Below are 56,483 nucleotides of genomic sequence, written 5' to 3'. Positions count from 1 at the left end.
CAACTTGTATCCGCCCTTCGGCCCCGGAACCGTGCTCACGATACCTGCGCCGGAAAGCGCCTGCAGATGCTTCAGAAGATAGCTCGTCGAAACGCCATGGAACTCTGCGAGTGCCGCGGCCGAGAGCACCCCGCCTTCGGAAAGGCCGGCCAGCATGGAAACGCTGTGTATCGCCTGCTCGACTCCATCACCCAGTTTCATCAGACCATCCTCAATTCGTGGATAAAAAATATCTATGATTATTGCGCCTGTCAAGCGGCGATATGCGAAGGATCCGATAGACGTGCGCATTTTGGTCGTCCGGGGTTGTGAAGCGGGACGGATTCGCTAAAGTCGGCCCCGTTGGGCAAAAACAATTCCAATAAGGGAACAGCAATGAGAAAGACGATTCTCCTGGCGGCCGCTGCATTGCTTGCGGCGACGCACCTCGCATCCGCCGAGGACACGATCCGCATCGCAACGGAAGGTGCCTATCCTCCATTCAACTATGTCGAATCCGACGGCAGCCTGAAGGGCCTCGACGTCGACATGGCCAATGCGCTCTGCGACGAGATGAAGGCCAAGTGCACGATCGTAGCGCAGGATTGGGATGGCATCATCCCCGGGCTCCTGGCCAAGAAATATGACGCCATCATCGCGTCGATGAGCATCACCGAGGAACGCAAGAAGCAGATCGACTTCACGAACAAATACTACACGACGCCGCTCGCGGTTGCCGTGCCGAAGGACAGCCCGCTCAAGGGCGTTTCGGTCGATGACATGAAGGGCAAGACCGTTGGCGCCCAGGCTTCGACCACGCAGGCCGACTACCTGAACGACGTCTACGCCAAGGGCGGCGCCGAAGCGAAGATGTATCCGACGCAGGATGAAGCCGTCGCCGACTTGCAGAACGGTCGTATGGACGCCCTGATCTCCGACAAGTTCGTGGTGGTCGACTGGCTGAACAAGGCAGGCAAGGATTGCTGCAAGTTGCTCGGCGACGTCCCCGGTACGGAAACGCAGGCCGGCATCGGCATCCGCCAGGGCGAGACCGAGCTGAAGGAACGCTTCAACAAGGCGATCGACGCGCTCGTTGCGAACGGGAAGTACAAGGAAATCACCAAGAAGTACTTCCCCTTCGACATCTACTGATCGCTTGCCGATCCAATCGCGCGGAGGCCAAAAGCCTCCGCGCCCTCTGATCAAGTCCATCCTATGAAAACAGATATCCTCGTCCTCGGTGCCGGCATTGTCGGCGTCAGTGCGGCCATTCATTTGCAGGATCGCGGCCGCTCCGTCGTGCTTGCCGACCGCGGCGAACCGGGCGGCGGCACCAGCTACGGCAATGCCGGACTGATCGAGCGTTCCTCCGTCGTTCCCTACGCCTTCCCACGACAGCTCGGCGCGATTGCCAAGTATGCGCTGAACAATTCATCGGATGTCCGTTACGATCCGGCCTACCTGCCGCGCATCGCGAAATGGCTGGCGCGCTACTGGTGGCATTCCTCGCCGACCAATCTGGAAAAGGCGACACGGGCGCTGCTGCCATTGATCGAAGCCAGTGTCACCGAACACGACAAGCTGATTGGCCGCGCCGGCGCCTCCGACCTCATCCGCGAGCGCGGCTGGATGTCGTTCTACAAGAACCCGCGCCGTTTCGAGGCTGCCCGTGCGGAAGCCGAGGGCCTGTCCGCCCATGGTCTGGCGATCCGTATTCTCGATGCCAGCGAGTTTCTGGCGATGGAGCCTGCCTTCGCCGCGCGCGGTGGAAGCATCGCCGGCGCCGTCCACTGGCTCGACCCGAAGACCGTAACCGATCCACAGGCGCTGACGGCAGCCTATGCCAACCTCTTCACGGCAGCCGGCGGCACGGTCGTCCGAGCTGACGCCTCCGCTCTTCGCGAGGAGAAGAACGGCTGGTCGATCACGACAGCCGAAGGCGAGATCATCGAAGCCGGCGAGGTCGTCGTTGCCCTCGGCCCGCAATCCGGCCTGATCTTCCGCAAGCTCGGCTATTCCTTGCCGCTGGCGGTCAAGCGCGGCTACCACCGGCATTATGCGCAGCGCGAAGGCCAGCCGCTCGGCCACTCCGTCGTCGACGAGGAAGCCGGCTACGTGCTGGCGCCGATGGCGCGCGGTATCCGGTTGACGACGGGCATCGAATTTGCTGCGCCCGATGCGCCGCCGAATACCATCCAGCTCCGCCGCGACGAGGCTCAGGCCCGCGCGCTCTTCCCGCTCGGTGAGCCAGTGGAGGCCACGCCCTGGCTCGGCCTGCGTCCCTGCCTGCCCGACATGCGCCCGGTGATCGGACCGGCGCCGCGCCATCGCGGCGTTTGGTTCAATTTCGGCCACGCCCATCACGGCCTGACGCTCGGCCCGGCAAGTGGCCGGCTGCTGGCCGAGCAGATGGCCGGCAACGACACGTTTGCCGATCCGAAGCCCTTCCACCCGCATCGCTTCCTGTAGTTACAAGGTCTGCCATTCTATTTCTGCAGCCGCTGCACTACCTTTAGGGCCGTGGACCAGATCGATTCCGAAGCCCGCGTTGTCCTGCCTCAGCCTTTCACCCGCTGGTTCGCGGACAAGGGATGGCGTCCACGCGCCCATCAGCTGGAATTGCTGGCCCGCGCCGAGGCTGGTGACAGCACGCTGCTGATCGCGCCAACCGGCGCCGGCAAGACGCTCGCCGGCTTTCTGCCATCGCTGACTGACCTGACGCGTCGCGGCAAGATCCTCCCGGGCTCCGCCTTCACCGGTATCCACACGCTTTACATCTCGCCACTGAAGGCGCTTGCCGTCGACATCGAGAGAAACCTGATGAAGCCAGTGGAGGAAATGGTCCTGCCGGTGACGGTCGAAAACCGCACCGGCGACACGCCCGTTGCCAAGCGCCAGCGCCAGAGATTGAGCCCGCCCGACATTCTGCTGACCACCCCCGAGCAAGTGGCCTTGCTGCTCGCCAGCCGCGAGGCAGAGCGCTTTTTCAAGGACCTCAAATACGTCGTTTTCGACGAACTGCATTCGCTCGTCACCTCGAAGCGGGGCCACATGCTTTCGCTCGGCCTTGCCCGCCTGCGCCGGCTGGCACCCGCCCTGCAGACGATCGGCCTTTCGGCTACCGTCTCCGACCCGATGGACCTGCAGAAATGGCTAGTCGCGCAGCGGGAAGGCGAGGATCACCACGCCGGATTGGTCATCGTCGAAGGCGGCGCCAAGCCCGACATTTCGATCCTGTCGACCGAGGAGCACATTCCCTGGTCGGGCCATTCGGCGAAATACGCGATCCCCGACGTCTACAAGCAGCTCCTCGACCACCGCACGACGCTGCTCTTCGTCAATACCAGGTCGCAGGCCGAGATGCTGTTCCAGGAACTCTGGACGGTGAACGAGGAAAACCTGCCGATCGCGCTGCATCACGGCTCGCTCGATGTCGGCCAGCGCCGCAAGGTGGAGGCCGCGATGGCGGCAAACCGGCTGCGGGCGGTTGTCGCCACCTCGACGCTCGACCTCGGCATCGACTGGGGCGATGTCGATCTGGTCGTCCATGTCGGCGCGCCAAAGGGAGCCTCGCGGCTTGCCCAGCGCATCGGCCGCGCCAACCACCGCATGGACGAGCCGTCGAAGGCGATCCTCGTGCCCGCCAACCGCTTCGAGGTGATGGAATGCCAGGCAGCACTCGACGCGAACTATATCGGCGCGCAGGACACGCCGCCGGTCGGGAAGGGCGCGCTTGATGCTCTGGCGCAGCATGTGCTCGGCATGGCCTGCGCCGAACCTTTCGATATGCTGGAACTCTTCGACGAGATATTGAGCGCCTCGCCATACGCCGATCTCTCGTGGGAGACCTTCGAGCGCGTCGTTGATTTCGTCGCGACGGGCGGCTATGCGCTGCGCACCTATGAGCGCTATGCCCGGATCCGCAAGACCAAGGAAGGACGCTGGCGCGTCTCAAATCCCCAGGTCGCCCAGCAATACCGGCTGAACCTCGGCACCATCGTTGAAAGCCCGATGCTCAACCTGCGCATGGTCAAGCGCGGCGAAGGCGGAAGGATCGGCCGCGGCGGTGCGACGCTGGGCAAGGTCGAGGAATACTTCCTCGAGCAGCTTTCGCCCGGCGACACCTTCATCTTCGCCGGCAAGGTGCTACGTTTCGAGGGCATCCGCGAGAACGAGGCGGTTGCCTCGCAGGCCTTCTCGATGGATCCGAAGATCCCATCCTATGCCGGCGGCAAGTTTCCTCTTTCCACCTATCTGGCGGACCAGGTGCGCTCGATGATAGCAGATCCCGACCGCTGGCGCCGCCTGCCGGACCAGGTGCGCGACTGGCTGGCGATCCAGCAGGAAAAGTCGATGCTGCCGAAGCGCGACGAGCTCTTGATCGAGACCTTTCCGCGCGGAAGCCGCTGCTACATGGTGATCTACCCCTTCGAGGGACGACTGGCGCACCAGACGCTCGGCATGCTGCTGACCCGGCGCCTCGAGCGAGCCGGCGCCAAGCCTCTCGGCTTCGTCGCGACGGATTATTCGCTCGGCATCTGGGGCTTCGAGGACATGGGGCTGATGATCCGCAACGGCCGGCTCAGCCTTGCCGATCTCTTCGACGAGGACATGCTGGGCGACGATCTCGAAAGCTGGCTCGACGAATCTTTCCTTTTGAAGCGAACCTTCCGCAATTGTGCCGTGGTTGCAGGTTTGATCGAGCGCCGTCACCCGGGCAAGGAAAAGACCGGGCGCCAGGTCACGGTCTCGGCCGATCTGATCTATGATGTGCTGAGAACCCACGAGCCGGATCACATTCTGCTGCAGGCGACGCGGCAGGATGCGGCAAGCGGGCTTTTGGATATTTCCCGGCTTGGCGATATGCTGAGGCGAATCAAGGGCCATATCACGCATCGCGCGCTCGACCACATCTCGCCGCTGGCGGTCCCCGTCATGCTGGAGATCGGCAAGGAGCCAGTGCATGGCGAGGCGCATGATGCCGTGCTGGCGGAAGCCGCCGACGACCTGATCGCCGAGGCGCTGGCTTAGAATAAGTCCCGGATAGGTTTGCGCCGGCTTACCATCCGGAATGCCCGATACGGAGATAGGGAGCGACCCGAAAAGGAGCTTCCCAGACCAAGGACTGACCCGAGTGATGAACCGCCTGGCGCTTGCGCGTGAACTGAACGGACTGGCCGCGCGACCGGGCGTCGAGACTTCGGTCCACGGCGTTGCCGCCGTCTGCGATCCGCTCGGCGCGCTCTACATGCCCGATGCCGGCATTCTCGTCGTGTCCGACCTGCATCTCGAAAAGGGTGCGGCCTTCGCCCGTCGCGGCATGATGCTGCCGCCCTACGATACGCTGGCGACGCTGACTGTGCTTTCGGCCGTCATCACCCGCTACGACCCGAAGCTGGTGGTCTCGCTCGGCGACAATTTCCACGACCGTGTCGGCTCGGCGCATCTGCCCGAGTCGTTCCGCAGCCTGATTGCGGAAATGGCGCGCGGCCGCGAATGGATCTGGATCAACGGCAATCATGATCCTGACGGCACTGTCGATCTGCCGGGTGCTTCCGTCGATGAGATGCATTACGGCGGTCTGACCTTCCGCCACGAGCCGAGAGGCGGGCTGCAGCAGGGCGAGATCGCCGGGCACCTGCATCCGGCCGCAACCGTCCGCCGCCGCGAAAAATCCGTCCGCCGGCCGTGCTTTGCCACCGACGGCGCCCGCCTACTGATGCCGGCCTTCGGCGTCTTGACCGGCGGCCTCGACCTTCGCCACAAGGCGATGAAGGGCCTGTTCGATCACACTGCGCTCATCGCCCACCTCCTTGGGCGTGACCGGATCTACTCGGTCAGGTTTGGCAACCTGGTGGGTTAAGCGCGCGATAGGCGACAGGCGTGCAAACCGCCGTCGCGCTAGTCGCCGAAATAGTAGAGCGGCTGGCGAGTGAGCTCACCACGGCCGAGATGGCCGTACACATCGTTTCCCAGAATCCAGAAGGCAATCGCCTGTGTCTTCGTGTTGAAGATGTAGTCGCCGGAGATCCAGTGTTCCGCTTTGTTGCCAGAAAGCGCATACAGATAGTCGCCAACCTCATACATGACCGCCCGGTGCGAGTTGTAATCGTATAAGTAGCGCTCGGCCATCTATTCTCCTGATTCTATTTCGGAAAGAATCCCATGGTCCCGAATGTATTGTCAAACAATACTGTAGATGTACAAAGATCGACCCAATTTTGTTTGGTTCGTGTTGTATAGTGTTTCTATTGGACGTTCCCAGTGAAGGCCTTAATTGCACTCCTGCAATTGCCGTTGATAGGTCACCGCCATGTTGTTGAACCGCTGCGCCGTCTTCTGCAGCTGTGCATTCGAGCGCCAGTCGCCGCGCACGTAACCCTTCGGGCCGGAATAGTAGGCGAGATAGAGGTTGTAGGCATCGTTCAGGGGAATGCCGGTCACCTGGCTGTTTTGCGCGTGGTACCAGCCGATGAAGTCGATCGCATCGGCGAAGTTGGTGCGGCGCGCGGCCCAGCTGCCGGTGGCGGATTGGTAGTGATCCCAGGTGCCGTCGAGCGCTTGCGAATAGCCGTAGGCCGTCGAAGGTCGCGTCCACGGAATGAAGCCGAACAGCTTGGTGCGCGGTGGTCGCGCATAGGGCTGGAAGCCGGACTCAGTATACATGGTCGCCATCAGGATCGGAACCGGAACGCCATACTTGCGCTCCGTCTTTTCCGCCGCGCGCTGCCAGCTCGTGAACATCCCGTCGCGCTGCTCGAAGACCGCGCAGATGTTTCGGGTCTGTTTGGGAGCGGTCGCACAGCCGGCAACAAGTGCCAGAAGCACGAGAGCGGGGAGGGCACGGATACGCATTACAAGAACCTCTCGTTTCCGAGAGATTACTAACTCGTAAATATTAACGAGCGGTTTTTAGCGGAATGCGAGTTGGCACCTGCAAATGGCGGCAGTGCCGCTTAGGAGAGCAGCTTTTCCCATCCGGAATTTTGTCAGCGCCCGCCTGCGCTTTTCGACGCTTTGCTGCGTTAAAACGACGAAACCTCGCCGCTCGAAGAACAGTTTGGCCGTCAGGCCCGCTTCCCTTGCCAAACTGCCTGGCCCTGGGAGGCCGCACGAGCGTTGGTTCAAGTGTACTTTGCGCGTGGCCCAAAGGCATTTATTGTCGAAGAATGCCGGGCGCGGTTGGGAGTGTCTGATGTCGGCAGTGCCTTTCTCGAAGATTTCGACGCCGATCAACGCGCTGTTCGCCGCAATTGGTCTCCTGATCGTTGCTGCGCTGACGACGCCCAATCTCGCCGCGGAAGAGCAATTGGCCTTTGAGTTGCTGCTTGCGGCAATTTGGGTGGTCTATGTGCTCCAATTGGTTGGGACGTTGCTCTCACGTCGACAACGCCCGTCGAGCGGGGTGACGGCCCTTGTGATCGATTTGCTTGCCGTTCTGGTTCCGGTCGTTGCATTCCTGTTCGTTGGATCCCGCGATCGGAGCCTGTATTGCGCCATTTGGCTTCTCAAGCCGCTGCGGGACTCGAGCTTCTTCAGGCTGATGGCAAAGGTGGTTGCGAACGAATCGCGCAATCTGCTTGGCGTCACGTCGGTCTTCGGCATCGTTCTCTTTGGTGCCGCGCTGGCCGGTTATGTCATCGAGCGCGACGTCCAGCCAGACAAGTTCGGCAGCATCCCGCAGGCGATGTGGTGGGCCGTCGTGACGTTGTCGACGACCGGCTACGGCGACGAGATCCCGCAGAGCCTCGGAGGGCGGATACTGGCTGGCCTGGTGATGATGAGCGGTATCGGCATTTTTGCGCTTTGGGCCGGTATCCTCGCCACCGGTTTCTACGAAGAGGTTCGCCGTCAGGACTTTGTTCGCAACTGGCAACTGGTCGCCGCCGTACCTCTATTCCAGAAGCTCGGCGCTGCCGCACTCGTCGAGATCGTGCGGGCGCTGCGACCGCGCGTCGTCCCTGCCGGTAGCGTGATCTGTCGCAAGGGTGATATTGGCGATCAGATGTTCTTCATCGTCGAGGGGCGGGTCAGCGTGGCAACCCCCGATCATCCGGTGGAACTTGGCAGCGGAAGCTTTTTCGGCGAGATGGCGCTGATCACGGGCGAGCCGCGATCAGCAACTGTCAGTGCCGCAACTGAGGTGTCGCTGCTGTCGCTCTATGCGGTGGAGTTCCAGATGCTGTCGAGCAGCAGCCCCGAGATCGCAGAGACCATCCGCAAGACTGCGCTTGAGCGACGGGGCGGGCTGCCGAAGGCTTGATCCAATCCCGCTGTGGCTGCGGCAGGGCCGCAGCCATTGACGCTCATGCCTGGACCGGCTCGTAGCGAAGGATCACTGCGCCGTTCTTCGTCGTCGTGCTGTCCAGTAGCCTCAGCGGAAGCTGCCAGTCTCCCGGTTTGAAATGTGGGTTGCCGCCGCCGAGGATGACAGGCACAAGGCACATGCGGATCTCATCCACCAGGCCTTCCTTCAGGAGCGAATCCGCCAGTTCGGCGCTGCCGAAAATGAAGATCGACTTGCCGGTTTCGGCCTTCAGCTTCTTGAGTTCCGAGACGGGTTCACTCACGACGCGGGTATTGTTCCAGTCGGCCGTCGGCATCGACCTCGATACGGCTATCTTGGCAATGCCGTTCATATAGGTCTTGATCTTCTCGCCTTCCTCGTCCGTGGCGGTCGGCCAATAGGCGGCCATGCCCTCATATGTCTTGCGGCCGAAGACGAGCAGGTCGCCCTCTTCGCCAAGACGCTCGGAGTACTGTTGCAGTTCGGGACCCCAGACAAGAGTGTGAAAATCGATATCCCACGGCTTCGTCCCTTCGAAATAGCCGTCAAGCGTCATCAGATTCCAAACGATAAGCTTTCTCATCCCTTCGTCCTCCTCGAAACTGGTTGCGACTCGTAACTGGTTGAACGCTTGGTTGACTGATGGCAAAATGCAAGCAGTTTTTGGAGGTGCTAATGGACGACGCTCATCGCTCCGGCTGCCCGATCAATCTGACGCTCGAGGTCCTCGGCGATCGCTGGAGCCTCATCGTCATCCGCGACATCATGTTCGGCAATCGGCGCCATTTTCGCGAACTGCTGCAGAATTCGCAGGAGAAAATTGCCTCGAACATTCTGGCCGACCGCCTCCGCCGCCTAGTCGACAGGGGATTGCTGACGCGTGAGGATGATCCGACGCACAAGCAGAAGGCAATCTATAGCCTGACCGAAATGGCGATCCAACTCGTGCCCATCTTCGCGCACATGGGTGCGTGGGGTCGCAGGCATCTTCCGGTTACCGAGGAACTCTCCATTCGGGCGGAGCTTCTGGAGGAGGGGGGCACCGAACTCTGGGAGGAATTCATGGACGAGCTGCGCGCCAAGTATCTCGGCAAGAAGCTGCCTGCCGGAACGCCGTCCGTCCTCGCGCGCCTCACCGAAGCCTATCTCGGCGTCGTCGCCCGCAAGACGAAATCCGCCTGATCAATCCTTGCGGAACACCACGCTGGCACCCCAGCCGGTAATGAGTGCCAGGAAGACAGAAACCAGGCCGTAGGCAATCGGCTGCGAGTGCGCCGCGTCGGTAATCATCTGCTCGATGCCCGTCTTGATGACACGCAACGGCACCGACTTCTCAGTGATGAAATTGCCGCTCTTGAAGAGATAGGCTCGCACGGTATGCACGCCGTTCGGAATGTTTGCCGGCAACCGCAGGCTGGCTTTGAAAAGGCTGGAACTGACGAAACGCACGCCGCTCGGGTCGCGATCGTAGAGGCCGCCGTTTTCCTGCAGTCGGCGAAAGGCCTGCCGGAATTCGCCGAGATTGCTGGCGTTGCCGACGAAGCCGACCGGCGTCAGCGGGATGTGGTCGATGCCGATCCCCCTATCGGTGAGGTCGAGCGGCGTGGTGATGTCGTCAAGCATGCGCGAACTCGACATCGAATAGGAGTGCGGCACCGCCTCGAAGGTCATCGATCGCGTATTCATCCAGACGCCGAACACGCGCTCCTTCCGGCGCACGGTCGCGTTTTCTCGCGGCCCCTCGAGAACGACGACCACGTCATATTGGCCGATTGCCAACAGAAGACTGTCAGTGTTGGTCACGGCTCCAAAGATCGTCAGGTCCGCGCCCCGAAAATCCGAAGTGATGGCGATTTCGCTGGTGGAGGTGCCGATCTCCAGCCCTTCGGTCTTGCTCTGCGCGGCCTGTCCCGGGAGCAGCATCTGCGCCATTGCTGCGGTGGGCAGCAAGAGAACGATAGATAGAAGAGCAGCGAGGAAGCGGCGCATCAATTCGCTCCCATGACGACGGAGTAGACGTCCGCTGGGGTTACGACGAGCGCAACGGCAAGACGAAGGCCGACGGCAAGCACCAGCAGTCCGAGAAGCGCGCGAAGCTGCTCACCGCGCAGCTTCTGTCCGACACGCACGCCATACTGCGCGCCGATCACGCCGGCAATCATTAGGAAAAAGGCGAGCACGATGTCGACCGAGAAGTTCGTCGCCGCCTGCACGACCGTCGTGTAGGCGGTCACGAAGATGATCTGGAACAGCGACGTGCCGACGACCACGTTGGTCGGAATGCGCAGGAGATAGATCATCGCCGGCACCATGATGAAGCCGCCGCCGACGCCCATGACCGATGTCAGGATGCCGATGCCGAAGCCGAGCGCGACGACCGGGATCACACTGAGGAAGATCTTCGACTTCTTGAACCGCATCTTCAGCGGCAGCTTGTGCACCCAATGGTGATGACCGGGGCGCCGCGGTGTCGGCGGCACGTTCTTCGCCGCACGGCGCATGGCACTGACGCTCTCGACCAGCATCAGTCCACCGACCGTGCCGAGAAAGACGACGTAAAGCAAGGAGATGATGAGATCGAGCTGACCGATCCGCCTGAGCAGCGAGAAGATCCAGATGCCGATTGTCGCACCCGTGAGACCCCCAAACAGCAGTACGGTTCCGAGCTTCAGGTCGAGCGATCCACGCCGAAAATGCGTGATGGCGCCGGATATGGAGGAGGCCACGACCTGATTGGCGCCGGTGGCGACGGCAACGACCGGCGGGATGTTGTAGAAGATCAGGAGCGGCGTGATCAGGAAGCCGCCGCCGACACCGAACATTCCGGAGAGAAAGCCGACGGCTGCTCCCATGCCGAGAATGATGAAGATGTTCACCGACAATTCTGCGATAGGCAGATAGATTGTCACAGCAGACCCCAATCTATGAACTGCCCCCACAGGCAGGCGTCTTACATCTTGTTCGAATGGTGCATCATACGGTGAAATCGTTGCCAGAGGATTTCGATTAGCGACACGCGATCCACTCGATAGCGTGATCACTCTCGAATATTCAGGCTTTTTTTGGGTTTTATGACAGACCTTTAGGGGTCGATCCCGACAAAGCGTGCCTAGTGCCGCATCCGGATCGCCGGTTGAATGCGAGACGCCTGCCGACTAGGGTCGGAGCAGGATTGTCCGGGGGATTCGCGTGAAGGCAGGATTGGTTCGTTGGTTGCTGATGGCTTGCGTCCTTCAGCCGGTTGCGGCGAAGGCGGAATGGCAGCCGATCGAAGAGGTGCGGACCTACGCGGTGACGGGCAGTTCCGGCGCAGCCTTGTACGATTCCATCGGCGAGCACGGTCCCGAGCTTGGCCCCGGTCGGGTGGTGGCGCACACGACTTTCAAGCTGACCTGGACCAGAAAATACGAGCGCCGGGGCGATGCCTGCGTGCTTGCCGTGGCGCGGCCGAAGCTGATCATCACCTACACGCTGCCGAAGCCGACCGGCAAGCTTCCCGCTGCCACCCAGGCAAGCTGGGCGACCTTCATTGCCGGCATCGAAACGCATGAGCGGGTGCACGGGGACTATATCGAGCAGATGGTCCGGGACATCGAGGCGATGAGCGTCGGCTTTTCCGCCGACAATGACCCGGATTGCCGCAAGATCCGGGTCGAACTCACCAAGCGGCTCGGCGAACTCTCGGCGCGACAGCGACAGCAGGGCCGCGATTTCGACAAGGCGGAGATGAGCGAGGGCGGCAATATTCGCCGCCTCGTCCTGCAGCTCGTGAACGGCCCCTGAGGGCCGTTCGAACCTATGGCGGTTCAGCCCAAAGCGGCAGCGGCCACCGGCGCGAGGTGCGGCCAGACCTCGAGGGCGCCGCGATAGATCATGCTCAGCGCCACGTAGACGATGATGGCAAGGCCGAGATAGGCGATCCAGTGGTAGCGGTTGAGCAGGCGCGCGATGACGTTCGCCGCAATACCCATCATCGCAATCGACAGGATGAGGCCGATGACGAGGATCGTCGGATGTTCGCGGGCAGCCCCCGCAACGGCGAGCACGTTGTCGAGCGACATCGACACGTCGGCAATGACGATCTGGCTGGCTGCCTGGAAGAAGGTCTTCTTCGGCGCCGCCGCGTCGCCTTCGGCACCCTCCACTTCGCCGCTGCCGTTGCGCAGATCGCGCCACATCTTCCAGCAGACCCAGAGCAGGAGAATACCGCCGGCCAGCAGCAGGCCGATGATCTCGAGAAGCTGGACGGTAACGCTGGCGAGCGCGATACGCAGCACGGTGGCAGCAAGAATACCGACGAGGATCGCCTTCTTGCGTTGGTCGGCCGGCAATCCGGCGGCGGCAAGACCGATGACGACGGCGTTGTCGCCGGCAAGCACGAGGTCGATGAGAATGACCTGCAAGAGCGCCAGCAAGCCGGCCGAGGTGAAAATTTCCATAATCTGATAATCCCTGACATATGCGAAACGCCCGCCGGCGCGCCGATAACGCATAAATGATCGCTGATCGGCTGATCAAGGGGCGAGGACCTATTGTGGAAAAGTTCTGTCGCCCGTCGCAGTTCCGCCCAGTTGACAAACGACCTTCATTTTCCTGACGTAGAGTTCTTTGCATGTCCTGGGATTGGCCATTACGCCGCGAACGTGCTAGCGAGAGCCGCAAAAAGCCCCGGCCGGCATGATCGAGGGGCGCAGCAACGCTTTCGGACTCCACGCAGACATGATTCGCATCGAGAATATCAGCAAGCAGAACAGCCACCGCATCCTCTTCATCGAAGCCTCCGCAGCCCTCAACAGAGGCGAGAAGATCGGCCTCGTCGGTCCGAATGGCGCCGGCAAGACGACGCTCTTTCGCATGATCACCGGGCAGGAGCAGCCCGATGAAGGCCAGGTCGCGGCCGAAAAGGGCGTGACGATCGGCTATTTCAATCAGGATGTCGGCGAGATGGCCGGCCGTAGCGCCGTGGCCGAGGTCATGGAAGGTGCTGGGCCTGTCAGCGTCGTCGCGGCCGAGTTGCGTGAACTCGAAGTGGAAATGGTCGATCCCGACAAGCTCGACGAAATGGACCGGATCATCGAGCGCTATGGCGAAGTCCAGGCACGGTACGAGGAACTGGACGGCTACGCTCTGGAAGGGCGTGCGCGCGAAGTGCTGGCAGGCCTGAGCTTCACCCAGGAAATGATGGACGGTGATGTCGGCGGACTGTCGGGCGGTTGGAAAATGCGCGTGGCGCTCGCCCGCATTCTTCTGATGCGTCCGGATGTCATGCTGCTCGACGAGCCGAGCAACCACCTGGACCTGGAAAGCCTGATCTGGCTGGAAGAATTCCTGAAGACCTATGACGGGGCGCTTCTGATGACCTCGCACGACCGCGAGTTCATGAACCGCATCGTTGGCAAGATCATCGAGATCGACGCCGGCTCGTTGAACAGCTACTCCGGCGATTACGGGTTCTACGAACAGCAGCGGGCGCAGAACGAGAAACAGCAGCAGGCGCAGTTCGAGCGCCAGCAGGCGATGCTTGCCAAGGAAATCAAGTTCATCGAGCGTTTCAAGGCGCGCGCATCGCACGCCTCGCAGGTGCAGAGCCGCGTCAAGAAGCTGGAGAAGATCGACCGGGTCGAGCCACCGAAGCGCCGCCAGACGGTCGCCTTCGACTTCCTGCCGGCCCCGCGCTCCGGCGAAGACGTGATCAACCTCAAGAACGTCCACAAGAAGTACGGCAGCCGAACCATTTACGAAGGCCTGGACTTCATGGTCCGCCGCAAGGAGCGTTGGTGCATCATGGGCATCAACGGTGCCGGCAAGTCGACCCTGCTGAAGCTGGTTGCTGGTTCCGCCGAGCCGGACCAGGGCAGCGTTGCCCTCGGCGCCAGCGTCAAGATGGGCTATTTCGCCCAGCACGCCATGGATATCCTCGATGGCGAGCGGACAGTGCTGGAATGGCTGGAGGATTCCTTCCCGCAGGCAGGGCAGGCGCCGCTGAGAGCGCTGGCCGGCTGCTTCGGCTTCTCCGGCGACGACGTCGAAAAGAAGTGCCGCGTGCTGTCGGGTGGCGAAAAGGCGCGGCTTGTCATGGCCAAGATGCTCTTCGATCCGCCGAACCTGCTGGTGCTCGATGAGCCGACCAACCACCTGGACCTCGACACCAAGGAAATGCTGATCAAGGCGCTGTCGCAATACGAGGGCACGATGCTGTTTGTCTCGCACGACCGGCATTTCCTCGCGGCGCTTTCCAACCGCGTGCTGGAACTGACGCCTGACGGCATCCACCAATATGGCGGCGGCTACACGGAATACGTCGAGCGCACCGGTTACGAGGCACCTGGCCTGCGGGGCTGAGGGTAGCGGGGCGCCGGTCGACCTGCGGGCCCGGGCACGACGGCAGGTGGCGATGGAGCAATCTTTCCAGAAGCCGCACTCGCTGGCGGCCAGCCGTGTGATGACGCATCCGCCGGATCGCGCCTTTTCCTCGCCATCGACCAGTCCGCCATCCTCGAAATTCATGGCCTCGACGACGGCGAGCACGTCGACAACGGGCAGGGCGAGAAGTCTTTTCAGGAACAGGCTGCTTCGCATGCGTCTCCTCCACGGCAGCTCCGCCGCCATGTTTTCGACCATCGATCCGGAGAGCCCACGCAAATGCGGAACCTCACTGGTTAGATTTATTGTGGCTCCGCATTTGCGTGGCCTTCGGCGTTCTTCGGGATATCCCTACCCCTTCAGGCGATCGCCTCGTCTCGCTGCGTCCGAGCAGATCGGCCCGAACTTGCATGGCTGAACCAAACCGGATGCTGGAACATCCGGGGGAGACTTGTGATGGCAGCGGTCTAATGCCGATGCCCGGCTTTCGCCTCCCTGCCTTCGACTACACGTTACAGCCTCCGGCAGGGCGCCTGCTCCCGCCTGCCCGCGAAAGTCTCGCGAAACACCCCGGCGACGGAAGCGGAGGATTTTAGGCACGGGGCCGGGGAGCGAGGATGAGAGATCGGATAAGTGATTGATATGGCGTAACTCGGCGCTGTTTTGCTCCGTTGAGGCACCATGCACTCGATCGGATATTGCATCAGCATATCCCGATTTCGCATGGTCGGACCCGCCTCTAGTCTGCAGATGGGATACTGGTCACATTTACCGTAACGTACTTCCGTATTGAGCCCCGCAAGCATTCACTCCGGATGACGCATCAAGATCGGAGGAGGCCTGCCATGAGGTCTATCGCGCTACTATGCATGCTGCTGCTCGCCGGTCCGGCACTTTCGGCAGATAGGACCGCACGGCAGGTGTTCGACCAGGAGATCGAGCGGAATGCAGTCCAGGCGGCAGTTTGGGGCATACCCGTCGTCAACTACGATCTGATGCGGCAGGAGATGCTTGAGAAGACGCCCGGCAAGGTCGGACAGGTCATCTATTGGGGCCGCCCGCTGGACTGGATGAACCAGACGCTGACGCCCAATCCGGACGCTCTCTACTTCATGGTTTTCTTCAGCACGAAGGACGGCCCCGTCGTTCTCGATCTGCCGCCGGCGGAGGAAAAGGCCTCCTTCAACGGCAATATCGTCACCGCATGGCAATTGCCGCTCGAGGATGCCGGTCTGCTCGGATACGACAAGGGCAAAGGCGGCAAGTTCGTGGTCCTGCCGCCGGGTTACACGGACAAGCTGCCGGACGGGTTCATTCCGCTGCGGTCCGAGGTCTACGGCGGCTACATGCTGTTTCGTTCGAACCTTGCGAGCCATGGTGATGCCGATGTCCAGGCCTCCATCGACTACGGCAAGAAGCTGAAAATCTATCCGCTGTCGGCCGCCGCCAATCCGCCGGAGACCGTTTTCTCTGACGTGAAGGATGTTCTGTTCGATTCCACGATCAAATGGGACGCGAGCTTCTTCGACAATCTGAACCGTGTCGTACAGGAAGAGCCGTGGATCTCCCGCGACCGCGCGATGATCGACCAGCTGAAATCGATCGGCATAGAGGAAGGCAAGCCGTTCGAGCCCGATCGCCACACCAAGTCCTTGCTGACCAAGGGCATCAAGGAGGCCGAGATGCTGCTGGAGGCAAAATACGATGCCGGTCTGCCCTCCCTTTTTCAGCGAGAAGAGCCGCTGGACCTTTCCGGCCTATCCCGATCTCATCAAGGCTATGCAATCTGATTTCGCCGAACAGGACGCCTATCCGGTCGATCATCGCGGCGTTGCCTACAGCTATGCCTATAGCGGCATCAAGAGGCTCGGGGCCGGTCAGTTCTATGCGATCTCGATCCGCGACAAGGATGGCAATGCCTTGGACGGCGGCAAGACCTATCGTCTCCATGTGCCTGGAAATGTTCCCGTCCAGCAATATTGGTCGGTGACGGCCCATGACCGGCAGACGCATGCGCTGATCAAGAATGTCGCACGTGCCAGCCGTTCGTCGCAGATTCCCGAGCTGGTGAAGAACAACGACGGATCCGTCGATCTCTATTTCGGTCCCAAGGCCCCCAAGGGCAAGGAGGCCAATTGGGTATCGACCGATCCGAAGCGGCAGTTCGAGCTGATGTTCCGCGCCTACGGCCCGACGAACGATTTTTTCGACAAGAAGTGGGTGCTGTCGGATGTCGTCAGGGTCGCCGCGCCCTAGGTGTCAGCACGAGGGGCCATTTATGACTGGCATCGTGAGCCAAGAGCTCCCATGACGCACACAGAAACGATCATCATCGGTGCGGGACCGGCAGGATTGGCCTGCGCCGTGGCGCTGCAGGCGCGTGGACGCCCGTTTCTGGTGCTTGAGAAGGGCGACACTCTGGCTGCCTCCTGGCATCGCCACTACGACCGCCTTCGGCTGCATACCCACAAGATGCACTCGGCCCTGCCGGGAATGCCAATGCCGCGGCGGTTTCCGAAGTATCCCTCGCGGCAGCAGGTGATCGAGTATCTCGAAACCTATAGCTCCTCGAACGACATCGAGGTCAGGTTCGGCGTGCGCGCGACGACGATCCGCAAGGACAAGGCGTGGATTGTCGAGAGCTTCGAGGGGGCATTCGAGGCGAGCAATGTCATCCTCGCGACCGGGCTTTCGAACGCGCCGATAAGGCCGCCCTGGGAGGGGCAGGAGCTGTTTTCGGGTAAGCTTCTGCACTCCTCGGAGTTCCGGAATGCCGCGGCGCTTGCAGCTGAGCGGGTCCTCGTCGTCGGCTTCGGCAACTCCGCCGGTGAGATCGCTCTCGAATGCGCCGAGGCCGGCCTTCATGTCGCCATGTCCGTGCGTGGTCCGGTCAACGTCGTGCCGCTCGAGCTGTTCGGCGTGACGACCGCCAGCATTGCCATCGCCCAGCGGTTCCTTCCCTATCGCCTAGTCGACGCGGTGAACGCGCCGATCCTCAGCCTGCGTTTCGGGGACCTCGGGGCGTTCGGAGTGGAAAGGGCAAAAGGCGGTCCGCTGGCCGGCATCATCGAAAGGGGCCGCACGCCGATGATCAACATCGGCACGATCGAGCGGATCAGGTCGGGGGATATCAAGGTGTTCCCTGCCGTCACGAGTTCCGACGATCGCCAGGTGCAATTCGCGGATGGCCGCTCCGGCATTTTTGACGCGATCGTCCTTGCGACCGGCTATCGGCCGGGGCTCGAGGCGCTGCTGGCCGATTTCAAACAACGATTTGGCGGCGCCGACGGTCCCGCGCGCGGAGATCTCCAGCCGGCGAATGATGGCCTCTACTTTTGCGGCTTCACCGCCGTTCCAACCGGCCTTCTCCGGGAAATCGGACTTGAGGCGGAGAAGATCGCGGCCTCCATCGCCGGCCAATGATGCGTCGTCCACCGCCCGGGGCCGGCTTTGTGTTGCTGAGCCTGCGACGGTTGGACCAGCCGTTCAGGCTGGCGTCAGGCGTGCTGCCTACATGAAGCGCGGGCTGCAACGGAAAGGCTGATTTGATGAACAGGTACGCATGGTACGCTCTCGCCGCATCTGCCGCGATCGCAACCGCTTCGCCGTCATGGGCGGCTACGACTGTGAAAGTGACCGAAGGCGGCGAGGGCGGCGGGCCGATGACCCTGACGCTCGACCAGGCCACGATCAAGGCAGGGGAAACGATCTTCGCGGTTCACAACGACGCGATGACCGAGGAGCACGAGATGGTGCTCGTCAAGCTGAAGTCCCCGGACCAGAAGGTTCCGTTGATTGCATCCAGGCAAAGGGTCGATGAAAAGCAGCTCAAGAGCATCGGCGAAGTCTCGGACCTCAAGCCGGGAGCGGACGGGCAGTTGAAAACGAAGCTCGCGCCCGGCGCCTACCTGCTTCTGTGCAATATCAAGGGGCATTATGAGGCGGGCATGCAGGCCAGCCTTACCGTGACCAAGTAGCCGCGAGATCGAAAGCCAGCCGAAAGCACCGCTGGCTTTGATGACAGGTGCCAGAGGCGGCTTACGCCGCCTCCTTCTCCTTTGCGTAAGGGTCGAAGCGGCCATAGAAGGTCTCGCCCTTGGCCGCCATGTCCTCAAGCAGCGCCGTCGGCTTGAAGTGTGCACCGTAGGTTGCCGCCAGTTTCTCGCAGAGCCCCACGAAGGTCTTCACGCCCATGCCGTCTATGTACGACAGCACGCCGCCGGTGTATGGCGCGAAGCCGAAGCCGAGGATGGAGCCGACGTCGGCCTCGCGAGGATCGGTGACGATGCCTTCTTCGATGGTGCGCGCCGCTTCGAGTGCGATGGTGACGAGGAAGCGCTGCTTCAGCACCTCGACGTCGATCTCTTCCGCCTTCTTCTGCGGGTATAGAGCCTTCAGCTCCGGCCAAAGCGACTTCTTGGCCGGTTTCGCCGGATAGTCGTAGAAGCCCCTGCCGTTCTTGCGGCCGCGGCGGTCGAGTTCGTCGACCATCTTGTTGATCAGCGCCATATGTTCAGAATCGACGGCGGCCTCGCCGAGATCGGCGACGGTGGCCTTCAGGATCTTCTGGCTGAGGTCGATCGCCACCTCGTCGTTCAGCGATAGCGGCCCAACAGGCATGCCGGCCATCTTGGCGGCATTCTCGATCATCGCAGGCGGGACGCCCTCGATCAGCATGTCATAGGCTTCGTGGATATAGCGGAAGACGCAGCGGTTGACGAAGAAGCCGCGGGTGTCGTTGACGACAACTGGCGTCTTCTTGATTGCTTCGACGTAGTCGAGCGCGACGGCGAGTGCCTTGTCGCCGGTCTCCTTGCCAAGAATGACCTCGGTCAGCATCATCTTCTCGACCGGCGAGAAGAAATGCATGCCGATGAAATCGGCAGGGCGCTTGGAGTTCTTGGCAAGGCCTGAAATCGGCAGGGTCGAGGTGTTGGAAGCGAAGATGGCGCTTTCCGGCAGCACGGCTTCAACCGCCTCGATCACGGCCTTCTTGACCTCACGGTCTTCGAACACGGCTTCAATGACGAGATCAGCATCCTTGAGGTCGGCATAGTCCGCGGACGGGACGATGCGCGAAAGCAGCGCCGCACCGTCATCCTGCGTAAGGCGTCCCTTACCGATCGAGTCCTTCACCAGGCCTTCACCGACGCCCTTGCCCTTGGCCGCCGCTTCGATGTCGCGGTCGATGAGGGTGACGGGGATGCCGGCGGCGGCGGTTACATAGGCGATCGAGGCTCCCATGAAACCGGCGCCGACGACACCCACTTTCTTCAACTCCGTTTTCGGGATTCCGGCGGGGCGGCGGGCCCCTTTGCCGAGCTCCTGCATGGAGATGAAGAGCGAACGGATCATCGAGAAGGCTTCGCTGGTCTGCAGGATCTCGGTGAAATAGCGCTGTTCGATCTTGAGGCCGGTGTCGAAAGGCACCTGTAGGCCTTCATAGACGCATTTGAGGATTGCGAGTGCTGCCGGGTAGTTGCCCGCCGTTTCGCGGCGCAGGATCGCCGGTGCGGCCGGCCAGAGCTGCGCTGCCGCAGGCGTCCAGATACCGCCGCCGGGCGCCTTGAAACCCTTTTCGTCCCAAGGCGCGACTGGCTTGAGGCCGTCCTTGATCATCTGCTTGGCAGCCGGGATCAGCTGATCCGGCTCGACCACCTGATGCACGAGGTTCATCGCCTTGGCGCGTGCTGCTGTCAGCGACTGGCCTGTCGTCATCATCTGCAGGGCCGACTGGGCGTCCGCCAGGCGCGAGACACGCTGCGTGCCGCCGGCACCGGGGAAGATGCCGACCTTGACCTCGGGCAGCGCGATCTTCACCGACTTGGCATTCGAGGCGACGCGGCCATGGCAGGCGAGCGACATTTCGAAGGCGCCGCCCATGCAGGTGCCGTTGATCGCCGAAACCCAGGGCTTGCCGGAGGTTTCGACTTTGCGGAAGAGGCCGGTCATGCGGCCGACGAGATCGAACAGCTTCTGCGCAGCGCCATCGGGATTGGCGGCCTTCTCCTGCTGATAGAGCGAGAACATCGACTTGATCATCGAGAGGTCCGCGCCGCCCGAGAAGCTCGACTTGCCCGAGGTGATAACCGCGCCCTTGACGGCGCTATCGGCAACGACGGCATCAACGATGGCGTTCAACTCGTCCATCACCTCTTCGGTGAAGACGTTCATGGATTTGCCGGGCATGTCCCAGGTGACGAGAGCGATGCCGTCCGCGTCGGTTTCGACGGTGAAGTTCTTGTAGGTCATCGTCTCTCTCCCTTAGACGCGTTCGATGACGGTTGCGGTGCCCATGCCGGCGCCGATGCAGAGCGTGACGAGCGCGGTGTTGAGGTCGCGCCGCTCCAGTTCGTCCAGCACGGTGCCCAGGATCATCGCGCCGGTGGCGCCGAGCGGATGGCCCATGGCGATGGCGCCGCCGTTGACGTTGATCTTGTCGTGCGGGATCTCGAAGGCCTGCATGTAGCGCAGCACGACGGCGGCGAAGGCTTCGTTGAGCTCGAAGAGATCGATGTCGGCGAGCGACATGCCTGATCGTTTCAGAAGCTTTTCGGTGACGTCGACAGGGCCGGTCAGCATCAGCGCCGGGTCGGAGCCGATATTGGCAAAGGCCTTGATGCGGCCGCGGGGCTTGACGCCCATGCCTTCGCCGCCGGCCTTCGAGCCGAGCAGCACGGCGGCCGCGCCATCGACGATGCCGGAGGAATTGCCGGCGTGGTGAACGTAGTTGAGGCGCTCGACCTCCGGATGCGCCTGGATGGCGACGGCTTCGAAGCCGCCCATCTCGCCCGGCATCTGGAAGGAGGGGTTGAGCGCCGCCAGCGCCTGCATGTCGGTGCCTGGGCGCATGTGCTCGTCATGGGCAAGGATAACAAGGCCGTTCTGGTCCTTCACAGGAATGACGGAGTTCTTGAAGTAGCCCTTCTCCCAGGCATTCGCAGCGCGCTTCTGGCTCTCGACGGCATAGGCATCGACGTCGTCGCGCGAGAAGCCGTATTTGGTGGCAATCAGATCGGCGGAGACGCCCTGCGGCATGAAATAGGCCGGGAAGTTCACCGACGGATCCATGAACCAGGCGCCGCCGGACATGCCGAGGCCGACGCGAGACATGCTTTCGACGCCGCCTGCGATGACGATGTCATCGGCGCCCTGGGCGATCTTCGCCGCGCCGAAATTCACTGCGTCGAGGCCGGAAGCGCAGAAGCGGGAGATCTGCATGCCGGGCGCCTTGGTGGAGTAGCCTGCCTCGAAGGCGGCCCCACGCGGGATGACCGCGCCTGCTTCCATCACTGGATCGACGCAGCCCATGACGATGTCATCGACCGTTGCCGTATCGAGCCCGTTGCGGTCGCGGATCGCCTCCAGCGTCTTGGCGGCAAGCCGCACCGACGGCACCTCGTGCAGCGAGCCATCCTTCTTGCCGCGGCCGCGTGGCGTGCGCACGTGGTCGTAAATGAAAACCTCGGTCATTCCTCTATCTCCCTATCGGCGGCAAGCGCCGTTGAACTCAAAAGGCCTCGGCGGCCAAGGTCATCATCGTTTCCGCGCCGGTCTCGATGCGGGCCTTGCGCAGTGCCGTTTCCGGCATGATCCGCTCCATGAAGAAACGGGCGGTGATCAGCTTGTTACGCAGGAATGTTTCGCGTTCGGTTTCTCCAGCGGCAAGGCCATCATTGGCAGCCTTGGCCATCTTTGCCCACATGTAGCCGAGCACGACAAGACCGAAGAGATGCATGTAGTCGGTGGAGCCGGCGCCGGCATTGTCGGGCTTGGCCATGGCGTGCTGCATGAACCACATGGTCGCCGCCTGCACGTCGTTCAACCCCTTCTTCAGGTTCTTGGTGAAGAAGGCCATCTGTTCTTCGTTGCGGTTCTCCTCGCAGAAATCGCCGATTTCCTTGAACAGCGCCATGACGGCGCGGCCGCCGTTCTGGCCGAGCTTGCGGCCGACCAGGTCGAGCGCCTGAATGCCGTTGGCGCCTTCGTAGATCATGGCGATGCGCGCGTCGCGCACATACTGGCTCATGCCGTGCTCTTCGATGTAGCCGTGGCCACCGAAGACCTGCTGGGCCATGACGGCGTGGTCGAAGCCCTTGTCGGTCAGCACGCCCTTGAGGATCGGGGTGACGAGGCCGAGGATGTCGTCGGCCGTCTGGCGCTCCTTCTCGTCCGCCGAACGGTGGGCGATGTCGGATTTCAGCGCCGTCCAGAGCAGGAAGGCGCGGCCGGCCTCGTTGAAGGCACGGATCGTCATCAGCGAGCGGCGGATGTCGGGATGCACGATGATCGGATCGGCCTTTTTCTCCGGCGCCTTCGGGCCTGACAGCGAGCGGCCCTGGATGCGCTCACGGGCATAGTTGACCGCGTTCTGATAGGCGACTTCGGAGATCGCCAGCCCCTGCAGGCCGACGCTGAGGCGTGCCTCGTTCATCATCACGAACATAGCGCTGAGACCCTTGTTCTCGGCGCCGATGAGGAAGCCGGTTGCCCCGTCATAGTTCATGACGCAGGTGGCGTTGCCATGAATGCCCATCTTGTGCTCGATCGCACCGCAGGAAACCTGGTTGCGCGCACCGACCGTGCCGTCCGCCTTGACCAGGTACTTCGGCACGATGAACAGCGAAATGCCCTTCGTGCCTTCAGGTGCGCCCTCGATGCGCGCCAGCACCAGATGCACGATGTTGTCGGTCATGTCGTGCTCGCCGGCCGAGATGAAGATCTTCTGGCCGGACAGCTTGTAGCTGCCGTCTGCCTGCGGCACCGCCTTGGTGCGCAGCAGGCCGAGATCGGTGCCGCAATGCGGTTCGGTGAGGTTCATGGTGCCGGACCATTCGCCGGAAACCATCTTCGGCAGATAGGTCTGCTTCTGCTCGTCCGAGCCATGCACGAAGATCGCCGCGATCGCGCCCTGGGTGAGCCCCGGGTACATCATCAGCGACATGTTGGCGGAGGAGGTGTATTCGCCGACGGCAGCATGCAGTGCGTAGGGAAGGCCCTGGCCGCCGAATTCCTCGGGAACCGCAAGGCCAGTCCAGCCGCCCTGGCAATAGGCGTCATAGCCGCCCTTGAAACCATCGGGCACCGAGACCGAGCCGTCTTCATGGCGCACGCAGCCTTGCTGATCGCCGGAATAGTTCAGCGGGAAAAGCACTTCCTCGGCAAGCTTTGCCGATTCTCCGAGAATCGCCTCGATCATGTCAGGCGTCGCGTCGGCAAACCCCGGAAGATTGTTGTAGCGTTCCAGGCCGAGCACGTCGTTCAGCACGAAAAGCGTGTCGTTTACTGGGGCCTTATAGACCGGCATCGTTCGAATTCCTCCAATTCGGCACGCCGGACGAAGCCGGCATTTGAGAGTCTCTTACAAAATATTGACGTTTGCGTAAACGTCAAATTTCGCGCTTGCTCGAATTTGTGATGCGATTGTGTGGTGCGGTGTCTGGAAGGGCCGACCGGGAACGTCCTTGGGGTGTCGAACCTTTCAGAGCATCAAGGAGGAGACAATCCATGCTCAAGGTCAGTTCGAATCTCTGGTTTGAGAAGGACGTCCAGCAGGCCGTCGAATTCTATGTGGCAACGATCCCGAATTCGTCCATGGGGCGCACGACCGTGCTTCCGGCCGAGACGCCGAGCGGCCCGCCCGGCAGTGTCATCATCATCGAGTTCAAGCTCGGGCATCAGGATTTCGTGGCTATGCAAGCCGGTCCGCTTGATGCGTTCAACCATGCCTTCTCGGTCTCGGTACAATGCGAGACGCAGCAGGAGATCGACCGGATCTGGAGCACCTTCCTGGAGAACGGCGGCGTGGAGGAGCAGTGCGGCTGGCTGCGGGACCGCTGGGGCCCGTGTTGGCAGATCGTTCCCCGCGTGCTGAGTGAGATGATTGCCGATCCCGACCGGGAGCGCGCCAAGCGTGTCACCGTAGTCTTGCTCGGCATGGTCAAGCTCGATATCGCGAAGCTTGAAGCAGCCTACCGGTAGCTCTTGATGGCAGTTTTCGGTCGTGGCGGTGGGGGAACGGCAATCTTTTGGGTCGTGTGCGGGCGTTGAAAAACGCCCGCAACTCTGGCCTTCCCGCACTACGAAGCCGTCGAGGCCGGCGGCCTTGGCCTGATAGAGCGCGCTGTCGACGTTACGAAGAATATCGATCCGCGTCGTCCCGGCATGCGGTGCAACGGCGCCGCCGCCGCTGATACAGGCGCGTACGTCGATGTCCTCGATCTTTAAGGGTTCGCGGAAAGCCGATACCAGCCGTTCGGCAACCGATGATAATGCGATCGCGTTCGGGGGATTGGGAACAAAGGCGGCGAATTCGTCGCCGCCCATGCGCACGGCGATATCGCCGGATCGGATCACCGTCCGGATGCGGTTTGCGGCCTCTCGAAGAGCCTCATCGCCGGCGTGATCGCCAAGCATGTCATTGATGCCCTTGAAGCCATCCATGTCGAGATAGAGCGCCCCAAAGGTCTCGTTGGCCGTCAGCGCGGCTGTTTCTCCGTCATCAATGCGTCGGCGCATAAAATGATGCGATGGCGCCTGAGGGCAAGTGCATAGCGGCGTCCTAAATGTGGACAACGCCCACACTGCGACACTGGAAACGATCATGTTTCCAATGCCGTGCGTGAGGCTTTCGTCTAAGCTTTGCCGGAACTGTTTGCTTCCGGGGGAAGACAGGCTAGATTTCACAAGGCAGACTGATGGAAGAGCTTTGGAGGAGCGATTTTATGAGACGGATGTGGCCGGAGGAGTTCAATTCCATTCTTGATGGAGCCGAGGAAGTCACGCTGGACCTGCCGGCGGTGGAGCACGAAGACGGCTCACGCAGCGAGGCGGTGAGCCGCAAGGCCCTGAAGGTCCGCATGTCCATGGAGGACTACGAGCGCATCTGGCCGCTGGCCGAAATGCGCTACCGTCTCGATGGCAAGATGGCCGGCAAGGCGATCACCTTGATCACCACCAATCCGCACTATCATCGGTGGCACCCCGCCGATGGCGGCAGCGTCGACAATGTTTCCGACAGCGGCCGCCACTACACGACGAAGTACGTCGTCGTGCATTTCCTGCTCGACGATGTGAGGGAAACGGCGGCGGCCTGAGCCGCCGCTAGGACCCAGGTTCACGCGGCGTCCAATGCCTGTTGCAGGTCGGCGACGAGATCGTCCGGATGCTCGATGCCGATCGACAGGCGGATGGTCGATTCCAGGACGCCGATCCGCTGGCGGACGTCGGCCGGCACACCCGAATGCGTCATCGTTGCCGGATGGCTGGCGAGCGATTCCGTGCCGCCGAGGCTGACCGCGAGCTTGAAGATCTGCAGGGCGTTCAGGAACTTGAACGAGGCCGGCTGGCCGCCAACGATATCGAACGAAAAGGTCGATCCCGCACCGCTGCACTGCGCCGCGAAGGTCCGCCCGACCGGCGAATTGGCGTCGTGATAGGGCAGGTAGTGGATCCCCTCGACCTTTGGATGCTCGCGCAGGAAGTCGGCAACGACGCGGGCGTTGTTGTTGGCCCGCTCCATGCGGATCTGCAGGGTCTCCAGCGAGCGGCCGAGCATCCAGCAGGAGTGCGGGTCAAGCTGCGTGCCGATCGCGCCGCGCAGTGCCTTGACCTGCTTCATGACGGCCTTCGAGCCGAGGGCAGCACCCGCGATCAGGTCCGAGTGGCCGCCGACATACTTGGTCAGCGAGTAGAGCGAGATATCGGCGCCGTGCTCGATCGGCCGCTGGAAGACAGGGCCAAGCAGCGTGTTGTCGCAAGCAATAACAGGCGTGTGTCCCTGTTTCCTGCCGATCGCGTCTGCGACACGGCGGATCATTGCGACGTCGACGAGGCTGTTTGTCGGATTGGCTGGCGTCTCGACAAGGATGACAGACACCCGGCCCTTGGCCATGGCTTGTTCCGCAGCCGCTTGCACCGATGCCTCGCTGACGCCATCGGCAAAGCCCACCGCCGCAACGCCGAGATTGAGGAAGGTCTTGGCCAGCAGGGTTTCCGTTCCACCGTAGAGCGGCTGGGAGTGGAGCACGGCATCGCCGGGACGAACGAAGGCCAAGAGCGTCGTGGCGATCGCCGACATACCTGACGAAAATAGGGCGCAGCTTTCTGTTCGCTCGTAAACGGCAAGCCGGTCCTCGACGATCTCGCTGTTGGGGTGATTGAAGCGCGAATAGACGAGCCCCGCGCCTTTGCCTTCTGGCGGTTCCTTGCGGCCGGAGACGTAGTCGAAGAAGTCGCGGCCGTCCTCGGCGGACTTGAAGACGAAGGTCGACGTCAGGAACACCGGTGGCTTTACCGCCCCTTCCGACAATTCCGGATCGTAGCCATAGTTCAGCATCTGCGTTTCGGGATGCAGGGCGTGGTTGCCGATATGAGTCTTGGAAGGATGCGGTGCGGTCATTGTCGTCTCCTCGCGAGATGCCGTGATGCTCGCAAATTATATCAGAACGCGCGGACTGTTCTTGCTATTTGCCGCGCGGCTATGCTCTATAAAGCAACTTATTGCGGAGAATGGCGAATTGTGACGCAGAAAATTGCTGACGATATGGATCGGAAAATCCTCAAGGAGCTGATGAGCGACGCTCGCCTTCCCAACAACGAGCTTGCCGAGCGTGTCGGGCTTTCTGCGTCCGCCTGCCTGCGCCGTCTGCGCCGGCTGGAGGATGCTGACATCATTCACGGCTACACGACACTCGTCGATCCCACCATTGACGGCTGGACGATGACGGCGCTGGCGTCGGTTCGGCTCAGCCGCCAGCACGAGGACGAAATCCAGATGTTCGAGAGCGCGGTTCGCGGGTGGGACGAGGTACTGGAGTGCCATCTCGTCACCGGATCGCGCGACTACGTGCTGAAGGTGATGAGTTCAGGCCTCGAGGACTACGAACGGTTCATCAAGGGAAAGATCGCCCGGCTGAAATGCGTCGATACGATCGAAACCAGCTTCGTGATGAATACGATCAAGGCGCGGCGGGTGTAGTATCCGCAAGCTTGTCACGATCCGGGCATCTATTTCGTTAGGCGCCGCATGCTGGGAGCGGATGGCTGACATCGGTGCCCGCAGTGCCGGCGTGTTTCAACGCGATCATTGCGGCGCAGGCTGCATGTGGTGGATCGGGCTACCGTCCACAGCCACCGCCTGCGCATCCTCGAGTTTCTTGATGTCGTCCTCGCTCAAGGTCGGGCGATCCACCTTGATCGTCAGCTTGTTGAGCTTGGCAGTCAGCGCGAAGGGCGGCGAGTAGTCGGCATCGTTGACGCCCGTTAGCGTGTCGGAACCGACGTCGAAAGCCTCATCCCACTGCAGGATCATCGGAAGGGTGTGTTCCATCTTCTGGGTATCCACGACCTTGCCGTCCACCTTGAGTGTGCCCGTGCCCGATCGGCCGACGCCGCTCATGTTGTTGAAGGCGAGCGTTCCGATGCCGAGGCCATCATACTGGAAGTCGAATTCGAGCATGTGCTTGCCGGCAGTGAGCGCATCCGGCCCTTGCCATTTCACCCGCTTCAGATCGACCAGGTTCCAGAGGAACACCGGCTTGCCCTTGAGAAGATAGAAGCCGTAACCGGCGAAGCGGCCTCCCGAAGTCAGGATCATGCCTTCAGCGTCCCCCTGTGGCACCTCGATGTCGGCGGTGATCGTGTAGGAGCTGTTGAGCAGGGACGGCGAGTCGCCCTGCGGCAGGCCCGTCATCGGATGCGTGTAGGTGAACTCGGTGCGGCCGGCCGTGATGTTCGGGCGCGGGGCGACGATGCGTGCGGCGACCGAGGCGTCCATCGGGAAGACCTGGTATTTCTTCGCCTCGGCGAGGAAGAGATCCTTCATCGCCTTGACCTTGTCGGGATTCTCAGCGGCGACGTCCTGCGACTGGCTGAAATCCTTGCTCAGATCATAGAGCTGAAGGACCTGGTTGTTTAGCGGGTCCGGGTTGGCGGTGCCGAAGGCTTCCCAGGGCGCACGGTTTACCTTGGTGCTGAGCAGCCAGCCGTCATTGTAAAGGGCCCATTGGCCGAACATCTCGAAATACTGCGTCTTGTGGCGAGTCGGCGCCTTGGCATTCACCTTGTCGAAAGTATAGGCGAAACTCGTTCCCTCGATCGGCGCCTGCTTGATGCCGTCCACCATGTCCGGCGCCGAAATGCCTGTTACCTCAAGCAGCGTCGGGACGACATCGATCACGTGCATGAATTGCTCGCGCAAGCCACCCTTGTCGGTAATCCGTGCCGGCCAGGAGACTGCCATGTTCTGCCCGACGCCGCCGAGCCGCGAGGCGTTCTGCTTGAACCAGGAGAAGGGCGTATCGAAGGCCCAGGACCAGCCCGCCGACATGTGGTTGTAGGTCTGTTCGGTACCCCAGACGTCATACCATTTCATCTGTACATCGGTCGGCATTTCATTGATGCCGTTGAAGAACGCCACCTCATTGGGTGTGCCGAGAGGGCCGCCTTCCGCGCTCGTACCGTTGTCGCCGTTGATGTAGATGACGAGCGTGTTGTCGAGCTTGCCCATGTCCTCGATCGCCTGGACGACGCGCCCGATCTCGTGGTCGCTGTAGGCGGCGTAGGCGGCATAGATTTCCGCCTGCCTGATGAAGAGTTTCTGGTCCTCTGGTTTCAGATCGTCCCAGTTCTTGAGGATACTGGAGGGCCAGGGCTCCAGCTGCGTGTCCTGCGGGATCACGCCCAGCTTCTTCTGGTTCTCGAAGATCTGCTCGCGCAGCTTGTTCCAGCCTTGGTCGAAGAGATGCATGGCGCTGATCTTCTCTACCCACTCCTTCGTCGGGTGATGAGGCGCGTGTGTTGCGCCGGGCGCGTATTTCATGAAGAAAGGCTTGTCAGGCGCCGTCTGGTTGAGGCGAGTGAGATAATCAATGGCGTCATCGGCCATGCCGGTCACGAGGTTCCAGCCTGGCTTGCCCTCGAAGGGATAGATCTGGGTGGTGTTGCGGAACAGGTTCGGCTGCCACTGGTTCGCGTCGCCGCCGACGAAACCGTAGAAATATTCGAATCCCATGCCAGTCGGCCATTTGTCGAACGGCCCGATCGAGCTGGCGGCGAAGGCCGGCGTGTTATGGTCCTTGCCGAACCAGGAGGTGGCGTAACCATTGTCGCGCAGGATCCGGCCGATGGTGGCCTTGTCCTCGGGGATGATACTATTATAGCCGGGGAAACCCGTCGACTGCTCGGAGATCACGCCGAACCCGACCGAATGATGGTTCCGTCCGGTGATGAGAGCCGCGCGGGTCGGCGAGCACAAGGCAGTCGAGTGGACATTGTTGTACCGAAGGCCATTGGCGGCGACGCGATCCATGGTTGGTGTCGGAATAACGCCGCCGAACGTGCTCGGCACACCGAAGCCCGCGTCATCCGTGATGACCAGCAGGATGTTCGGCGCTCCTTTCGGCGGCACGATACGGGGCGCCCACCAGGGTTTCGAACTGAGAGCATCGTTGGTGATGGTACCGCCGAAACTCGGGTCCGGCGCCGGCAGCTGCCTGCCATCGATGGTTGTCGTAGCACCCGGCGCACCCAGTGTTCCGGTGACTTGTTGTGCATATGCCGCTCCTGTAGCAAGAGCCAATGTTGCTACGGCGGAAGCCAGTGACATCAGTCTCGTCAGTTTCATGACGGTTCCCTCCAACTAGCCCAAAATCAAACTCCCTTTCATTCCAAGCGGTTCGTTTACTTCTGGTAGAAGATATCACGAGAGCGAGGCCAAAACCATGCGCGTGGGGCATTAGCACAATGGTGGAGTGGTCTAGGCCGGCCTCGAGGAGCGGCGGTTTATCATGGAAAGATCGCCCGCCTGAAATGCGTCGATACGATCGAGACCAGCTTTGAGATGAATACCATCCAGGCGCGGTGGGTGTAGTATCCGCAGGCAAGCTTGATGCTCACCTGCGCCGCAGGTTTCGTCGACAACGACCGGAGGACAGCTATGACCGAGTTTCCTTACAGTTCCGCTCTCATCGTCGGTGCAGGCCCGGGCCTCAGCGCGTCGCTTGCGCGTCAACTGACCGGGCGCGGCGTCAGGGTCGCGCTGGCGGCGCGCAACACCGACAAGCTGAGCAAACTCGCTGGCGAAACCGGCGCGCTGATGTTTGCGGCGGATGCCGCCCAGCCGGCGTCCGTCGCCGCCCTTTTCGACGAGGTCGCGGCGGAAATCGGGGATCCGGAGGTTGTAGTCTATAACGCCAGCGGGCGCCTGCGCGGACCGTTGACCGAACTCGATCCGGCAGCGGTCGAACAGGCAATTGCGGTCAGCGCCTATGGCGGCTTTCTCGTTTGCCAGCAGGCTGCAAGGCGCATGATCCCCCAAGGGCGCGGAGCGATCCTGTTTACCGGGGCGACGGCGAGCGTGAAGGGATATGCCCAGTCGGCCGCGTTTGCCATGGGCAAGTTCGCCCTTCGCGGCCTTGCCCAGAGCGCTGCCCGTGAATTGGGGCCGAAGGGAATTCACGTCGCCCATTTCATCATCGATGGCGGAATCCGATCGGAGGTGCGCCGGGAAGACCCGGCCAAGCCGGATGCGACGCTCGACCCGGATGCCATCGCGCAGACCTACATCGATGTCTTACTGCAGCACCGAAGCGCCTGGTCACAGGAAATCGAGGTTCGGCCATGGACGGAATCGTTCTGATCGCCGTCTTGAGCCTTTCAGGGGACTGGCCGATTTCAGCACGCATAGTGCTGAAAATCCTGAAAAGTTAAAAAAATCTCACGTCGGTTAACGGGTTATTTACCACGTTTCGTGAAAGGTGCTGTTTGAGCATTGGCGACTTGCATTCCTTTTTTCAGTCTCGCGTTTCGTGGGAATGCCGCTACGCCGTACAGGTTGAGGAAAGTCTAATTGATTATCCCTTCATGAACGGTGCTCACGCCCGCATTCCGATGCGGCGGTGACGGAAGCCAATGATCGGCCCTGACGAGGGTTCGGACAGATGAAGCGAGCAAGAAGATGAACGGATCGCGATCAAATTCCCCACGGCATTCCGACAGGGCTTCGCTCGATGCGCTGAACCGCACCATCGAAGGCCTGGAGGCGAGGATCGAGGGTCTGATGGGTGCGGGTGCTCGCGACCAGCGCCAACGCGCTCCGGCGCCGGAGCGCGACGTCTACTCTGATCCTTACGCCGCCCGCGCACCCCATGCCGCCGAGGCGCGGCCGGATCCTTTCGCAGAAATTCGCCAGCGCCAGCGCATCCTGGAAGCAAGCCGGGAACGTCCTGCTGCGCGCGAACCCGCCGCCTACACGCGCGAGCAGCCAGCTCCGTCGCGTGCGCCGCTCCCTGTTGCCGAACGCGCGCCGCGTCCCGCCGCTCCGCAACCGGCCTCGGCACAGCCGGCCTATCGTCCGGCGGAAGACACGATGACCGAGATCGCGCAAGCGCTCGTCAATCTTCGCCAGGACCTGAAGCGTGACATCTCCGATGGCGTGACGCGCGAAATGAACGCATTGCGAGAAGAGATCCGCAGCATCAAGGTCGGCGCGGAAGACAACCGGTTCGCCGATGACATCCGTGCCGATATGACCCGCCTCGCAAGCAGCATCGATCAGCTTGCCAGCCGCTCCAGCGCGCCTGAGGCGCAAGGGCTGCGTGGCGAGTTCGAAGAGCTCCGCTCGTTGATGGACGGGCTCGCCCGCGAGGATTCCATTCGCCACATGGAGACCCGCTGGGACGGCGTCGAGAACCAGCTGCATGCGCTCGACACCGCCGGCCTGCAGGAGGAGCTTGTGGCGCTTGCCTACCGGCTCGACGATATCAAGCGCCATATCGGCGGCATGGGGGAAAGCCCGGCCGTTCGCGCACTGGAGGACAAGCTTATTTCCATCGCCACGGCGATGGAGCAGTTCGGCAGCATGATCCAGCCGCACGATCGGGCGATGGCCGAGCAGTTTGCGGCAATGGATAGCCGTCTCGACGAAATCAGCCGTGCTATCGCGGCAACCGGCCGCGCTGCCGCCAGCGGCGATCCGGCCATGATGCATCGTCTCGAAGGCCGCCTGAACGCCCTGGGCGAGCAGATCGATCTAATGGGTCATAGCGTCGCGAGCCGCGCGGCCCCGACCGATGCCCTGGCGGATCGGTTGGAAACCCTGACGTTGCGCGTCGAGGAACTCGCCAACGCCGAGGCGACCTCGCGCCTCGACGAGCGCCTGGAGCATCTGTCCTACCTGCTCGAGCGGAGCCACAAGGCTGCGCCACAGCCGGAACTGACCGGCGCACTCGCAGATATCTCGCGCAAGATCGACGCACTCGAAGTCGGCTCGGTCAACGATGCGCTTGCGCAGCGCCTCGACTATCTCGCGCGCCGCATCGACGAGATGGACTTCCAGCCGCTTCAGCCCGTCGTTGCTTCCGTGGACGACAGTGCTATCAGGCGCATCGAAGGGCGGCTCGGCGATATCGTCGCACGCCTGGAGGAAAGCACCGCGGCACCGGCGGCTGATACGCATGCGCTACGCAACCTCGAGGACCAGATCGCAAACCTTTCGGCGCTTATGAGCGAGCCGCGGCCGGCTGCCGAACTGCCGGCGGAATTCGACCGCCGCATGGGCGCGATCGAAGACTACATGGCGACCAGCGACGAATACATCATCGAGGCTGCCCGCCAGGCGGCGGAAGCGGTGGTCGAAGCCTATGCAAGAAACGGTGCCCTGCAAGGTGGCGCGCCGGCTGCGGCGGATATGTCGGCGCTCCATGCGCTTGCCGAAGACTTGCGTCAGCTCGAAGACCTGAGCCGCAGCAGCGAAGAGCGCACGCACAAGACCTTCCAGGCCCTGCACGAAACGCTGGTCCAGATCGCCGAGCGACTGGACACCATGGAAGACCGCGCGGTCGCAAGGCCGGCAGCGAGAATGCCGGCGGCCGATGTCGATTTTGCCGTCGATACTTTTACGATGATGCAGGCCGGCGCCGAGGAAGCACAGAAGCCGGTGGTTTTCGGAACCCGCGCCTCGGCAAGCAGTCAGCCCGAGGTCGCCGACGAAGCGCCCGCCCTACCGGTCATGGCGATGACCGACACCAGTGTGGTCGCGATCGAAGCGGCAATGAAGCCCGTATCATCCGCAGCTCCCTCCAAGGGTAGCCTGCTTGCTGGCCTCGGCAAGCGCCTGCTGCCCGGCAAGAAGGCCAAGGTCGAGGCCGCCACCGCTGAACGCACGCTCATCGACCCGGCTCCTTCCATCGATCCGGTCGATGTGATGCCGCCGGAAGCTGCCAATGAGCCACTGGAGCCCGGCTCCGGCGCGCCTGACGTCAAGAAGATCCTAGAGCGCGTGCGCGCCAGCCAGAACGCCGCCCGCGTGAATGCGAAGCCGGCAACGGAAAACGAGCGCGCGGACTACATCGCCGCAGCCCGCCGCGCCGCGCAGGCTGCTGCGATGGAGACAGAGCCGAGCGCCAAGCCACAGCCAGCCAAGGCCGACAGGAAGGCAAAGGACAAGGATGCGGTGAAGGGGAGCGCCTTCTCGCGCTTCCGCCGTCCGATCCTGCTGGCCGTCGGTGCCGTATTGCTGGCCATCATGGCGTTCCCGCTTGCCCGCACGCTGACGACCGGCCAGCCGGCGCCGTCCGCCGAAGTGGCGGTGCTGACCGATTCATCCAGCAATGCCCTGCCGGTGGACAGCGAGACGGCGCCCGACCAGGCCGTGGTAGCCGCTCCGGAGGTTCCGGCCACTGAAGCCCCGGCCTTGGACGCACTGGCCGCGCCGCTTGCGAGCAGCGATACGGCACCGGCGCCGGCAGCACCCGACCATCTGACGGCCGCCGCACCGCTGACCGGCGACGCGGTTGCCCCGCTCGCGCCCTCCGGCGCTCCCCAGGACGCCTCCGGTTTCGTTGCCAAGGAAACGACGCCGGCTGCTGCCGGCATGGCGACGACGCCTGCCGCTCCGGTGGCGGAAACAGCCGGCATTGCCATTCCCGACACGGTACAGCCGAAGTCGCTCGCGGATGCCGCCAGGAGCGGCGATCCGCTGGCGCTGTTTGAAATCGGCGCCCGCTACAGCGAAGGCCGGGCCGGCGTCGCCGCCGATCCGAAGGAAGCGATAAGCTGGTATCAGCTCGCCGCCGACAAGGGCTTCGGCCCGGCGGAGTATCGCCTCGGAAACATCTACGAGAAGGGCACAGGTGTCGACCGCGACATCGCCAAGGCGAAGCAGTATTACGAGCAGGCGGCAAACCGCGGCAACGCCAGCGCGATGCACAATCTCGCCGTGCTCTATGCCTCCGGCGCGCTCGGCCAGCAGGATTACAAGGCAGCCGCGGACTGGTTCGTCAAGGCAGCTGACCTCGGCATCACCGACAGCCAGTTCAACCTGGCGATCCTCTGTGCCCGCGGCAATGGGATCACGCAGGATCTAACCGAGTCCTACAAGTGGTTTGCGATTGCCGCCAAGGGCGGTGACAAGGACGCGGCACAGAAGCGCGAGGAAGTTGCGAAAGCCATGAAGCCGGACCAGCTTGAGAAGGCGCGTGCCAAGGTTGACCAGTGGAAGGCCGTGCCGCTCGACAGCAAGGCGAATGGCGTGGACCTTCCCGACGAGTGGGTCGGCAATGCCACCAAGACCTCGACCGTCGATATGAAGAAGGCGATCCGCAACATCCAGGCGATCCTCAACAACAACGGCTTCGACGCTGGCCAGCCGGACGGCGAGATGGGCGCGAAGACGGTTGCGGCGATCAAGAACTTCCAGAAATCGATCGGCCAGGAGCCGAGCGGGAAGATCAACGACGATACGGTGAAGGCCCTGCTGGCGCGCAACAAGGGTCCTGCCACCAAGGTCTGACCAAACGTTCGCCCCGATCTCCCAGGCCGCGCATGAGAGATCGGCACGTATGCGCGCTTGGCGTGCAGGTCCGTGCAAGCTTCGCGGAATACCTATGAGCACAGGCCTTGATGCAGTTGATCGACCCGCGAATGGCACGATTGTATTTTATCGTGGCTCAGGCGGAGTAATTTCGCATTCGACGTGTATTTCTTTGGCAAATGCTATTTGCAAAATATTGCAACTATGATTCTTCTTGCTGCGTAAGTGCTCTGCGTATCGTGATTCGTGAATATCTTTGATGCTGAATGACTTGGCGGAGATTCCGAATGATAGGTCTGGATATTGAGAGTTGGGCGCTGACGCGAGCTCATCATATTGTCCTGAACGAGGGATTGAATCTTGCGAAGGCGGCGCAAGATCTGGATCGCAAGCGGTCGCGTACGCTGGTATACGAGCTTCAGAAAGTTATCGCCGCCGCCATTCTTGAAGCGCATGCAGCCTCGATCAATTCCAATAGACTGCAGGCGGGGCAGGAAGCCTGATTTTGTCTTGCCTGGACGCGGTGGCCATCGACTGAACTCGGCGACTCCGGCCGTTGCAAAGGGCGGAGGAGGAACCCCATGAAGAGAACCTACACGGGCAGCTGCCATTGCGGCAAAATCCGCTATGAGGTCGATGCCGATCTCCAGGCCGGCACCGGTCGCTGCAATTGCTCGGTCTGCGGCAAGCGGCGCTATTGGGGCGCGATCGTCAAGCCTGAGGATTTCCGCCTGCTGTGCGAGGAGACAGCGGCGGGCGACTACCAGTTCGCATCGATGAGCGGCCATCACCGCTTCTGCCGGATCTGCGGCCTGCATGCCTACGGGCATGGCCATATTCCCGAGATCGGCGGCGACTACGTTTCGATCAATATCGCCTGCCTCGACGACATAACGCCGGAGGAGCTCGCCGCGCTGCCCATCCGCTACATGGATGGGCGCCACGACAACTGGTGGAATGAGCCGGCGGTGACGAGTTACCTCTAGGCCCTTTCAGGGTTCTAGTCTCAGGCAGGCAGCCTGGCAGCCCTGCTGCGCTCGGCGCGCAGGCCGAAAAGCCCGGCGCCGGTTACCAGAATGATCGCCGTTGCGTAGAGATCGGTGGTCAGCTGGTAGCCGAGAGACTTGGCGAGGAAGCCGGCGAGAATGGCCGGAAGGCTAAACGCCAGATAGCTCTGGATATAGAAGGCCGACAACAGGCCGGCGCGCTCGTCGGCCTTGGCGAGCGGCATGATCGTGCCGATCGACCCGAGGAAGTTTGTGCCGAATCCGGCGCCGGTAAAGAAGGTGCCGACGAGCAGCAGCGGCACGTTGCCGAGGTGGACGCCGGCGACAACAGTCAGAATTCCAAGCGTGGTCGCCGCCGTGCCGAAGCCGAGATTGGCCGCGCCGGACTTGGCGCGCCTGAGATAGACCACAACCGCCCCCGACACCATCAGCGCCGTCACGATCAACCCGCCCGTGAGCGGCGCCCGGCTGCCCGTCGTGCTGGCGACCAGTGACGGAACCAGCGAGAGGTAGAAGCCGCCAAGCGTCCAATTGGCGATGTTGATCGGCGTCACCAAGGCGAGCGGCCGTTTGACCTGCGGCGGAATCGAAATTGTCGGCTTCAACGAGTTCCAGAAACCCGGCCGACGGCCGCCAGTCTCCCGGGTCGCCCAGATGGCGCCGGCTTGCCCGGCGAAAGCCGCGAGCAGGATGGCATAGACGAGGTGGAGCGGGAAGGGACCATACTGGATCAGGGCGCTCGTGCCGACTGCACCGACCGCCATGCCTGACAGCGGTGCGATGGAGTTGACGATCTGGCCCTTCGCCCGGTCGACGTCGACCAATGCTGCCCCAATCGAGGCGCCGGCAATTCCGGTTGCCAGGCCTTGCACGATCCGCGCCGCGATCAGCCAGTCTGGGCCACTTGCCACGACGAACAACGCCATGGCGACGATCTCCAACATCAGGGCGGTGAAGATCACCGGCTTGCGGCCGAGGTGGTCGGAGATCGAGCCCGCTATCAGCAGTGCAGTCAGGAGCGCGAAGGCATAAACCGCGAAGATCACGGTGATCAGCACCGGCGAGACCGCAAAGCTTTCCTGATAGATTCGATAGAGCGGCGTCGGCGCTGCGGAAGCGCCGAAGAAGGTTGCCAGCGTAATTGCATGGAAGGGGATCGGATTACGGGAGGTCGGTGTGGATTTGGCGGCGCCGAACATATATAAGCCTCTTAAAGCTAATTTGTTGCGTTAGCCATGTAGGTCGACCTGCCACTAAAAGCAAATAATTTGCGTTAACAGCTCGATCAAAGATGTTGAACCATGCGCCGGCGCAGGAAACAGGACGTTAGAAATGGCAGCAAAAGAAAATCCCCGGCCGGGCGGCCGCAGCGCCAGGGTGCAGGCTTCAGTGCATCAGGCAGTCCGCGAACTGCTGGCCGACATGGACCGGGCAGACGTGACAATCCCGCTGATTGCAACAAAGGCCGGCGTTACCCCGTCGACCATCTACCGTCGCTGGGGCGACCTGCAGGAATTGCTGGCCGACGTCGCCGTCGAGCGCCTGCGCCCGGACATGCAGCCGATCGACACCGGCAGCGGCCGAAGCGATCTTGAAGCCTGGGCGGAACAGTATGCCGAGGAGATGTCCTCCGGCGTTGGGCGCGAGATTATCCGCGACGTGCTGGCCGCGCAGGACAATGCCAATGCCGCCAAGTGCTGCGCCTTCACCCGCGAGCAGGTGGAGCTGCTGAGCGATCGGGCGCTCGCGCGCGGCGAGAGCTTTCCGCTGGTCGATAGCGTGATGGATCAGGTCGTCGCGCCGATCATCTACCGCATACTTTTCGGCGACGAGCCAACCGCCGAGCGTGTGCGCGGCCTCGTGTCCGGCGTGATGGCGAAGGATGCGGCGGTCACTCCGCCGCCGCCCGCTTCTGAGCGGAAATCTGCGTAATGTAGGCCCTCAACGCTGCCGGGCGCACCGGTTTGTGTTGGAGCCCAATGCCGTGCCGCTCGACTTCGGCGCGGACCTCCGGCGTGCGGTCGGCCGTGACGATCAGCGCCGGAATGAACGCCATGAAACGCTCCCTGAGCGTCAGGATGGCGGAAACGCCGGTGCCGTCGCCGAGGTGATAGTCCGCGATCACGAGATCCGGCGGCGGCTGGCGTGTATCGAGCGCGCCGACATCGGCCAGCGAACCCAGGCATCGCACCTCGCAGCCCCAGCCGCTGATCAGCAGCTGCATGCCTTCCAGAATATGCGGCTCATTGTCGACGCAGAGGACCTTCAATCCCTGCAGGCTCTGCGCCGAATGCTCCACCGGCTGGGCTGCGCCCAAGCGCTCGAGTAGTCGCGACGCGTCGCGCGGCATGACGATGCGGAAATCCGTGCCCTTGCCGTGTGTCGAGTGGAGTTCCACCGGGTGATTGAGGACACGCGCGATGCGATCGACGATTGAGAGGCCGAGGCCCAGTCCGGAAGCCGTCCTGGCGCCTTCGTCGAGACGGGCGAATTCCTTGAAGACCGTCCGGAACTTCGAAGGCGGAATGCCGATCCCGGAATCCATCACCTGGATGACGACCTGATGTCCGCGCCGACGCGCACCAACCAGCACCTTTCCGTCGATCGTGTATTTGATCGCGTTGGAAACAAGATTCTGCACGAGGCGGCGAAGCAGGTTGGGATCGGAGCGGACCCGAAGCGAGGTTGGCATCACCACCAGCTTCAGGTTTTTCTCACGGGCGATCGGCTCGAAGTCCGTTTGGATCCGCTCCAGCAGGTCGGAAAGTGGCACGGAGGCGAGGCGCGGCCGCATCGCCCCGGTGTCCAGCCGCGAAATATCGAGAACCGCGCCAAGGATGGTTTCGACCGATTCCAGCGCGGAATCGATGTTGCGAACGATCGCACTGCTTTCGGACTTTCCCATGCGCTCGACAAGCGCCGAGGAATAGAGCCGGGCCGCATTGAGCGGCTGCAGGATGTCGTGCCCGGCAGCGGCGAAGAAGCGTGTCTTTCCTAGGTTGGCTTCGTCAGCGGCGGCTCTCGCTTCGCCGAGTTCGCGATTGACACGGGTCAGTTCCGCCGTCCGCTCGGCAACGCGCTGTTCCAGCGTTTCGTTCGCCTGCTTGAGCGCTCGGTCGGCGGCGACGCGTTGGGTGATGTCGGTAAAGGTTGCGACGATGCCCTTGTCCGGCATCGCGTTGGAGCGCACTTCGATGATGCGTTCGCCGCCGCCGAGCACCAGCGCGAAGGGTTTGTCCAGCGTCAGGAAGTGCCGGACGGTCTGGTTGACGTCGCCGGCTGGCACATCGCCGCGCTGGCTGAGGATCGCCACGATGTCGGCGAGCGGGAAGCCCACCTGTCCGGTATTCTCCGGAAGGTCCAGCAACTGCCGGAAACGGCGGTTCCAGATCGTCAGGTTGTTCGAGCTGTCGAAGACAGCGATGCCCTGGTCCATCTGAGACAGCGCCGTCTGCAGCATGTCCTGGTTATATTGCAGGGCCTCGCTCGCCTGGTCGAGCAGCCAGGCGGTGTCGGCCGAGGCGTCCTCCACTTTCTGAAGGATCAGCGACAGCACAAGTCGAGCGGAGGAAGAGCCGATGGCGCTGCCGAGCAGCTGTTCCGTAAAATGAATGAGCGCCATGTCGGCTGGTTGGTCGTCCTCCAGCTTGCGGCCCGAATTCTGCTGGTAGGTCTGGAACGAACGCTCCATGCGCTCCTCGCCGAGATAACGCGAGACCGTCGCCTTGAGATCGGCGATACTGATGCGGGTCTTCCAGCCGCGCGTGGCAAACTGCGAGCGGGACTGCCGCTTGACGAAGATGCCGGCCTGGATGCGTTCGAGCGGCCGCGCATTGCGGGTCACCGATCCGACGACGAAGAAGGCGGTGTTGACGAGCAGGCTCATGACCGTGGCATTGACCAGCGGATCGGCATCGGGTGCCGAAAAGATCGTCGTGCCGGGAAAGATGAAACCGAGGACTGCGCTTGCGACACCCGAATAGTCCGGTCCGCCAAGCGAAGGCAGGAACAGCAGGTAGACCCAGATCACGAAGCCCGACGTCAGCCCAAGAATGGCACCGCGCGCATTGGCTCGCCGCCAAACAAGGCCACCGAACAAGGAAGGGGCCATCTGCGCAATCGCGGCGAAGGAGAGGAGGCCGATCGAGGCCAGCCCCGTCGTGCTGTCGGTTGAACGATAATAGGCGTAGCCGAGCAGCAGTACGGCGAAGATCGCGCTGCGCCTTATGTTGAGCAGCGTCTTGGCGAAATCGCTGCGCTGACCCGAGCGGTCGACGAGCTTCCGGTGCAGGAAGATCGGCATGATGATGTCGTTCGACACCATGATCGACAGCGCCACCGAAGCGACGATCACCATGGCGGTGGCGGCGGAAAAGCCGCCGATGAAGGTAATCAGCGAGACAAAGGGCATCTGCCCGTTAAGCGGTAGCGAAAGCACGTAGAGATCGGCATTGCCGCTGCCGCCAAACGTCAGCAGGCCACCGATCGCCACCGGCAGCACGAAGAGATTGATGGCAACGAGATAGAGAGGGAAGAGGAAGCCGGCCAGCCGAAGCTCCCGGGTGGTCCTGTTCTCGACAACGGTGACGTGGAATTGTCGCGGCAGCATGATGATCGCAAACGCGGACAACAGCGTCAGCGTGATCCAGCGGCTGATCGGTGTCTGGTAGTTCAGGGCCGAGAGCACGAGCTGGTTTTCGCTGGCCTTCTGCCAGAGATCGGATGGACCGTCGAAAAGGAACCAGACCACGCAGACGCCGGCGGTGAGGAAGGCAAACAGCTTGACCACCGACTCCATGGCGACGGCAAGGATCAACCCGTCCTGGTGCTCGGTCGCATCCGTGTGGCGCGTGCCGAACATGATCGCGAAGCAGGCGAGCACTAGCGTTACGAGCAGTGGCAGGTCGAGAAAATAGAGGTTGCCGCTGCCGATGCCGTAATCCGACGGGTTGAGCATGGCCGTCACGGTGCTCGACACCGATTTGAGCTGCAGGGCGATATAGGGGATGGCGCCGACGAGGGAGATCAATGCCACGATTGTCGCGACCGCCGGATTCTTGCCATAGCGCGCGGAGATGAAATCGGCGACGGATGTCAGCTTCTCGGCCTTGGCGAGCTCGATGATCCGCCGCAGCACCGGCATCCCGAGCGTGAAGACGAGGATCGGGCCGATATAGATGCCGAGGAATTCCAGCCCGCGTTGCGATGCCAGTCCGACACCACCGAAATACGTCCAGGAGGTGCAGTAGATCGCGAGGCTGAGTGCATAGACCGCGGGGCGGCCGCCAACGGGCGTTCCGAACATCCGACGCCTGCGGTCGCCATGGCTCGCGACCGCAAAGAGCAGTAGCAGATAGCCGAAGGCAGATGCAAGTATGACCCAGCCTGGCAGCATTGAACCTCCACCGATGCACCACGCACCGGTTCTCCCGGACAGTTGCAGATTACGGGAATTTGGCGTCGTTGAACATCAGGGGGTGTATAGGTCTTAAGTCAAAGACCGCACGCAGGTCCAATAATTTGTAATTGGCAATTGAATAATTGCATCGAACATGTAGCTAATAAAAACAATGACCTGTCAGTGCGACTGCATCAGAGGGAGACGGATCGGATGCTCAATGAGTTTAAAGCATTTATCGCCCGCGGCAATGTCATGGACCTTGCTGTCGGTGTTATCATCGGCGGCGCTTTCGGGGGGATCGTCAGGTCGCTGGTGGACGATATCATCATGCCGATCGTCGGTGCCATTTTCGGCGGCTTCGACTTTTCCAACTATTTCATCGGCCTCTCTGCCAACGTGAACGCGCCGACACTGACCGCAGCCCGCCAGCAGGGCGCGGTCCTGGCCTATGGCAGCTTCATCACGGTTTTGATCAACTTCCTGATTCTCGCATGGATCATCTTCCTGATGGTCAAGGGCGTGAATACGCTCCAGAAGCAGGTGGACAAGCAGATGAAGATCAAGGAGGCCAAGGACGAGGCGGCCGCGCCGCCGGCCGATGTGGCGCTGCTGACGGAAATTCGCGACCTGCTGGCCAAGCGTCCGGCCGTCTGATGAGATTATGAGCCTTCGCCGACGGGCGCGGGGCTCATCCATCACGAAAATCGATATCGCATCACCGAATGTCATGGGATTTGCCGCCTTATTTGCTTTATATGAGCGCAAACCGGAGTGATGCATGTCGATAGTCAGTAGTCTTAGCCCGCGCGCCCTCTTGGCGCCAGAAAGCGGGATCGTCGAAGTTGTCAACTATGCCCGTGGCCGTGACGGCCTCCTGCCGCTTTGGGTCGGCGAGGGAGATCTGTCGACGCCGGATTTCATCAACAAGGCGGCGATCGAAGCGCTGTCGGGTGGCGAGACCTTTTATACCTATCAGCGCGGCATCCCGGAGCTGCGTCAGGCGCTTTCCGACTACTATGCCAGACATTTCGACGTCTCCCTGCCGGTCGAGCATTTCTATGTCACCGGTTCCGGCATGCAGGCGATCCAGATCGCCGTGCAGGCGCTGACCTCGCCGGGCGACGAGCTCGTCTATCTGGCGCCCGCCTGGCCGAACATCGCCGCCGCCCTGGAAATTGCCGGCGCCCGGTCGGTCGGCGTCCAACTGACCTTCGAGGGCGGCAAGTGGGCGGTCGATCTCGACCGTATCGCGGCGGCCATCACCCCGAAGACCAGGGGGCTGTTCATCAACACGCCGTCCAATCCGACCGGCTGGACTGCAACCAAGGATGATCTCGCAGCCATCCTGGCGCTCGCGCGCAAGCACGATCTCTGGATCATGGCCGACGAGATCTACGCGCGCTATTACTTTGCCGGCGGTCGCGCGCCGTCCTTCCTCGATGTGATGGAGCCCGACGACAAGGTGATGTTCGTCAACTCCTTCTCCAAAAACTGGTCGATGACCGGCTGGCGTGTCGGCTGGATCGTTGCCCCGCCGCAAACCGGCCAGGTGCTCGAGAACCTCATCCAGTATTCGACCTCGGGCGTGGCGCAGTTCATGCAGCGCGGCGCGGCCGCGGCCCTGAATGAGGGCGACAGCTTCGTGCAGTCGAACATCGACAAGGCCAGACGCTCCCGCGACATCCTGTGCGACGCGCTGATTGCAACGAACCGCGTCGAGACGCTGAAGCCGGACGGCGCCCTCTATGCATTCCTCAAGATCGACGGCGTGACCGACAGCCGCAAGGCAGCGATCGACATCGTCGACAAGACGGGTGTCGGGTTGGCACCGGGCGCGGCGTTCGGCGCTGGCGGCGAGCTCTTTCTGCGCGCCTGCTTCCTGCGCGACCCGGCCCAGATCCAGGTGGCGGCCGACAGGCTCTGCGACTATATCCTCAAGCTCTAGGAGTGTGGAGCCGGCTCGACCCGGCTTTTGCGTGAGCGCGTAGCCAACGCCCCGCCGCGTACTCAGACAGGCCGACAGAGCAGATTAGCCGCTGGCGCGGACTCGCGCTAGGCGGCGATCAAGGAGGCGCTGTCGACAACTTCCGCGAAGTCTGCCTTGAGGTGGGCCATCGTGACATCAAAAATGACGCGCGCCGACAGGTTTTCGGAAGGTAGGTCAAAACCCAGGACGGCATCCCGAATGACCGTCATTCTAAAGCCAAGGTCTGCCCCGGCGCGCACCGTAGAGTTGACACAAAATCCGGCGACCGCACCTGTTACGATAAGGCTCGTGATACCCTTTTCATGAAGGTATCGTGCCAATTCCGTTGAGGCGAAGCCCGACGACGTGGTCTTCACGAATACCGGCTCATTCGCGATTGCTTCAGCGCAAGGCATCGCCGGATAGCCCGGCGCATCCGGATGCAGCGGCGATGCCGGGTCATCATCCCTGTGTCTTATGTGGATTACCGGTTGCCCCGCGTGGCGGAAGGCCGTGACAATGGCGGCGATCCTTTCAGGAGCGTTGGAATTGACGTGGTCTCGTCCAGCATCCAGGCGATGCTGCATCGTCATCTGCATATCGATAATGACAAGTGCCGCCGTCATTTTACTGATTCCTAGTATGCTCGGTGCCCCGACCAATCACCTAGCATGGGGTGAGAGAACCGCAAAGGGCCGACAACGACAACGCGCTCGGCGGGAAAGCGCCCGGCCGCCCGGTCGGATGCTGAGAAGGGGGCCAGCGTCGGCGATAGCCCAATGAAGCCAGGCGGCTTCAGCCGCCAAGCTCCACTTTCGTTTTGGATTGCCTGGTTGACCAAAAAGTCGTCCTATTATCAAGCAGCTTTCGAGGCTCAATCGTTGATTTCGGGCTCGACGAGCTTTGCCAGATTGCGCAGCGATTCCTGCCAACCGAGATAGCATGCCTCCGGGGGAATAACGTCCGGTACGCCCGCCTGGACAACATTCAGTTCGGTGCCGACGGAGACCTTCTTCAAGGTCACCGTGACCTCCATCTCACCGGGAAGGTTCGGGTCGTCGAACTTGTCCGTGTAACGGAGCTTCTCGTTCGGAACCAATTCCAGATAGCTGCCACCAAAGGAGTGGCTATTTCCAGTCGTAAAGTTCCGGAAGGACATCCTGTGTGTTCCGCCGACAGTCGGCTCCAGATGATGCACTGTGCACGTAAACCCATTTGGCGGAAGCCATTTGGCCAGCGCATCCGCCTCCAGGAATGCGCGATAGACTTTCTCAGGGCTGGCCGCCAGAACGCGGTGAAGATGTATCGTGTTGAGCATGATGATCCTCCTTTGAATGCAGCATGGGAATGCCCGAGGACGAACCTATCTTTGTCAGTCCGACAATGGATTGAAAATATTCGCTCTCAGCCTATGTCGGTTCCGTGTCCAGTAGGGCTGACATTGTTGCTCCTGCCAGTCCAGTTGTCTTTACGGTTGGCGTGCCAGCTATACAGCTTGGGCATGTTTGGTGTAGCAATTCCCTTAGAGGTTTAGCGGGGAGAGTGGGACCGTGGTGAGGAAGATAATTTCTCTCTTATTGGGAACGGTGCTCGTCATCTCCGGAATCTATGGCGTCCTGTACCTGCTGTATTTCACCGTTTATCCCGTCAGGACCCTGTATTACCTGGTGCCCGGCGGGCTGTTCGTCATTGGTATAGTGATCCTGTGGGAAGATCTTACCAAATTCCTTCGGCGGCATTGAAAGTCTGGACCTGGTGAGCTGCCGCAGAAAAGAGCCCTCGAAATGGTACATCAATAAAATTGTAGCGGAGCCCGAAATCGGCCTCTAACCACGCCATCAAACTTACCGGCGAGGAAGCCCCGCAGAGCGCTTTCGATAGGAAATTCTGAAAGGAAAGCAGCGTCAGATGCCCCCGCGTGAATGAAGTGGGGATGCGGGATATGGCAATTTTGGTCACGGGTGGCGCGGGCTACATCGGCAGCCACATGGTCTGGACATTGCTGGATGCGGGCGAAGACGTCGTTGTCCTGGACAATCTTTCGACCGGCTTTCGCTGGGCGGTCTCTCCGCGTGCGCGCTTCTATCTCGGCGATGTCGCCGATGCCCAGCTTCTGAAGACGATCTTCATCGAAAACGACGTCGACGCCATTATTCATTTTGCCGGCTCCGCGATCGTGCCTGCATCCGTCGCCGATCCGCTTGCCTATTACGACAACAATTCCGGCAAGACGCGGGCGCTGTTGAGCGCTTCGATCAATGCCAACATCCGCCATTTCGTCTTTTCCTCCACCGCCGCCGTCTACGGGCCGCAGAAGACGTCCGAGCCGGTCAAGGAGACCGCGCCGCTCAATCCCGAGAATCCTTACGGCCAGTCCAAGCTGATGACGGAATTCATGCTGCGGGACGCGGCGGCAGCCTACGATTTTGCCTATGTCGCGCTGCGCTACTTCAACGTCGCCGGCGCCGACCCGTTGGGGCGCAGCGGTCAATCGACATCAGGCGCCACTCACCTGATCAAGGTCGCCTGCGAGGCGGCACTCGGCAAACGCACCGGTGTTCATGTCTACGGCATCGATTACCCGACTCATGACGGTACCGGCGTGCGCGATTACATCCATGTCAGCGACCTCACCGCGGTTCACTTGAAGGCGCTGCAGCATCTACGCCGTGGGAGCGGCTCGCTGGTTGCCAATTGCGGCTACGGCGCCGGGTATTCGGTGCTCGACGTGCTCAATATGGTCAACTGCCTGCACGGACACTCCTTCAAGATTCACATGGCGCCGAGGCGTCCGGGCGATGCCGCAAGCGTTGTTGCGGACTCAAGCCTTGCCCAACGCGTTCTGGATTGGAAGCCGACACACGATTCATTGGAGACAATCGTTCAAAGCGCGCTCGACTGGGAACAGTTCCTGATGGATCGCAACGTCGACGATCTACAAAGCCTCCATCGAGCGCTCGCCGCCGCCTCGTTCTGAGAAGCGAAATCAATCCCAGGCTCAGCCATCGACTATGCCGTCGAGTGCGCTAAGGTGGCATGACGGTTGATCGCACCGGTTCGCTTGACGCCGGATGGCGACCCGAAGGTGCAACGGAGCGAGGAGGTCAGCATGCGGGACGAGGTTCACCAGAGTGAGGTGATTGTCGAACGGCGGGGCTCGGCCGGCATCATCCGCCTCAATCGACCGCGTGCGCTGAACAGCCTGACACTCGATATGGTCCGCGCCTTTGCCGCTGCAATGGACGATTTCGCGGCAGACGCCAGCATCGCCATGGTGATCGTATCAGGCGAGGGGGAGCGCGGCTTCTGCGCCGGCGGCGACATTCGCGCACTGCACGAGAGCGGCCGCGCCGGCACCGATCTGGCAATGACCTTCTGGCGCGAAGAGTTTCGCTTGAACCATCGGATCGCGACCTACCCAAAGCCCTATGTGGCGCTGATGGACGGCATCACCATGGGGGGCGGCGTCGGCCTGTCATCGCACGGCCGCCACCGCGTCGTAACGGAACGAACCAAGCTTGCCATGCCGGAAACGGGCATCGGCTATTTTCCGGATGTCGGGGCGACCTGGCTGCTGCCACGCGCGCCGGGCGAGGCCGGCACCTGGATGGGGCTGACGGGACTGACAGTCGACGCGGCCGATATCATTTATGCCGGACTGGCCGATTGCCATATCGCTTCCTTCCGGCTGCCTGACATCGTCGATACGCTGGCGGAACTGCCGCGAAACGCGGCGCCCCGTGACGTCGAGGTGGTGCTGAAGAATCTCTCCAGCGATCCGGGGACGAGCGCCGTCAAAAGCAACCGCGACCTGATCGAACGTTGCTTTCATTTCGGCACCGTCGAGGAAGTCATCGATGCGCTTGGGAAGGAGCCCGGCGATTTTGCCGCCGAAACGCTGCGGATCATCCGAACCCGCTCCCCGACCAGCCTGAAACTTGCGCTTCGTCTGCTGCGCCAGGGAAGGCAAAGCAGGAACCTTGCCGAATGCCTGAACCGCGAACTCGGCGCCTGCCAGCAGATATTGAAAAGCCCGGATTTCTACGAGGGCATCCGCGCCGCCATTATCGACAAGGATCGCAATCCGCAGTGGATGCCGGCGACATCGGAGGCGGTCGACCAGGCGGCCATCGATGCCTTCTTCCGGCCCGCGGAGCCGCCGCTGGCGCTCTAGCGCCACATCCCGCGCATGCGTGCGCCGACATCGACGCGCACCTGTCGGGCCTGATGCGACGCGCCGCCATCGGCTCTGGATTGTGGCCAGCCGACCACCTCGAAGAACTGCAGCAAGGTTGCCGGAATGAAGCGCGTGCGCGACGCATAGACGTGCCGGTCGCCCTGCGCGTTCTGGCCGTGCGTGAAGAAGCGTTGCGGCACGACGAGGTCGAGATTGTCCTTGGCGCGGGTCATCGCGACGTAGAGCAGTCGCCGTTCCTCCTCGATCTCGGCGCTGGTGCCGACCGCGAGGTCGGACGGGATGCAGCCGTCGACGACGTTCAGCATGAATACCCGTGTCCATTCCTGGCCCTTGGCGGAATGGATCGTGGAGAGGATCAGATAATCCTCGTCGAGCAGCGGCACACCGGCCTGGTCGCTGGTCGCATCCGGCGGGTCGAGCGTCAACTCCGTCAGGAAACGCTCGCGGGAAGGATAGCCGCTGGCGATCTGCTCGAGTTGCAGAAGGTCGGCCTGGCGGGTCGAGGCGTCCTCGTGCAGGCGTTCGAGATGCGGCGAATACCATTCGCGGACGAGGCCGATTTCTGCCGGCCAGCCGGCCTTGCCTGTCTTCACTTCCTGGAGCATCGCAATGAAGGCCGTCCAATCCTCGCCGGAGCGGGGAGGGGCCGGCAGGTCGGCAAGGGCCTGCATCGGGCTTGCATCCGCGGCCATCTGGTCGATGACGCGCTGCGCCGTCGAGGGCCCGACACCCGGGAGCAGTTGCATCAACCGGAAGCCGGCGACGCGGTCGCGCGGGTTCTGAGCAAAGCGCAGGGCGGCCAGCATGTCCTTCACATGCGCGCTGTCGAGGAATTTCAATCCGCCGAATTTCACGAACGGAATGTTGCGCCGTGTCAGCTCGACCTCCAGCGCTCCGCTGTGATGCGAGGCACGGAAAAGCACCGACTGCTGCTTGAGCTTCACGCCTTCTTCGCGGTTCTCCAACACCTTGTCCGCCACGTATCGCGCCTGGTCGGCCTCGTCGCGCACGGTGACGAGCCTTGGACGCTGGGCCGATTGGCGCTCTGTCCAGAGGTTCTTGGTGAAGCGCTCCGAGGCGAGATCGATGACGGCATTCGCCGCCGCGAGGATTGGCTGCGTCGAGCGGTAGTTGCGATCGAGCGTGATGATGTTTGCCGAGGGGCTGAACGCGGCCGGAAAGTCGAGAATGTTGCGCACGGTGGCCGCGCGAAAGGAATAGATCGACTGCGCATCGTCGCCGACGACGGTTAAGCCTTGTCCGCCAGGCTTCAATGCGAGCAGGATCGTGGCCTGCAGCCGGTTCGTATCCTGGTATTCGTCGACAAGCACGTGGTCGAAGCGGCTGCCGATATCGTCGGCGATGATCGGTTCGCTGACCATCTGTGCCCAGTAGAGGAGCAGATCGTCATAATCGAGAATGTTCTGGCTCTGCTTGGCCTCGACATAGGCGCCGAAGAGGTCTCGCAACTGGTTTTCCCAGGACGAGCACCAGGGGAACGCGTCGCGCAGAACGAGGCCGAGTTCGCTTTCCGAATTGACCACGCGCGAATAGATCGCAAGGCAGGTGCCCTTTGTCGGAAATCGGTTCTCCATCTTCGAGAAGCCGAGCTCGTGCCGGATGAGGTTCATCAGATCGGCGCTGTCTTCCCGGTCATGGATCGTAAAGGCGGGGTCGATGCCGATCTGTACCGCATAATCGCGCAACAGCCGTGCCCCGATGCCGTGAAAGGTTCCGCTCCAGGCAAGCGCGTCCGCCATGATGCCGGAATTGCCGCCGAGCACCTGGACACAGATACGCTCGACACGACGCGCCATCTCGGCGGCCGCACGCCGGGAAAATGTCATCAGCAGGATCCGGCGAGGATCGGCGCCTTTGACGATCAGGTGCGCAACGCGATGCGCGAGCGTGTTCGTCTTGCCCGAGCCGGCGCCGGCGATGACGAGCAAGGGACCGGCAACGTGGGTGCCGTCAGTGAGCGTGCCGTATTCAACGGCCGCTCGCTGCTGGGGATTGAGCTTTTCAAGATACATTCAGCCGTCCGGTTGCTTCGGCGGAGAATCGCACCGCGGAAATATTCGACGTTCCTTGAATGTTCTCGAACGCTGCGGCTGTCAAGCGTGAGCGCATCAGGGGAAATCGGGCACGATGACGCGCCTCGTCAGTTTCAGCGTGCGATCCGGCTGGAGGATATAGGTTTCCTTAACCCTCTGGCCGCGGGAGTCGTAGAAGGAATTGTAGATGACACTGCCGGGCGGCGATTTGGTCAGTTTCGTGCGCGGTTGCCCGCCATAGGTGATGCTCCCCGGAATGGGCTGAACCTCGGTGGAGCTGTCCGTCGTGCAGCCCGATAGTATGACGAGCGATAGAAACGTCGGAAGCAGAACCTTCATCGCGGTAACCCTTAACTAAACCTATGGTATATATGGCACCTCAGATCAGGGCGCCAAGTAGCGTGGGCTGGGCTCCCCGAGATTCTTTCGAGTATAGATTGGTGCGGCGCAACTAAAACCCCCTCCGGCGTTACCCTGTAACAGACTTTGCCATTTGGAGGCGATGATGGTGCTTCGATTTCAGACGACGGAAGGTCACGGTGGTGCTTGCGGGCAGGGCCACAGCCTCGCGTCAACACGCGCCTCGGTCGAAAGCGCTCTCAGTGCCGCCTATGACGTCGATAGTAGCGAAATCGTCGTCTCGATCCTGGGGCTCTATGTCGTCCTGGAAGGATTCGTCCGGCAGAAAGGCCATGTCGAGCGGGCGGTCGAGATTGCCGAAGACGTGGTCGGGAAGGGTTATGTCCGCAGCCGGATGCTGCGGCGTTAGCCAGCCTACCCACATGTAATACTGTAAGTTCATCAGTTTTGACGCACGCATACGGCATGTTGCTGCGCACCCGGAAATATCCGCCTATCTTCATATAAAATAATACAATTTAGCTCGACCGAAAATACGAAGAATTAACTGTGCGAAAGTAGTAGCGGCGACACTGGAACTAAAAGCGTGTTTCATTAGTTAATGCTTGTAATCAAAACACGGGAGAAGGGCATGCGAAGACTTCTTCGACTGGGAGCGCCGGCTTTTGCGCTGGCATTAGGGACTTTCATCACGCCAGCTTCGGCTTCACTCGAGATTACGAGCGACTATTCCGCCCTGCCGCAGGACGAGATGGCGATGAACGAATATACCGGTTCGGTGTCCTGCACCGCGCCGACGACGCATTATGTGCCATCCTTCATCCGGTCTTTTGACGGCACCATTATCGGCGTCGGTTACCTCGAGGTGCAGAGCGACGGTCGCTGCTGATCGTTTGCTCGTCCGTCTCGGAATCCGATGAAATAGGTAGGAAGATCGCGCTCCCCAAACCGGGGGCCGATCAACTTTTCTGGTTGTGAGTTGTGCACTGCAGCACATTGCGTTAGCTTCCGCGAAGCTGAGCCTCAACCAGAAGGATACCCTATGATCATTGAGAGCAAGCGGATCGGATGCCTCGACGGGCTGCGCGGACTGGCCGCACTCTGGGTCCTCCTAGGTCACAGCCTGCAATTGACAGGTTGGCACCTTCCGATCCTGTCGTCGCCAGATTTGGGCGTCGACCTTTTCGTTATGCTGTCCGGCTTTCTGATGGTCTTTCACTATCGGTTACGCGAGACCGCCAACCCCTGGGAAAAGCCATCCACCTGGTTTGGTTTCTGGCTGAAGCGCTTTTTCCGAATTGCGCCACTCTACTACGTGATGCTGTGCATCGCCCTGTTGCTGGGGCCGCAGCTCTATGAGAGCCGCATGGTCATTGACACCTTCCTATCCCACGGTCCGCAATTGCCGGAGCGCTATCTGGACGGTAGCCTGCGCAACCTTCTCATGCACGCAAGTTTCCTCTTCGGACTGCACCCGGCCTACGCGTTCCGCACACCACTGCCCGATTGGAGTCTTGGTTTGGAGATGCAGTTCTATGCGGTCTTTCCGCTGGCGATGCTGCTCTTGAGGAAAACCAGATGGCTGCCCGGCGCCGCCCTGATTGCGCTTGGCGGTTTCGTTGTCGCCAAGGCCGTGCAGGCCGCACACATCGATTTTCCGATGCCGTCGTTCCTGCCGCTGAAGATGCATGTCTTCCTGTGCGGCATGCTGATCGCCAACGGATTGTTCGTGACGCCGCGGCAAACCGTCATGAATGGCCTGCTTGCCGTCATGCTGGTGATGATTCCGATCGGCGGCGACATGACCTCGACGAAGGTCGCCGTCCGCCTGCTTCTGGTCGTCGGCTTCTTCGCGCTGGTGCATTATCATTTGTTGCCAGGTCTGGTCGGAAAGCTCGGCGATAGCGTCTCATCGCTGATGGGAAATCACTTCTGCCATTGGCTCGGCGAGCTCTCGTTCGGCGTCTATCTGATTCACCTGCTTTTGCTCCAGCCGCTCGCAGCATTCGTCATAACGCATTTCGGGGCTGAGATTTCCGCGCGGGCGCGCTTTGCGATCGTGGTCGCCGCCCTGCTGCCATTGGCCTATGCGCTGGCATATCTCGGCTTCACCCGCATCGAGGGGCCGGGCCAGACGCTTGGGCGCAAGGTTCTGGAAATAATCCGGAGACGGCGCCTGAAGCCGGCCTGACGCATCGGCTTATCGCAATCGAGGCTCGTCTGCTTTCGCTGAGGGTGACGAGCCTCTGACCATCATCATGATGGCTGCACACTTTCTATTGAGGGACGTGCCTTGATGGCAATGAGGTTAATCGCGCTCCCAACAGCAAGCGCTGCCGAGGGTTAAACAAAAATAAACCATTGCCCTGTTCCGGGACAGGTTGTCGACGATCTGCCGGCGATTGGCGGATTAAGGCCTGATCAGTTGACCTTCAGCTTGGCTTCTTCCGCGGCCGCTACGAATTCCGCGCGTGCCTCCTCGACCGTCTTTCGACCATCAAGGGCGGCTCTGCAAGTGCTTCTTGCCTTCAGATAATGCAACCCGCGACTGCTCGGCCACAGGTCTGCCAGGCATTTCAGCGCGTCCATAGGGCCGACGATCGTGCGTGCGCCCGTATTTTCAAACCCCACATGAATAGGATTATTCCACTTCTCGCTGGCCATAGGCGCATTCTCCGTTGCTTACGCCAAAACGTGCAAGTCAGCCTTCGCGTTCCCCCAGAAGGCCCGTACTGAGTGTATTTTAGCGATATTTTCGGAGCCCGCAAACAGGAAAACCGGATGCTGGTTGATCTCGGTATCCACCGGCGCCGTCCCCCAGACCGCAGATCTTTTGAGTGCCGTGGGAGGTTATCTCTTTTTTAGCCGGCAGATCGGCTAAGGCTCGAACGTAGACGTGACCGATGCAAAGCTAGCAGCGTTTGAGGAAACCGTCCGGACGCTGAGGCAGATGATCCAAGACCTCGATGAGTCCGACTATACGCTGTGCCGTCCGACAAAGGATTGGCACTTCGACGCCTGAGACCGGACCAGGGCATTTTCTTTGAGCCGATGAGTTGGCAGTGCTTTCCCGCGAGTCCTATCGGAAATTATAAAGCGATTGCGGGTCATAGACGCAGGCGTAGTCGAGAATGCACTGTTTTCCCGTGGCATCTTGCAGGTTGGTTGTGTCCCGTTTGTCGCCGGGGCCGCATTTGGCCGGCGGATAACGGAAGCTCCGGCCACCGATGCCGACGCGCACGAAAAGCTTTTTCTCCTGGCGAATGATCTGCGTGATCTCAGTGCAGGTATGCTCACGGGCATTGATCTGCGTCACCGCGCCGGCAAAGGATGCGGACGACAGCAAAAGCGCGGCCGCTAGAACCATGTTTTTCATGAACGCCTCCTGGTTGCCGATTGAGCAGCGCACGTAGCACGATTCAACTGAAATCTCAGGGCGTTAGGTGGCTGCGCACTTGCGGGAGAGGCGTTCTTTCGCAGCCGAGAGTCACAGGTTGCCGACGGTCCACGCGCCAATAGAGCGATCATCGTCAAGCGCGACGGTATGAACCGCGGGTGACACGATTTCGCGCCGCCGTTTAAAACGACGCAGGCTTTACTGGCTGGAGTGCCGTTAAGGAAGCTTCCGAGCATCTGGGGATAGGTCTCATCCGCCCGAGTTTATGCCGCTGTGGATCGACGTAAACGGCCACTCTCACTCCTAAAAACGGCTGGACACTTTTCCAAAAAGCATAATGACGGCGTGGCAACAATGAGTGTCCAGTCACACGCTACCCGTCTTGTTTTTGTTGAGTTTCCGTGTGCCGGCTCTGGACACCAATGCACTTAAGCCTACTTGTTCTTCAGTAGCCATACCTTCCCGGCCATTGTTATCCCGTAGACGTCTTTCGAAGCGTTATCGTCGAGATGCCGCCGCTCCAGCAAGCCAGGCGCCTTTAGCTCATCCAGAACTTTGGCTGTTACGGACTTCACTTTCAGAGGCCGTTCCTTCCAGCGGTCCGACTTTGCGTAGGTTACCGTCGCATTCTGGTGCGTCCATTTGTTCGATGGCTGAAGATACAGGTCTCCGTCCCGAGCGAGTTTCAGTGCGGCAATCTGCGATGGCGTAAGCTCGATCATGTAGGAAACCTATTTGTCTTCTGTCTCGTGAGAACGTGACGGGAACATGCCGCACGGATTTTCTGTGCAATTCGTGGTCTGTTCCACACTTTCACGTCGTTTCGCGCGCCTCTCGGTCGCTGACGTCCACGCTCTTCTATCTGATTTTCCTAGAGAAAACTGGTGCTGCCGAGTGGGATTGAACCACCGACCTCACCCTTACCAAGGGTGTGCTCTACCACTGAGCTACGGCAGCAGGAACCAGACGCGCAACCGAACCGGCTGCATTGCGTGAACGGGGGGCCTATTGCCACAGCTTCATGATAAGCGCAAGCCGCAATTTCCATCTTTGTAGAGATTGAGGCCGGCCCACTTTTGGATTGGCGCGAATTCGGCTAAGTCTGGGCGATGACCGAAAACACCGAAAAAGGCCAGAAGAGCCGCAAGGCCGAGATCGAACGCCAGGCAAAACTACGTCGCGAGCGGGCCGCCGAAAAGCTCCGAGAAAATTTGTCCCGCCGCAAACAGCAGACCCGTGCGCGTCGATCGGGGCAGGCGGATGAGACGGATGGCCTGCCTGCCGCAAAAATGGACGAATCATAATGTTCGGTTCACGGCGAATTGAAGCCCCCGCTAATTTCGTCTAAACACCCGCATCTTTTTACAGACAGCCTTTCAGAAAGGCGGGCATCGCCCGTAAGCGCACATGGATCGTATTAGAATTGTCGGCGGTAATGAGCTTAACGGCATCATTCCGATTTCCGGCGCCAAGAATGCCGCCCTGCCGCTGATGATCGCCTCGCTACTTACCAGCGATACACTGACGCTTGAGAACGTGCCGCATCTGGCCGATGTCGAGCTTTTGATGCGCATCCTCGGCAATCACGGCGTCGACGTTGCCGTCAACGGCCGCCGCGAGCGGCAGGAAGACGCTTACTCGCGCACCATCCACTTCACCTGCCGCACCATCGTGGATACCACCGCTCCCTATGAGCTGGTGTCCAAGATGCGCGCCTCCTTCTGGGTCATCGGTCCGCTGCTGGCCCGCGAAGGCCAGTGCCGCGTCTCGCTGCCGGGCGGCTGCGCCATCGGCACGCGTCCGGTCGACCTCTTCCTCGATGGCCTGACCGCGCTTGGCGCGAACCTCGAGATCGACAGCGGCTACATCAATGCGACGGCACCGAAGGGCGGCTTGATCGGCGCCCGCTACACCTTCCCGAAGGTATCCGTCGGTGCGACTCACGTCATGATGATGGCCGCAACGCTTGCCCGCGGCACGACCGTCATTGGCAACGCCGCCCGCGAACCGGAGGTCGTCGACCTCGCCAACTGCCTCATTGCCATGGGCGCCAAGATCTCCGGCGCCGGCACCAGCACGATTACGATCGAGGGCGTCTCGTCGCTTTCCGGCGCGCGCCATCGCGTCCTGCCCGATCGCATCGAGACCGGCACTTATGCCATGGCCGTCGCCATGGCCGGCGGCGATGTCACTCTTGAGCACACGGATATCGCGCTTCTCGACACGGCCCTTGAAACGCTCCGCCGCGCCGGTGCCGAAATCTCGCCGACCAGCAACGGAATGCGCATCCGCCGCAATGGCGTCGGCATCAAGCCGGTGGATATCGTCACCGATCCCTTCCCGGGCTTCCCCACCGACCTGCAGGCGCAATTCATGGCGCTAATGACGCGTTCGACCGGCATCTCGCATGTCACCGAGACGATTTTCGAAAACCGCTTCATGCATGTGCAGGAACTAGCGCGCCTGGGCGCGAAGATCTCGCTGTCTGGCCAGACGGCGAAGATCGAAGGCGTTCCGCGGCTGAAGGGTGCGCCCGTCATGGCGACCGACCTGCGCGCCTCCGTATCGCTCGTCATCGCCGGCCTTGCCGCCGAAGGCGAGACGATGGTGTCCCGTGTCTATCACCTCGATCGCGGCTTTGAGCGCCTGGAAGAAAAGC

General features: G+C 61.5%; 48 protein-coding genes, 1 tRNA gene and 2 pseudogenes (2 of these 51 running past the window's edge). 28 read left to right on the top strand and 23 right to left on the bottom strand.

Annotated features, from left to right (window positions below):
• On the bottom strand, positions 1-201 hold the start of the coding sequence (locus RHIBUN_RS0116500) for an Rrf2 family transcriptional regulator (RefSeq protein WP_018858600.1). Its footprint begins 300 nt before the window's first position; 201 of the gene's 501 nt are visible here — the first part of the coding sequence; it begins with the start codon at positions 199-201; its stop codon lies beyond the left edge, outside the window.
• A 174-nt stretch (positions 202-375) separates the two neighbouring features.
• Here RHIBUN_RS0116500 and RHIBUN_RS0116495 point away from each other — a divergent pair, with 174 nt between their 5' ends.
• From RHIBUN_RS0116495 to pdeM, 4 genes are all read left to right on the top strand, one after another.
• A complete protein-coding gene (locus RHIBUN_RS0116495) occupies positions 376-1,131 on the top strand; it encodes an ABC transporter substrate-binding protein (RefSeq protein WP_025660368.1) in 756 nt (251 codons plus the stop codon).
• A 63-nt stretch (positions 1,132-1,194) separates the two neighbouring features.
• A complete protein-coding gene (locus RHIBUN_RS0116490) occupies positions 1,195-2,448 on the top strand; it encodes an FAD-binding oxidoreductase (RefSeq protein WP_018858598.1) in 1,254 nt (417 codons plus the stop codon).
• Between the two features lie 51 nt (positions 2,449-2,499).
• On the top strand, positions 2,500-5,010 hold the full coding sequence (locus tag RHIBUN_RS0116485) for a ligase-associated DNA damage response DEXH box helicase (protein WP_018858597.1): 2,511 nt from the start codon (positions 2,500-2,502) through the stop codon (positions 5,008-5,010).
• Positions 5,011-5,116: 106 nt separating this feature from the next.
• Complete coding sequence (gene pdeM / locus RHIBUN_RS0116480; RefSeq protein WP_018858596.1) at positions 5,117-5,842, top strand: ligase-associated DNA damage response endonuclease PdeM; 726 nt, start codon at positions 5,117-5,119, stop codon at positions 5,840-5,842.
• Positions 5,843-5,880: 38 nt separating this feature from the next.
• Here the strand turns inward: pdeM and RHIBUN_RS0116475 are convergent, their stop codons facing one another.
• Positions 5,881-6,111: a hypothetical protein gene (locus RHIBUN_RS0116475; protein WP_025660367.1), complete on the bottom strand. Its 231-nt coding sequence runs from the start codon at positions 6,109-6,111 to the stop codon at positions 5,881-5,883.
• A 141-nt stretch (positions 6,112-6,252) separates the two neighbouring features.
• Positions 6,253-6,834 (bottom strand): transglycosylase SLT domain-containing protein, encoded by a 582-nt coding sequence (locus RHIBUN_RS0116470; protein WP_018858594.1) that lies wholly within the window; start codon positions 6,832-6,834, stop codon positions 6,253-6,255.
• A 340-nt stretch (positions 6,835-7,174) separates the two neighbouring features.
• On the opposite strand from RHIBUN_RS0116470, the gene RHIBUN_RS0116465 reads away from it, so the two are divergent.
• On the top strand, positions 7,175-8,242 hold the full coding sequence (locus RHIBUN_RS0116465; RefSeq protein WP_025660366.1) for a cyclic nucleotide-gated ion channel: 1,068 nt from the start codon (positions 7,175-7,177) through the stop codon (positions 8,240-8,242).
• Positions 8,243-8,285: 43 nt separating this feature from the next.
• Here RHIBUN_RS0116465 and RHIBUN_RS0116460 read toward each other — a convergent pair whose 3' ends face one another.
• On the bottom strand, positions 8,286-8,849 hold the full coding sequence (locus tag RHIBUN_RS0116460) for a dihydrofolate reductase family protein (RefSeq protein ID WP_025660365.1): 564 nt from the start codon (positions 8,847-8,849) through the stop codon (positions 8,286-8,288).
• A gap of 92 nt (positions 8,850-8,941) precedes the next feature.
• Here RHIBUN_RS0116460 and RHIBUN_RS0116455 point away from each other — a divergent pair, with 92 nt between their 5' ends.
• A complete protein-coding gene (locus tag RHIBUN_RS0116455) occupies positions 8,942-9,448 on the top strand; it encodes a helix-turn-helix domain-containing protein (protein ID WP_025660364.1) in 507 nt (168 codons plus the stop codon).
• On the opposite strand, the gene RHIBUN_RS0116450 is transcribed toward RHIBUN_RS0116455, so the two are convergent.
• Both RHIBUN_RS0116450 and RHIBUN_RS0116445 read right to left on the bottom strand, forming a co-directional pair.
• Positions 9,449-10,255, bottom strand: coding sequence for a TIGR02186 family protein (locus RHIBUN_RS0116450; RefSeq protein ID WP_018858590.1), 807 nt, complete (start codon positions 10,253-10,255; stop codon positions 9,449-9,451).
• A complete protein-coding gene (locus RHIBUN_RS0116445) occupies positions 10,255-11,175 on the bottom strand; it encodes a sulfite exporter TauE/SafE family protein (RefSeq protein ID WP_025660363.1) in 921 nt (306 codons plus the stop codon). Before RHIBUN_RS0116445 ends, RHIBUN_RS0116450 begins: the two co-directional genes overlap by 1 nt.
• A 310-nt stretch (positions 11,176-11,485) precedes the next feature.
• On the opposite strand from RHIBUN_RS0116445, the gene RHIBUN_RS0116440 reads away from it, so the two are divergent.
• Entirely contained in the window at positions 11,486-12,049 is a 564-nt protein-coding gene (locus RHIBUN_RS0116440; protein WP_037216834.1) for a DUF922 domain-containing protein, read from the top strand.
• 23 nt (positions 12,050-12,072) lie between these two features.
• On the opposite strand, the gene RHIBUN_RS0116435 is transcribed toward RHIBUN_RS0116440, so the two are convergent.
• A complete protein-coding gene (locus RHIBUN_RS0116435) occupies positions 12,073-12,705 on the bottom strand; it encodes a TerC family protein (protein ID WP_025660361.1) in 633 nt (210 codons plus the stop codon).
• 280 nt (positions 12,706-12,985) lie between these two features.
• Here RHIBUN_RS0116435 and RHIBUN_RS0116430 point away from each other — a divergent pair, with 280 nt between their 5' ends.
• The 4 genes and pseudogenes from RHIBUN_RS0116430 to RHIBUN_RS0116410 all read left to right on the top strand — a co-directional run bounded on the left by RHIBUN_RS0116430 (position 12,986) and on the right by RHIBUN_RS0116410 (position 18,606).
• Entirely contained in the window at positions 12,986-14,608 is a 1,623-nt protein-coding gene (locus tag RHIBUN_RS0116430; RefSeq protein ID WP_025660360.1) for an ABC-F family ATP-binding cassette domain-containing protein, read from the top strand.
• An 866-nt stretch (positions 14,609-15,474) separates the two neighbouring features.
• Positions 15,475-16,885: pseudogene (locus tag RHIBUN_RS33530) on the top strand (DUF1254 domain-containing protein).
• A gap of 51 nt (positions 16,886-16,936) precedes the next feature.
• Entirely contained in the window at positions 16,937-18,052 is a 1,116-nt protein-coding gene (locus tag RHIBUN_RS0116415) for an NAD(P)/FAD-dependent oxidoreductase (RefSeq protein WP_025660358.1), read from the top strand.
• A 125-nt stretch (positions 18,053-18,177) separates the two neighbouring features.
• Complete coding sequence (locus RHIBUN_RS0116410; RefSeq protein ID WP_025660357.1) at positions 18,178-18,606, top strand: plastocyanin/azurin family copper-binding protein; 429 nt, start codon at positions 18,178-18,180, stop codon at positions 18,604-18,606.
• A 61-nt stretch (positions 18,607-18,667) separates the two neighbouring features.
• On the opposite strand, the gene RHIBUN_RS0116405 is transcribed toward RHIBUN_RS0116410, so the two are convergent.
• The 3 genes from RHIBUN_RS0116405 to RHIBUN_RS0116395 are packed head-to-tail and all read right to left on the bottom strand — an operon-like array spanning position 18,668 to position 23,936.
• On the bottom strand, positions 18,668-20,881 hold the full coding sequence (locus RHIBUN_RS0116405; RefSeq protein WP_025660356.1) for a 3-hydroxyacyl-CoA dehydrogenase NAD-binding domain-containing protein: 2,214 nt from the start codon (positions 20,879-20,881) through the stop codon (positions 18,668-18,670).
• Positions 20,882-20,893: 12 nt separating this feature from the next.
• Positions 20,894-22,102, bottom strand: a complete 1,209-nt coding sequence (locus RHIBUN_RS0116400; protein ID WP_018116981.1) for an acetyl-CoA C-acetyltransferase — start codon at positions 22,100-22,102, stop codon at positions 20,894-20,896.
• A 37-nt stretch (positions 22,103-22,139) separates the two neighbouring features.
• Positions 22,140-23,936, bottom strand: coding sequence for an acyl-CoA dehydrogenase C-terminal domain-containing protein (locus tag RHIBUN_RS0116395; protein ID WP_025660355.1), 1,797 nt, complete (start codon positions 23,934-23,936; stop codon positions 22,140-22,142).
• 200 nt (positions 23,937-24,136) lie between these two features.
• Between RHIBUN_RS0116395 and RHIBUN_RS35400 the strand changes: the two genes are divergently transcribed.
• Positions 24,137-24,610, top strand: a complete 474-nt coding sequence (locus RHIBUN_RS35400) for a VOC family protein (protein ID WP_084659709.1) — start codon at positions 24,137-24,139, stop codon at positions 24,608-24,610.
• Between the two features lie 96 nt (positions 24,611-24,706).
• Here the strand turns inward: RHIBUN_RS35400 and RHIBUN_RS35395 are convergent.
• Positions 24,707-25,147 (bottom strand): annotated as a pseudogene (locus RHIBUN_RS35395) (GGDEF domain-containing protein); the annotation flags it as partial.
• 206 nt (positions 25,148-25,353) lie between these two features.
• Here RHIBUN_RS35395 and RHIBUN_RS0116385 point away from each other — a divergent pair.
• Positions 25,354-25,725, top strand: coding sequence for a hypothetical protein (locus RHIBUN_RS0116385; protein WP_037216756.1), 372 nt, complete (start codon positions 25,354-25,356; stop codon positions 25,723-25,725).
• Positions 25,726-25,745: 20 nt separating this feature from the next.
• Here the strand turns inward: RHIBUN_RS0116385 and RHIBUN_RS0116380 are convergent, their stop codons facing one another.
• Positions 25,746-27,029: a cystathionine gamma-synthase family protein gene (locus RHIBUN_RS0116380; protein ID WP_018116986.1), complete on the bottom strand. Its 1,284-nt coding sequence runs from the start codon at positions 27,027-27,029 to the stop codon at positions 25,746-25,748.
• A gap of 120 nt (positions 27,030-27,149) precedes the next feature.
• On the opposite strand from RHIBUN_RS0116380, the gene RHIBUN_RS0116375 reads away from it, so the two are divergent.
• Positions 27,150-27,608, top strand: coding sequence for an Lrp/AsnC family transcriptional regulator (locus RHIBUN_RS0116375; protein ID WP_025660352.1), 459 nt, complete (start codon positions 27,150-27,152; stop codon positions 27,606-27,608).
• A 105-nt stretch (positions 27,609-27,713) separates the two neighbouring features.
• On the opposite strand, the gene RHIBUN_RS0116370 is transcribed toward RHIBUN_RS0116375, so the two are convergent.
• Positions 27,714-30,254, bottom strand: a complete 2,541-nt coding sequence (locus tag RHIBUN_RS0116370; protein ID WP_025660351.1) for an arylsulfatase — start codon at positions 30,252-30,254, stop codon at positions 27,714-27,716.
• Between the two features lie 312 nt (positions 30,255-30,566).
• Here RHIBUN_RS0116370 and RHIBUN_RS0116360 point away from each other — a divergent pair, with 312 nt between their 5' ends.
• The 4 genes from RHIBUN_RS0116360 to RHIBUN_RS0116345 all read left to right on the top strand — a co-directional run bounded on the left by RHIBUN_RS0116360 (position 30,567) and on the right by RHIBUN_RS0116345 (position 36,427).
• Complete coding sequence (locus tag RHIBUN_RS0116360; protein ID WP_018858576.1) at positions 30,567-31,268, top strand: SDR family NAD(P)-dependent oxidoreductase; 702 nt, start codon at positions 30,567-30,569, stop codon at positions 31,266-31,268.
• Between the two features lie 318 nt (positions 31,269-31,586).
• Positions 31,587-35,420, top strand: a complete 3,834-nt coding sequence (locus RHIBUN_RS0116355; RefSeq protein ID WP_025660350.1) for a peptidoglycan-binding protein — start codon at positions 31,587-31,589, stop codon at positions 35,418-35,420.
• Positions 35,421-35,728: 308 nt separating this feature from the next.
• Entirely contained in the window at positions 35,729-35,944 is a 216-nt protein-coding gene (locus RHIBUN_RS0116350) for a hypothetical protein (RefSeq protein ID WP_018116992.1), read from the top strand.
• Positions 35,945-36,022: 78 nt separating this feature from the next.
• Positions 36,023-36,427: a GFA family protein gene (locus tag RHIBUN_RS0116345; protein WP_018116993.1), complete on the top strand. Its 405-nt coding sequence runs from the start codon at positions 36,023-36,025 to the stop codon at positions 36,425-36,427.
• A 20-nt stretch (positions 36,428-36,447) separates the two neighbouring features.
• On the opposite strand, the gene RHIBUN_RS0116340 is transcribed toward RHIBUN_RS0116345, so the two are convergent.
• Positions 36,448-37,647, bottom strand: a complete 1,200-nt coding sequence (locus tag RHIBUN_RS0116340; RefSeq protein WP_025660349.1) for an MFS transporter — start codon at positions 37,645-37,647, stop codon at positions 36,448-36,450.
• A 133-nt stretch (positions 37,648-37,780) separates the two neighbouring features.
• Between RHIBUN_RS0116340 and RHIBUN_RS0116335 the strand changes: the two genes are divergently transcribed.
• Positions 37,781-38,380: a TetR/AcrR family transcriptional regulator gene (locus tag RHIBUN_RS0116335; protein ID WP_018858573.1), complete on the top strand. Its 600-nt coding sequence runs from the start codon at positions 37,781-37,783 to the stop codon at positions 38,378-38,380.
• Here RHIBUN_RS0116335 and RHIBUN_RS0116330 read toward each other — a convergent pair.
• On the bottom strand, positions 38,340-41,843 hold the full coding sequence (locus RHIBUN_RS0116330; protein ID WP_025660348.1) for a PAS domain-containing hybrid sensor histidine kinase/response regulator: 3,504 nt from the start codon (positions 41,841-41,843) through the stop codon (positions 38,340-38,342). The genes RHIBUN_RS0116335 and RHIBUN_RS0116330 overlap by 41 nt on opposite strands.
• 216 nt (positions 41,844-42,059) lie before the next feature.
• Between RHIBUN_RS0116330 and mscL the strand changes: the two genes are divergently transcribed.
• Both mscL and RHIBUN_RS0116320 read left to right on the top strand, forming a co-directional pair.
• Positions 42,060-42,503, top strand: coding sequence for a large conductance mechanosensitive channel protein MscL (mscL, locus tag RHIBUN_RS0116325; protein WP_018116997.1), 444 nt, complete (start codon positions 42,060-42,062; stop codon positions 42,501-42,503).
• 124 nt (positions 42,504-42,627) lie between these two features.
• Positions 42,628-43,794 (top strand): pyridoxal phosphate-dependent aminotransferase, encoded by a 1,167-nt coding sequence (locus tag RHIBUN_RS0116320; RefSeq protein ID WP_025660347.1) that lies wholly within the window; start codon positions 42,628-42,630, stop codon positions 43,792-43,794.
• A 107-nt stretch (positions 43,795-43,901) separates the two neighbouring features.
• Here the strand turns inward: RHIBUN_RS0116320 and RHIBUN_RS0116315 are convergent, their stop codons facing one another.
• Complete coding sequence (locus RHIBUN_RS0116315) at positions 43,902-44,441, bottom strand: isochorismatase family protein (protein WP_018116999.1); 540 nt, start codon at positions 44,439-44,441, stop codon at positions 43,902-43,904.
• Between the two features lie 248 nt (positions 44,442-44,689).
• Positions 44,690-45,133 (bottom strand): SRPBCC family protein, encoded by a 444-nt coding sequence (locus tag RHIBUN_RS0116310; RefSeq protein WP_025660346.1) that lies wholly within the window; start codon positions 45,131-45,133, stop codon positions 44,690-44,692.
• Positions 45,134-45,757: 624 nt separating this feature from the next.
• Between RHIBUN_RS0116310 and galE the strand changes: the two genes are divergently transcribed.
• On the top strand, positions 45,758-46,792 hold the full coding sequence (galE, locus tag RHIBUN_RS0116300; RefSeq protein WP_025660345.1) for a UDP-glucose 4-epimerase GalE: 1,035 nt from the start codon (positions 45,758-45,760) through the stop codon (positions 46,790-46,792).
• A 132-nt stretch (positions 46,793-46,924) separates the two neighbouring features.
• On the top strand, positions 46,925-47,989 hold the full coding sequence (locus RHIBUN_RS0116295) for an enoyl-CoA hydratase/isomerase family protein (protein ID WP_025660344.1): 1,065 nt from the start codon (positions 46,925-46,927) through the stop codon (positions 47,987-47,989).
• Here the strand turns inward: RHIBUN_RS0116295 and RHIBUN_RS0116290 are convergent.
• Complete coding sequence (locus RHIBUN_RS0116290) at positions 47,986-50,046, bottom strand: ATP-dependent helicase (RefSeq protein WP_025660343.1); 2,061 nt, start codon at positions 50,044-50,046, stop codon at positions 47,986-47,988. The two genes, RHIBUN_RS0116295 and RHIBUN_RS0116290, sit on opposite strands and share 4 nt — an antisense overlap.
• 96 nt (positions 50,047-50,142) lie before the next feature.
• Positions 50,143-50,406: a hypothetical protein gene (locus RHIBUN_RS0116285; protein ID WP_018858561.1), complete on the bottom strand. Its 264-nt coding sequence runs from the start codon at positions 50,404-50,406 to the stop codon at positions 50,143-50,145.
• Positions 50,407-50,572: 166 nt separating this feature from the next.
• Between RHIBUN_RS0116285 and RHIBUN_RS0116280 the strand changes: the two genes are divergently transcribed.
• The 3 genes from RHIBUN_RS0116280 to RHIBUN_RS0116270 all read left to right on the top strand — a co-directional run bounded on the left by RHIBUN_RS0116280 (position 50,573) and on the right by RHIBUN_RS0116270 (position 52,618).
• Positions 50,573-50,836 (top strand): BON domain-containing protein, encoded by a 264-nt coding sequence (locus RHIBUN_RS0116280; RefSeq protein ID WP_018858560.1) that lies wholly within the window; start codon positions 50,573-50,575, stop codon positions 50,834-50,836.
• A gap of 222 nt (positions 50,837-51,058) precedes the next feature.
• A complete protein-coding gene (locus RHIBUN_RS0116275; RefSeq protein ID WP_018117007.1) occupies positions 51,059-51,316 on the top strand; it encodes a hypothetical protein in 258 nt (85 codons plus the stop codon).
• 153 nt (positions 51,317-51,469) lie between these two features.
• Complete coding sequence (locus RHIBUN_RS0116270; RefSeq protein WP_025660342.1) at positions 51,470-52,618, top strand: acyltransferase; 1,149 nt, start codon at positions 51,470-51,472, stop codon at positions 52,616-52,618.
• A 230-nt stretch (positions 52,619-52,848) separates the two neighbouring features.
• Here RHIBUN_RS0116270 and RHIBUN_RS0116265 read toward each other — a convergent pair whose 3' ends face one another.
• The 4 genes from RHIBUN_RS0116265 to RHIBUN_RS0116245 form a co-directional block, all read right to left on the bottom strand.
• On the bottom strand, positions 52,849-53,091 hold the full coding sequence (locus RHIBUN_RS0116265; protein ID WP_025660341.1) for a DUF982 domain-containing protein: 243 nt from the start codon (positions 53,089-53,091) through the stop codon (positions 52,849-52,851).
• Between the two features lie 415 nt (positions 53,092-53,506).
• Entirely contained in the window at positions 53,507-53,803 is a 297-nt protein-coding gene (locus RHIBUN_RS0116255) for a hypothetical protein (protein WP_025660340.1), read from the bottom strand.
• A 455-nt stretch (positions 53,804-54,258) separates the two neighbouring features.
• Positions 54,259-54,546 (bottom strand): hypothetical protein, encoded by a 288-nt coding sequence (locus RHIBUN_RS0116250; protein ID WP_018858555.1) that lies wholly within the window; start codon positions 54,544-54,546, stop codon positions 54,259-54,261.
• Between the two features lie 160 nt (positions 54,547-54,706).
• A tRNA-Thr gene (locus RHIBUN_RS0116245) sits at positions 54,707-54,781 on the bottom strand.
• A gap of 152 nt (positions 54,782-54,933) precedes the next feature.
• Here RHIBUN_RS0116245 and RHIBUN_RS0116240 point away from each other — a divergent pair.
• Both RHIBUN_RS0116240 and murA read left to right on the top strand, forming a co-directional pair.
• Positions 54,934-55,128: a hypothetical protein gene (locus tag RHIBUN_RS0116240; RefSeq protein ID WP_025660339.1), complete on the top strand. Its 195-nt coding sequence runs from the start codon at positions 54,934-54,936 to the stop codon at positions 55,126-55,128.
• Between the two features lie 103 nt (positions 55,129-55,231).
• Positions 55,232-56,483 carry the 5' portion of a UDP-N-acetylglucosamine 1-carboxyvinyltransferase gene (gene murA / locus RHIBUN_RS0116235; protein ID WP_025660338.1) on the top strand. The gene runs 41 nt beyond the window's last position, so only the first 1,252 of its 1,293 coding nucleotides appear in the window; the start codon lies at positions 55,232-55,234; its stop codon lies off the right edge, out of view.

The sequence above is a fragment of the Rhizobium sp. IBUN genome (assembly GCF_000510625.1).
Lineage (GTDB): Bacteria > Pseudomonadota > Alphaproteobacteria > Rhizobiales > Rhizobiaceae > Rhizobium > Rhizobium altiplani.
This window is presented reverse-complemented; position numbering and strand designations above follow the sequence as displayed.

Bases quoted from the DNA above. Each gene is read 5' to 3' on its own strand.
- RHIBUN_RS0116400 (WP_018116981.1), bottom strand. From the start codon at position 22,102: ATGACCGAGGTTTTCATTTACGACCACGTGCGCACGCCACGCGGCCGC.
- RHIBUN_RS0116335 (WP_018858573.1), top strand. From the start codon at position 37,781: ATGGCAGCAAAAGAAAATCCCCGGCCGGGCGGCCGCAGCGCCAGGGTG.
- RHIBUN_RS0116395 (WP_025660355.1), bottom strand. From the start codon at position 23,936: ATGCCGGTCTATAAGGCCCCAGTAAACGACACGCTTTTCGTGCTGAAC.
- RHIBUN_RS0116450 (WP_018858590.1), bottom strand. From the start codon at position 10,255: ATGCGCCGCTTCCTCGCTGCTCTTCTATCTATCGTTCTCTTGCTGCCC.
- RHIBUN_RS0116360 (WP_018858576.1), top strand. From the start codon at position 30,567: ATGACCGAGTTTCCTTACAGTTCCGCTCTCATCGTCGGTGCAGGCCCG.
- RHIBUN_RS0116495 (WP_025660368.1), top strand. From the start codon at position 376: ATGAGAAAGACGATTCTCCTGGCGGCCGCTGCATTGCTTGCGGCGACG.
- RHIBUN_RS0116270 (WP_025660342.1), top strand. From the start codon at position 51,470: ATGATCATTGAGAGCAAGCGGATCGGATGCCTCGACGGGCTGCGCGGA.
- RHIBUN_RS0116355 (WP_025660350.1), top strand. From the start codon at position 31,587: ATGAACGGATCGCGATCAAATTCCCCACGGCATTCCGACAGGGCTTCG.
- RHIBUN_RS0116435 (WP_025660361.1), bottom strand. From the start codon at position 12,705: ATGGAAATTTTCACCTCGGCCGGCTTGCTGGCGCTCTTGCAGGTCATT.
- mscL (WP_018116997.1), top strand. From the start codon at position 42,060: ATGCTCAATGAGTTTAAAGCATTTATCGCCCGCGGCAATGTCATGGAC.
- RHIBUN_RS0116255 (WP_025660340.1), bottom strand. From the start codon at position 53,803: ATGAAAAACATGGTTCTAGCGGCCGCGCTTTTGCTGTCGTCCGCATCC.
- RHIBUN_RS0116380 (WP_018116986.1), bottom strand. From the start codon at position 27,029: ATGACCGCACCGCATCCTTCCAAGACTCATATCGGCAACCACGCCCTG.
- RHIBUN_RS0116460 (WP_025660365.1), bottom strand. From the start codon at position 8,849: ATGAGAAAGCTTATCGTTTGGAATCTGATGACGCTTGACGGCTATTTC.
- RHIBUN_RS0116455 (WP_025660364.1), top strand. From the start codon at position 8,942: ATGGACGACGCTCATCGCTCCGGCTGCCCGATCAATCTGACGCTCGAG.
- RHIBUN_RS0116350 (WP_018116992.1), top strand. From the start codon at position 35,729: ATGATAGGTCTGGATATTGAGAGTTGGGCGCTGACGCGAGCTCATCAT.
- RHIBUN_RS0116310 (WP_025660346.1), bottom strand. From the start codon at position 45,133: ATGCTCAACACGATACATCTTCACCGCGTTCTGGCGGCCAGCCCTGAG.
- RHIBUN_RS0116240 (WP_025660339.1), top strand. From the start codon at position 54,934: ATGACCGAAAACACCGAAAAAGGCCAGAAGAGCCGCAAGGCCGAGATC.
- RHIBUN_RS0116280 (WP_018858560.1), top strand. From the start codon at position 50,573: ATGGTGCTTCGATTTCAGACGACGGAAGGTCACGGTGGTGCTTGCGGG.
- RHIBUN_RS0116475 (WP_025660367.1), bottom strand. From the start codon at position 6,111: ATGGCCGAGCGCTACTTATACGATTACAACTCGCACCGGGCGGTCATG.
- RHIBUN_RS0116330 (WP_025660348.1), bottom strand. From the start codon at position 41,843: ATGCTGCCAGGCTGGGTCATACTTGCATCTGCCTTCGGCTATCTGCTA.
- RHIBUN_RS0116470 (WP_018858594.1), bottom strand. From the start codon at position 6,834: ATGCGTATCCGTGCCCTCCCCGCTCTCGTGCTTCTGGCACTTGTTGCC.
- RHIBUN_RS0116340 (WP_025660349.1), bottom strand. From the start codon at position 37,647: ATGTTCGGCGCCGCCAAATCCACACCGACCTCCCGTAATCCGATCCCC.
- RHIBUN_RS0116465 (WP_025660366.1), top strand. From the start codon at position 7,175: ATGTCGGCAGTGCCTTTCTCGAAGATTTCGACGCCGATCAACGCGCTG.
- pdeM (WP_018858596.1), top strand. From the start codon at position 5,117: ATGAACCGCCTGGCGCTTGCGCGTGAACTGAACGGACTGGCCGCGCGA.
- RHIBUN_RS0116250 (WP_018858555.1), bottom strand. From the start codon at position 54,546: ATGATCGAGCTTACGCCATCGCAGATTGCCGCACTGAAACTCGCTCGG.
- RHIBUN_RS0116430 (WP_025660360.1), top strand. From the start codon at position 12,986: ATGATTCGCATCGAGAATATCAGCAAGCAGAACAGCCACCGCATCCTC.
- galE (WP_025660345.1), top strand. From the start codon at position 45,758: ATGGCAATTTTGGTCACGGGTGGCGCGGGCTACATCGGCAGCCACATG.
- RHIBUN_RS0116440 (WP_037216834.1), top strand. From the start codon at position 11,486: ATGGCTTGCGTCCTTCAGCCGGTTGCGGCGAAGGCGGAATGGCAGCCG.
- RHIBUN_RS0116295 (WP_025660344.1), top strand. From the start codon at position 46,925: ATGCGGGACGAGGTTCACCAGAGTGAGGTGATTGTCGAACGGCGGGGC.
- RHIBUN_RS0116415 (WP_025660358.1), top strand. From the start codon at position 16,937: ATGACGCACACAGAAACGATCATCATCGGTGCGGGACCGGCAGGATTG.
- RHIBUN_RS0116275 (WP_018117007.1), top strand. From the start codon at position 51,059: ATGCGAAGACTTCTTCGACTGGGAGCGCCGGCTTTTGCGCTGGCATTA.
- RHIBUN_RS0116320 (WP_025660347.1), top strand. From the start codon at position 42,628: ATGTCGATAGTCAGTAGTCTTAGCCCGCGCGCCCTCTTGGCGCCAGAA.
- RHIBUN_RS0116405 (WP_025660356.1), bottom strand. From the start codon at position 20,881: ATGACCTACAAGAACTTCACCGTCGAAACCGACGCGGACGGCATCGCT.
- RHIBUN_RS0116490 (WP_018858598.1), top strand. From the start codon at position 1,195: ATGAAAACAGATATCCTCGTCCTCGGTGCCGGCATTGTCGGCGTCAGT.
- RHIBUN_RS0116410 (WP_025660357.1), top strand. From the start codon at position 18,178: ATGAACAGGTACGCATGGTACGCTCTCGCCGCATCTGCCGCGATCGCA.
- RHIBUN_RS0116315 (WP_018116999.1), bottom strand. From the start codon at position 44,441: ATGACGGCGGCACTTGTCATTATCGATATGCAGATGACGATGCAGCAT.
- RHIBUN_RS0116345 (WP_018116993.1), top strand. From the start codon at position 36,023: ATGAAGAGAACCTACACGGGCAGCTGCCATTGCGGCAAAATCCGCTAT.
- RHIBUN_RS35400 (WP_084659709.1), top strand. From the start codon at position 24,137: ATGCTCAAGGTCAGTTCGAATCTCTGGTTTGAGAAGGACGTCCAGCAG.
- RHIBUN_RS0116265 (WP_025660341.1), bottom strand. From the start codon at position 53,091: ATGGCCAGCGAGAAGTGGAATAATCCTATTCATGTGGGGTTTGAAAAT.
- RHIBUN_RS0116290 (WP_025660343.1), bottom strand. From the start codon at position 50,046: ATGTATCTTGAAAAGCTCAATCCCCAGCAGCGAGCGGCCGTTGAATAC.
- RHIBUN_RS0116370 (WP_025660351.1), bottom strand. From the start codon at position 30,254: ATGAAACTGACGAGACTGATGTCACTGGCTTCCGCCGTAGCAACATTG.
- RHIBUN_RS0116285 (WP_018858561.1), bottom strand. From the start codon at position 50,406: ATGAAGGTTCTGCTTCCGACGTTTCTATCGCTCGTCATACTATCGGGC.
- RHIBUN_RS0116385 (WP_037216756.1), top strand. From the start codon at position 25,354: ATGAGACGGATGTGGCCGGAGGAGTTCAATTCCATTCTTGATGGAGCC.